The following is a 53,519-nucleotide window of genomic DNA, read 5'->3' as shown; positions in this document are numbered from 1 at the left end:
ACCAGGTGCTCGACTTCACCACGAAGGATGACACTGCCTCCTACACCGCCGCCGCCGCCCTCGACGAGCGGGCGCCCCGCGTCCTTCAGATCGCCGGAGACCAGGTCACGGCAAGGACCCTGGCAGCCACCATGTCCGACCTGACCGGAACGCAATTCGGGCTCCTCTACGCGGGCAGCGTCGGCTCCTTGACTGCTATGAGCCGGGTCGTCAAAGCCCTCATGCCGGCCTCTGACAAGCCGTTCCCGCCGTGGCAGGGCATGCAGTACTTCGCCAGCATGTTCAGCGGCGACGCGACCCTGAACTACGTCAGCAACGACCGGTACGGGAGCCGGACGTGGACCACCGCCCGGGACGTCCTGGACCAGCACGTTCAGCAGAGCTCACCGGCCCCGGTCCCCTAGCCTGGGGGTTGTTGCACGGACAAGCCCCGAACCCCTAGGGTTCGGATCATGGCCGCGCCCGGGGGACCCGCTCGTTATGGATTGCACACGACGCCGACACTGCTGTCCGTAGTATGCCTCGCCGTCGTCGCGCTAACCGCGGCCTGCGCGTCAACTTTCCCACTCAGCACGTCGGCAGGCGAGCAAACCGTCACCAAACCGCCCGCCGCCACGGCCGCACCATCGACGGGCGCCGGACTGTCACCAGGCATGACCCTCGCCCCGGCTCCGCCGATTCCGCCTGCCCCCGGGCACGGTTTAGATGAATGCCGGCCACAGCGTGCAGAGAAAGTCGTAGGCAATGGAGCGCTGGAGTGCCAGTACTTCACATCCGGTTCCATGACGCCGGCTTCTGTGCCCCGTGATCCGGGAATGAGCTCCGGCGATTACGCGGTACGGTTCGGCAGCGTTGGCGGCCGCACGGTGATGTCCGTGCGTATCCCCTGCGCTTCGTATGCGGTCACGGTCAGCATTGCCGGCGAAACGATCACGCCGGATGTGGGGACACTGGAAAGTTCCCTGGGCACGTGCAACTTCCCGTGGGACCAGGAACAGGCGCGGATGAAACGATACCTTCAGGCTCCGTTTCAGTTTGCACAGCGGGAGACTGGAATCGTGCTGCACAACCCGGAATGGGGAATCACCCTCTTCCGGACCCCCTACTCGGCCGGCTGATCCCCCGGTCCCGCCTAAGGGGCGCCAGGCGTGCCGCGGGAGGGGTGCGAGGCTGAGGGCCCGCGGGAATAAGAACCGCCGCCACCATGTTCGTTTCCGGTGTGAAGAACATCGGATTCCTGTCCTTCGGCCACTGGACCGACCACCCGGATTCCGGCACGCGCACCGCGTCGGACGCGCTGTTGCAGGCGATCGACCTCGCGGTCGCGGCCGAGGAGCTGGGTGCGGACGGCGCCTACTTCCGAGTCCACCACTTCGCGCAGCAATACGCCTCCCCGTTCCCGCTGCTCGCCGCGATCGGGGCCCGGACAAGCCGCATCGAGATCGGCACCGGCGTGATCGACATGCGCTACGAGAACCCGCTCTACATGGCAGAAGACGCTGGCGCGGCCGACCTGATCGCGGGCGGCCGGCTGCAGCTGGGCATCAGCAGGGGTTCACCCGAGCAGGTCATCGACGGATGGCGTTACTTCGGCTTCGCCCCCGCCGAGGGCGAGTCGGACGCCGACATGGGCCGCAGGCACGCCGAGCGTCTGCTCGAGGTGCTCACTGGCAAGGGCTTTGCGGCGCCGAACCCCCGCCCGATGTTCCCGAACCCTCCGGGCCTGCTGCGCGTGGAGCCGCAATCGAGGGGCCTGCGCGAGCGCATCTGGTGGGGCTCCGGCTCGAACGCCACGGCCATCTGGGCGGCGAAGCTCGGCATGAACCTGCAGAGCTCCACGCTCAAGGATGATGAGAGCGGCAAGCCCTTCCACGTCCAGCAGGCCGAGCAGATCGAGCTCTACCGGCAGGCCTGGAAGGAGGCGGGGCACGAGCGGGAGCCGCGCGTCTCGGTCAGCCGCAGCATCTTCGCGCTGACGGACGAGCGCGACTGGCAATACTTCGCCCGCGACCGCCACAGCTCCGACCAGGTGGGCAACATCGACGAGAAAACGCGCGCGGTCTTTGGCCGCTCCTACGCCGGTGCCCCGGACGAGCTGGCCGCGAAGCTGGCCGAGGACGAGGCGATCGCCGCGGCAGACACCCTGCTCCTCACGGTCCCGAACCAGCTCGGTGTCGACTACAACGCCCACGTCATCGAGTCGATCCTGAAGTATGTGGCGCCGCAGCTCGGCTGGCGCTGACCCCTCGTGACAGATTCCCCGGGCACCGCGCCGTCGACACTTGCGGGATCCAGCCTTGCAACGCCAGAGCGACGGCGACGACGCCGGTCCGGCCGGCACTCACCCGCGCGGCAGCCTTGACGCCGAACGCCACCTCGGCTGAAGCACAGGGCGGGCGGCCGCGATGCGCTCGCGACCGCCCGCCGGTACGGGGGCACCCGGGCTCAGCGCACCGACTTGCGCTCGTAGATCGCCATCGACCAGGCGTACCCGGCGACCACAATCACGACGCACCACCCGATTGCCAGCACCGGGCTCCAGCCGAGCGGGGTACCGAGCAGCAGCCCGCGGATGGCCTCGATGAACGGCGTGAACGGCTGGTACTGCGCGAACCACTGCAGCCATTCCGGCATCGACTCGGTCGGCACAAAGCCGCTGCTGAGGAAGGGCAGGAAGGTCAGCACGAGGGGCAGGTTGCTGGCGGTCTCGGCCGACTTCGCCTGCATGCCCATGGCCACCCCGAGCCAGCTGATCGCGTACGCGATGAGCACGATCAGACCTGCGGCGGAGATCCATTCGACAAACCCGGCGGTCGGGCGGAAGCCAATCAGGAGGCCGACGCCGAGCACAAGCACGACGGCGATAATCGCCTGGATGGTATTGCCAAGCACGTGCCCGGCGAGCACCGCGGCCCGCGAGATCGCCATCGTCCGGAACCGCGCGGTGATGCCCTCGGTCATGTCCATCGACACGGTCGTCGCGATGCCGCCTGCGCTGCCGGCGATGGTCAACAGCAGGATGCCCGGCATGACGTAGGCGACATACGCCTCGCGCCCGCCGGACGGATCCGCGCCGGGCAGGCCGGCCCCGAGCGTGCCGCCGAACACGAACACGAAAAACAGCAGCAGGACTACCGGCCCCACGATGGTGAACACCGACAGGCCCGGATAGCGCAGCATGTGCAGCAGGTTGCGGCGCAGCATCGTCAGCGAGTCGGCAATGACGTGCGCTTGCTGGCGGGTGCCCGGGGCCGTCCGGCGCTTGGCGGCGATGGTGGTCATAATTCGGTTCCCTTCGTCTCGACCCGGCCGGTGAGCGCGAAAAACACGTCATCGAGGTCCGGGGTGTGGATGCTGAGGTCGTCGACCTCCAGGTTGGCCGTGTCGAGGCGGTCCAGCACGGTCCGCAGCGCGCCGACACCGCCGTCGCTCGGCACGGTGAGCGAGAGCCCGGCGTCGTCGCGGGCGGACTCGCCGAGCAGGCGGGAGGCGGCGTCGAGCCGCCCGGCGTCGGCGAACCGGAGCCGGATATGTCCGCCGGGCACCAGGCGCTTGAGCTCGTCCGGCGTCCCCTCGGCCACGAGCCGGCCGCCGTCGAGCACCGCAATGCGGTCCGCGAGTTCGTCCGCCTCGTCCAGGTACTGGGTGGTGAGCAGCACGGTGGTGCCGTCCGCGACCAGGCTGCGGACAATGTCCCACATGGTGTGGCGGCTGCGCGGGTCCAGGCCCGTGGTGGGCTCGTCCAGGAAGATGACGCTGGGCGCCGAGACGAGGGTCATGGCGAGGTCGAGGCGGCGCTGCATCCCACCCGAGTAGGTGGCGAGCGGCTTACGGGCGGCCTCGACGAGGTCGAACTGCTCAAGCAGCTCGGCCACCCGGGCCTTCGAGCGCTTCGCTCCAAGATGGCGCAGCCGGGCCATCAGCAGCAGGTTCTCCTCGCCGGTGAGCAGCTTGTCCACCGCGGAGAACTGGCCGGTGAGGCCGATCGCGGCGCGGACGCCGTCAGGGTCGCGCACGACGTCGCATCCGTTCACCAGTGCCGTGCCGCCGTCGGGCCGCACCAGGGTGGACGCGATGTGCACGGTCGTCGTCTTGCCGGCGCCGTTCGGGCCGAGCAGCGCGGTGACGGTGCCCGCGTCCACGGTGAGGTCGACGTCGTCGAGCACGGCCTTTGCGCCGTAGGACTTCCGCAGCCCGCGGACGTCGATTGCTGGCGTGTTCATGTGCTTGGTTCCCTTCTGTTGGTGGCCCGGAGTCATTGAGCGCGCTGAATGCTGATGTCGCCGTGCTGGGTGCGTGCACGCACTGCGACGGTCTGTTCGGACGCGTCCGGAGCGCGGTCGCTGTCCAGCTGGTTGCGGACGTGCCCCTCTTTCGAGGACAGATCGAGCCAGGCGGGAACGCCGGGCCGCACGCCGATGGTGACCTGGCCGAAGCCGCTCTCGACCTGGATGGAACCACTCGAGACCTCTGCGAGCTGGATGCTGCCGTAGGCGGTCTTCGCCGCGACAGAGCCGAGTGCCTTCGAGATCTCGAGGTCGCCGTAGGAGAGCTTCGCTTCCAGGTCGCCGCCGGACTCCCCGATCAGGATGGTGCCGTGCGACGCCTTGAGGATCGCGTCGCCGGTGACTTTGCCGATCCGGATCTGACCGTGGTCGGCCGTGATCTCGATCCCGCCCTCGGCGGTGCCGAGGGTCGCGTTGCCGTGCGAGGCGCGCAGCCACAGGTCGCCGGTGGAGTCGAGATCAACGCGGCCCATCGAACTCTTGATCCGGGTTGCGCCGAGGCGTCCGACGGCGCGCACGCCGCCGACCCCGATCTCGGCGGTGAGCCGCGACCCGGCAGGCAGCTCGACCTTCACATCGACCGACTCGGTTGGGCCGATCCAGCTGATGCGGGGCCGGGGGCCGGTGATGATGAGCCGCTGGCCGTCGACGTCGATTTTGGTCTCTTCCGCGCCCCGGCGGTCGACTGCCTTCGCGGGGTTCGTCGGCGAGACGGTCACGACCGTGTCGTCACGGTCAGTGGCGATGATTTCGATCGCGCCGACCTGCAGTTTGATGGCGAGGTCGATGGGGGTGGGGGTGTCGTAGGTGGGCATGCTGGCGCCTTCCTTTTGGGTGTGTTTGATCGACCCCGCGGGTCCGCGTGGTTGGTGGGTGTGGTGCGGTGGGCGGTTTAGCGCGCCCAGCCGGCGAAGTTGTCGCCGGTGCGCAGCGTGCGCTGCGCGGATCGTCGCTGCTTGGGCTGGAGAGCGGCTGCGACCGCGCGGACCAGCCAGGTGTTGACGGACAGGCCGTCAGCGGCCGCGGCCTCGTCCACCCGCGTCTTGAGGGCATCCGGCAGGCGGAGCGTCGTGCGCGAGGTGCTCGCGTCGTCGAGGTCGAGGGGTGCGGCCGGCCGCTCGTCGGTGTCAGATTCCGGGTTCGGCTGGGTCACCACGAACTCGACGTCGCGTCCGCGCAGCCGCATGTCGACTGATCCGGGTGCGAGGTCGCGGGTGATCTCGCCGACCGCAGCCGAGAGAACGTCGAGGAGCACGAGCCGGGTCGCGGCGTCCAGTCCGGCGGCGAGCCGCTCGGCCACGGCGCGGGTGTCCTCCGAGCCGTTCTCCGCGGCATCCACTAGCTGCCGCTGTAGGTCGTTGACGTATTGTCCGAGTTCCATGCCACCATAGTGACACCACAGTGGTGTCACGTCAAGCCTTCGTGGTGTCACGGGTGATCCGCAGGTTGGTGCGGCGGCTCGATGAGGGTGAGTACGGGTGAAAGGCCCCCGCCCTGAGTCCTAGTTGGCGTCCTGTCGGTTCACCATTTCGGCGATCCAGATCGGCGCGAACGGAGAGGTGCAGTTCGGCGGCGTCGGGTAATCCTTGAGCACCTCGAGGCGCTCGCCGATGCCGATTGCGCGGGCGCGGTGTGCGGGGTGCTCAATCCCGATCTGGGCCAGGCAGTGGTTCATCGCCCACTGCAAGCGGTCCGGGGCGTCCTTCATCTGCGCCTCGATGATGTCGAGCAGTCCTGGCAGGTCGAGGCCCTCCGGCTTCTTGGCAACGCGGTCGGTAGTCAGCGCCCAGCCGGCACTTGCCACCAGCGGGTCCGGATCGGCGAACCAGGCCACGCGCAGTTCCTCGGCATGCGGGTTCTTCTTCACCACATAGTTGACGAGCCAGTCCCGCACCTTGGGAGTGTGCGCCTGGCGCAACATGACGTCCAACTCATCACGATCGAACGCCTTCGGACGGCAGATCAGGAGCGCCAGGAGCCGCGCCGCGGTATCACCGGTCCCCCACAGCTCACCGGCCAGCTCCTGCTGCGTCTTGAGCCGCTTGGCCAAGGCCCGCAGCTTGCCGAGGTTCACCCCGTGGTCGTCACCGTGCTTGGCGTTCACGTCCCGGATCCTCGGGTCCTCGAGGTCGGCCAGCTCGGCCATCACCTCGGCCGCCGTCGTTCCGGTTTCCGTCGTCTGGGCCACCTCGGCCTCCTGTCCGTTGCTTGTGCGATTCAGCATACGTCGGCGGTTCGGCCGCCCGCGGCAATAAGCGGCTTGGCGACGAAAACAGACGACTGCACCGTTGCCGCGCACGCCGGTGAGCGTCCGGTGCTCACCTGTGAATCGCCCGCTGCCCCTTGCCCCAGACTGGTTGCCTGCGGCAAGCTGTTGATCAGCTGATGAATTGATCAACCGGGAGAGACCCGACGGCGGCAGCCCCCGGAAGGTTGCCGCGGCGGTGCCGTTGCGGGGCTGGAACCCCGCAGGACGGGAGGGCTCGGAACATGGAACGTGCAGGATCCAGGCCGGCAAAAATTCGCGCCGCCGTCATTTTCTCAGTGGTGGCGGTGATGGTAATTCTTGGAATTGCGTGGATCGTGACTACCCGGTCACCGGTCACGACGCCTCCGGGAGCGTCCGGGGCCCCGGTGAGTAATCCTTCGGTATCGGGACGTGCGGCTTTCCAGAAGGTCCCGAATCAGGTTCTGTTTGCGCTTGATGATTCCGGAAACCCGGATCTCTCCGGAGACTTGACGAATATCAAGCAGGGTGACGCCGGCGATTGCTATTTCCTCGCAGCGTTGATGACAGTGGCGTCCCGGGCCCCTGCGACCGTCTTGAACATGGTCCATGACAACGGCAACGGCACCTACACCATTTCCTTCCACAGCAAGTACGACGGGGTGTCCAATCCGGTGACGGTCACGGTCAACGGTGATCTTCCGTACCGCCGCGGCAAGCCCTTCGAAAACGGCATCGAAAATATCGATGGCAAAAACGTGTCATGGGCCGCGATTATCGAGAAAGGGTGGGCGGCCGCGAACGGCAACAGCTACAACGGCATCGATGGCACCGACCTCAGCAACGCCCAGGATCATGATGTACACAATGCTCTCTATGCCATCACCGGCGAAGTGGGCGTCGACCGCAACCCCGGCGGCCCCATGACGGGAGTGAGCTTTGAGCAGATGCAGCAGGATTTCACGAAAGGCCTCGTGACCTTTGGGACGTCCAACTCCGACGGCGAGCTGGTCTCCGACCATTCCTACGCATTGCTGGGTCTGAATCCCTCCGACCAAACGGTTGTGGTAGGTGACCCGGAGGGTGGCCACACCACGCTGGCTTTTGCGACCTTCCAGTCAACGAACATCAACCAGTACATCGCGATACCAACATATCCTTGAGCGGCAGCCCTAAACGGCAGCCATGGCCCGCTCGCCGTTGAAGTATTCGAGCTGCCAGCCGTCGACGGCATGGTGGTGGGCCAGGTTGAGCACGGCGTTGTCGATGCTTTCCAGGGTGCGGCCGATGGCGCGGCTGAGACTCACGCGCAGGAGCGTGCCATGGGCGACTGCCAGGACGCGGCGGCCACGGAACTCCTCGGCCAGCGCCTCAAGCGCGGCCAACCCTCGGCCGGCGGCCTCGTCCTCGCTTTCTGCGCCGCGGAACCCGTTGGGGATGCGCAGTGCGTCCAGTTCAGGGCCGTCCTGAAGGCCCTCCGCGGGTCCGAAGCTGCGCTCGGCGAGCTCCGGCACGCGCCGGGCCACGCTGAGGCCGAGCCCGGCGGCGATGAGATCGGCGGTTTCAGCGGCACGGCTCAGCGGCGAGGACACGATCGCGTCCCATTCATAGCCGGACAGGACGGCGACGGCGTCGCGAGCCTGGCCGCGGCCGACGTCGTTCAGGGGAATGTCGGTGGATCCCTGCAACCGGCGCTGTGCATTCCAGTCCGTCTGGCCATGGCGGATGAGGGCGAACGTCGTAGAGGTCATGCCTTCCATTCTGCCCTGACGGCAGGCTGGCGATGACAGAGGCGCCAGTCTGGGAGCCGCCGCGAGCATCCTCGTCATCGGCAAAGAGCGGCAAAAAGCGATCACAATACACCGCCACTTCGCATAGTCCCTTGACGCATGGCAAGCACCGGACGCAAAGTTCACACGAGAGTCATTCCTCAGATGGCCGATAACCGTCCGGACGGAGCCCTCATGCCGCAACAACCGCTGCACGGCGGAGCATATTGCATCCCTTGAGCCCCTCCCCGGCGGAGCCGCTTGCGGTCACCAACGGGAGCGCTCCGGTCACCTCTTGGACAGGAGAAGTAAGGATGGATCTCGAGCAACCGGCCCAAGGCCCCAAGACGGTAACTGCGGCCAGGGCCGCCAAAGACGCGGCGGGGGCGTCCATTTCCGCGTCGCGGAAGAAGGTTTCGTACGGTGCCCAGGACCGCAGAGGACCACTACTGTGGAATTCGGGCCTGGAAAGGCTCACCAACCGAACCCGTCTGCCGGGACAGCCAGCCGATGTGGGCGTGAACCTGTTCTACGAGGACCTTGAGTGGAATCCCCTCTTTGGCCCGGGCGATCCCGTGGGGATCATTCCAAGGGACACGGATGAGATTCCGCCTGGAAATACGGCTAATGCGGGAGGGCTGATTCTGCCCTGGTGCTCGAATTCGCAAGAGGTCCGCCAGAAGGCCATTGTTGTGTACCGCCTTGGGGAGGACCTGGATACGATCGAAGATCCCCTCCTGTGTGTCTTCCAGTATTACTGGGACAACGTGGGGTACTTCTTGCCGGCAACCTTTGGGTCTTTCGACGAGAAGATCTCTATGGGTGAGGGGCCCAGCGCATCCCTCAATGTGGACTTCATTCTCGGTCCTGCAGGAGACCTGGTTGCCAAGGCATGGGCTTAGCCGGCCGGAGCGCGGCCGGCCGCTGCCAATCACTATGGGAGTCGGCAAGGTGTCCGGAGACTAAGTCGAGCTGCACGGTGGCGCTATCCGGGAGTGCCCGACTGTGCTGCGTAGGCAGTGGCCCGGTCGCGGACATGGTCCACGTACGGATCGGACTGGTTGTAGGAGTAGATCGCGTCGGCCCAGCCCGCGGCGGTGGTCAGGTCACCACCGTGTGCGCACAGGTACGAGGCGGCACTTAGCGCGGCGTCATCGATGTTGAACGGGTCGGCTGTTCCGTCCCCGTTCCCGTCCCGGCCTGCGATCTGCCACGTGGAGGGAATGAACTGCATGGGTCCGACGGCGTGGTCCCACCGGGCGTCACCGTCCAGGGCGCCGGCGTCCGAATCAGGGATCGCGGCGAAGCCGTCACCGTTCAGGCTCGGACCGACAATTGGCCCGCTCACCTGACCGGTGGCGGTCAGGCTGCCGCCGCCGTACGTTCCGTGGCCGGATTCGACGAAGCCCACCGCTGCCACCGTATTCCAGCCGATCCCGCAGGTGGGGGCCGATGTGTTGGCCGCATCGGCCGCCGCCACGTAGGCCTGGAGGGCCCGGGCTGGGATGCCGGTCTGCGCGGCGGCATGGGTGAGCCACTCGGCGTCCGCGCTCCGGGTGATGTTCACGGCGGAGGTGATGCCGGCGGACAGCGATTCGAGTTTCGCCTCTGCCCGCGGCGGCGCGGGCAGGGCCACGCGGGCTTCCGCCCCGGAGAACCGGAAGACCCAAAACAAGAACCCGGTGATGACGCAAAATACGAACAGGCCGAGCACGGCAAGGCGTTTCAGACGGAGCATGGACTAAGCGGGCCGGCCGGGGACGGTGCTGGCCCGCGTGTCCGGCGCGGCACGGAAAACCGCGCCGGCGCCGGACACGCGGGAGGCCATGGCCCTAGCCAACACACTCGACGCAGTAAGCGTGGCCGTTCTTTTCGCGTGCAACCTGGGACCGGTGCCGGACCAGGAAGCAGGAGTAGCAGGTGAATTCGTCCTGCGCCTGCGGGATGACCTGCACGATGAGTTCCTCGGCGACAATTTCCCCGCCCGGGCTGATCGCATCGTCAAAAGCGTCGGCTTCATCCAGTTCACGGACAACGCTGCGGGCATCCGGGGCGTTGGCGGATTGCAGCGCCTGCAGGGAATTATCCTGCGACTCCTTGACGTCGGATCGGACTTCGTCGTAATCGGTTGCCACGGGGGTGACTCTCATTCCTGTGTTTAGTTCTGACGGGAAGCCAACGTACACCATTGCGCGCGTCGCTGCCTCATGTGAACCAAGTCCTTCAGGCCGAACGGAGTCCCGGGACCTCGTCGACCGGCACCGGCGTGGGGTCCTGGGAACCCGCCGGGCCCGGGCCAGCCGGACTGCTGCGGGCAGCCGAGACGAAGGTGTTGGCCGGCCGGGGCAGCCCGTAGTGTTCGCGGAGCGTCCGTCCACTGTATGCGCTCCGGAAGAGTCCGCGGTCCCGCAGGATCGGGATGACGTGGTCCACGAAGGCGTCCAGGCCGGACGGAAGCACGGGCGGCATGATGTTGAAGCCGTCCGCCGCCCCGGCCTCAAACCATTCCTGGATCGCGTCGGCCACCTGCTCAGGGGTGCCAGAGAAGGTGCGGTGGCCGCGGCCGCCGCCGAGCCTGCCGATGAGCTGGCGCACGGTCAGCCGTTCCCGCCGCGCGAGGTCCACGATCAGCGTGTACCTGCTCTTGGCCCCTTCGATCTCGTCCTCGGAGGGCAGGTCGTCCGGCAGCTCGGCGTCGAGGGCCAGGGATGCTGCGGGGACCCGCAGCACCCCGGCGAGCTGCCTTCTGGCGTGCTCCGGGTGGATAAGCTCGTCGAGTTCTTGCTCAAGCCGCCGCGCTTCGGCCTCGGTGGAGCCGATGACGGGAACGATGCCCGGGAGCACCTTGATGGTTCCCGGGTCACGGCCGGCGGCGGCGGTTCGCCGCTTCAGGTCGGCATAGAAGCGTTGAGCGTCGGGCAGCGTCTGCTGCGCCGTGAACACCGCTTCGGCGTAGCGTGCGGCGAAGTCCTTGCCGTCCTCTGAGGAGCCGGCCTGGACAATCACCGGGTGGCCCTGGGCGGAGCGTGGCACGTCCAGCGGCCCCTGGACGCTGAAGTACGTGCCGGAGTGGTTGACCGGGTGGACCCGGGTGTTGTCTCCCCAGGTCCCGGCTTCCTTGTCGCCGATGGCGGCGTCGTCCTCCCAGCTGTCCCAGAGCTTGCGGGCCACGTCGAGGAATTCCGCGGCCCGCTCGTACCGCAGCGCGTGGGCCGGCTGGTCCCGCAGGGAGAAGTTCCTCGCGGCGGCGTCTCCGGCGGTGGTGACCACGTTCCACCCGGTCCTGCCGCCGCTGATGTGGTCCACGGAAGCGAACCGGCGGGCCAGGTTGTAGGGGTCGTTGTAGGTTGTGGACGCCGTGGCGATCAGCCCGATGCGGTCGGTGACGGCGGCGATGGCGGCGAGCAGGACGGTCGGCTCGAGTGTGCCGTAGGGCCGCTGGCCGACGTCGCCGTGCAGCACCGGTGAGTCCGCGAAGAAGATCGAATCGAACGTGCCGCGTTCCGCCGTTCGGGCCAGCTGCTGGAAATGCGCGACGTCCGTCCCGGCGAAACTGTCACTTTCCGGCAGCCGCCACGAGGCCTCGTGGTGACCGGTGCTCATCAGGAACGCGTTCAGGTGCAGCTGCCGTGCCCCGCTCACAGCTGAACTCCGGGAACGTCGGCGCGCAGTTCGAGCGTGTCGGAATAGACGGAGGAGTCGCCCTGGATGGACGTGCTGCTGCGTCCGTCGACGCCGCGGGGTACCTCGCCGGCCACCGTGACCCGGTTCAGCTGCCGGGGCTGGCCGTCATAGTTGTCCGGGGCGTAGTGCTGGGTGATGCGGTTGTCGAACAGCACCAGCTGGTCCGGTTCCCAGTTGACGCGGACCACGTTCTCGGGACGGGTGACGTAGGCCTGGAGCAGCCGCAGGATGTCCTTGGATTCGGTGTTGGACAGTCCCACGATGCGCAGCCTTTGGGCGAAGCCGCCGATGAAGAGGCCGCGCTCGCCGGTCAGTGGGTGGACCCGGACCACGGGGTGGGCGGTCTCGAAGTGGATCCGGGTGAATTCCTTCCGCCGCTCACCGGCGTTGGCGTGCTCGAGGTTTTTCGGTACGGAGTAGTCGTAATCATTGGTGTGGATGGCCCACAGGGTGTCGGCGAAGTTCCGCAGTTCCTCCGGCAGGTCCTGGTATGCACCCGCCGCGGAGGCGATCAGGGTCTCGCCGCCGTAGGCCGGCAGCGTGATGCTGCGCAGGGTGGAGGCCTGCGGCGGGTTCACGACGAAGGTGACGTCGGTGTGCCAGTTGTTCGCGCTGCCGTTTTCGCTGTCCACCGGCAGGACGGCAGGTTTGCCCTCGACGGAGGCCACGGTTGGGTGTGCCTGGGTGAGCGGGCCGAAGCGGGCGGCGAAGCGGACCTGGGCTTCGTCGTCGTGGACGTTGGCGTCACGGAAGACCAGGGCCTTGTGGGTGTTCAGGGCCGCACGGATCTGGGCGATGGTGGCGTCGCTGAGGTCATTGCTGAGGTCCAGGCCCCGGATCTCGGCGCCGATGCGGGCGCTGAGTTGCCGGAATTCGAGCCGGGTTTCGGTGGTTGTCGACATGGTGGTTGTGTCCTTTGGTCTGTGGGGGTTAGTTGGACTGGGATCCGACGGCGGTCCGCCACCGGGAGAAGTGCCGTTCGACGGCGACCAGCAGGTAGTTGACCAGCAGGCCGAGCAGCGAGACGGTGAGGATCCCGGCGTACATGTCCGGGATCAGGAAACTGGACTGTGCGTTCACGATCAGGTAACCGAGTCCGGCCTTGGCGCCGACCATTTCCGCGGCGATGAGCACCAGGATCGAGGACGTTCCGGCCATCCGGATGCCGGTGAAAATGGTGGGCACCGCCGAGGGAAGGATGACCTTCTGGAACAGCCGGAAGTTGGAGAGTCCCAGCGAGCGGGCGGCCCGGACGAGCAGCGGGTCGACGGTCCTGACGCCGGCGATGGTGTTCAGCAGCACGGGGAAGAACGCGGCGTAAGCGACGATGCTGATCTTGGAGGTCTCCCCGATCCCCAGCAGGAGGGTGAAGACCGGGAGCAGCGCCAGTGCCGCGGTGTTCCGGAAGACCTCCAGCAGTGGGTTGAGGAACCGGTCAAGGGACCGGTACCAGGCGACCAGCAGGCCAAGGGCGACGGCGGCCACGACGGCGATGCCGAAGCCGCTGGCGGAGCGGGTCAGGCTGGCTGCCAGATGGTTCTGCAGTTGGCCCTTGGCGACGAGTGATCCCAGTGCCCGCAGGACCTCGTGCAGCGGCGGAAGGAATACCCTGGTCGAGGCCGAGGCGAGATAGGTGGGACCCAGTTCCCAGAGCAGGAGGAACAGCACGATCGCGCCCGAGGCCCAGATCCCCCGCCCGGCCCTGCGGGCGCCGGACCGGACCAGGGCGGGAAGGCGTCGGGTTGCGGCGGGCTGTGGGGGCCGCCCGGTTGCGGCTGCAGCGGGGGCGGCAGGGGTGTTAGGAGCGGCAGGCGCGGTGGTCTCTTTGGTCAGTGTTGGTGCGGTCATCAGGCTGCCCTTCCCGTGCTGAGCTGTCCCTTGCTGGGCTCGATCTTGCTGAGCTGGGGTGCCTCGTCGGGCGCGGACCCGTCGGGCCGGATCTTGGCGTGCCCGGCTTCCTGGGCCTTCCGGACCTCGTCGTGCAGCAGCGACCAGACTTCGTGGCGGTGTTCGACGAAGACGGCGTCGGAGCGGACGTCCCGGTCACCGCTCCGCTCCCCCAGGTCAATGTCGACAATCTGCTTGAGCCGGCCGGGTCGGGAGCTAAGCACGGCGACCCGCTGGCCCAGGTACACGGCCTCGTCGATGCCGTGGGTGATGAAGATGATGGTCTTGCCCGTGGAGCGCCAGATGCGCAGGAGTTCCTCCTGGAGCTGTTCCCGGGTCTGGGCATCCAGCGCTGCGAACGGTTCATCCATGAGCAGGACGTCGGGTTCGTACGCGAGGCTCCGTGCGAGGGCAACCCGCTGCTTCATGCCGCCGGATAGCTCATGGGGATACCGGTCCTCGAACCCGGAGAGGCCGACGAGCTCGAGGTAGTGGCGGGCCTTGTCGGCACGTTCCCTCCGGCTCGGGCGGCGCCCGTCGCTGCCGGTTCCTTCGAGGCCGAAGGCGACGTTGGCGGCCGCGGTGCGCCATGGGAAAAGGGCGTACTGCTGGAAGACGACTGCACGGTCGCGGCCTGGCCCGGTCACCTCCTTGCCGTCCACGAGCACCTGGCCGGCGTCCGGCCGGGTGAGCCCGGCGAGGAGGTCCAGGAGGGTGGTTTTGCCGGAGCCGCTCGGTCCGACCAGAGTAATGAACTCGCCTGCGGCGACGTCCAGGGTGATGCCCTCCAGCGCCGTCAGGGTGGAGCCCTCGGGCTGGTCCTTGCTGGGCCGGACGGTGAACTGTTTCCCGACGTTGCGGAGGCTGATTTTCGGCGTCGGTCCGGTACCGCGGGTCATGATGCCGCCCCGTTCAGCAGTCCGTTGAAATCGTTGGTGTAGTACTTGGACGGGGTGATCCCGCCGCTGACGATGCCGGTGTCGTTCAGCCATGCTGACCAGCGGGTGAAGTCCTGGTCGCTGATGGCCCCCTTGGACGGGACTCCGACGCTCTTCCAGTACTTCAATGCGGCGGTGCTTTCGGAGCGCTGGCGCTTGTTGATGATGCTCGTGAACCGGGCGATCACCTCGTCGCGGGGGGTGCTGCGTTCCCACTCGATGGCCTTGGCCACACCGGTGGTGAAGATCTTCGTGGTTTCCGGGTTTTTCTCGATGAAGTCCTTGCGCAGGACGATCTGGCCTCCGGCGAACGTTCCGAAGAGTTCGAAGTCGCTGAACAGGGACCTCAGGCCGCCCGTGGCGACGGCGTTATCCTGCAGCACTCCGCCGAGCGCCCCGACGTCGACCTGGCCGCGGCGGATGGCCTCCTCGGTGTCATTGGGCGGAACGACGACGAGCTGGACCTGCCTGATTTCCTCCTGCGACAGTCCGTTCTTCTTCAGGTAGCTGTTGATCACGGCGTCCGCATGGGCGCCCAGGGTGTTGACGGCGATTTTCTTGCCGATCAGATCCCGCGGCGTCCGGATCGGACTGTCCTGGGTGACGTAAAAGCCGTTGAACGTCTTCTCGTCCTCGCCGTAATAGTTGATCACCGCAGTGACCGGCGCGCCGGCTTCGATGAGCTTGACCACGGCGCCGGAGAAGGCGCCGCCGAAGTCGGTGGCTCCTGTCGCGGCTGATTGGATGCTCGCCGGCCCGCTGATGGTGTTGCCCACCCAGTTCAGCTTGACGTCGCCGAGGTAGCCGAGGTCCTCGGCCAGCTCCGGCAGGCTCACGTTGTTGGCCGAGCCCTCGTAGCGGAGTTCGGTCACTTCGGGTGCCCCGGGGGTATTTCCGGCCGGGGACTGGGCGCTCGCAGGGCCGCCGCAACCGGAGACCACCAGCGAGACCGCCACGGCGGCAGCAACGCCCAAGGTGGAGAAAAGTCCTGCGGGTAAGTGTCGGTTTTTCATAGCGGATTCTTTCTGGATTCGATGGTGCGGACCGGGGCTACCGGACCGTGCCCACCATCAGAGCAGAGTCGAATCCGTTCCGCAGGTGCCTCGAAACCCGAGGAAACCGCGCGTAATCCGGCGACGGAAACAGCCATGGACGCACCCCCGGTACCCGATCGGACGCAGCGCGAAGCAGTCCGTAACAGGGCAAGACTCACGCGGTCATTTGCGCCCATCCTGGGACACACCCGTGCCACACCGGCCCGGCACTGTGAAGTCTTGGTGACGCCCGGCGACGGCGCGTGAAGGGGCCGGCGCCGCGCCACTGTCGTGCATGGGACGAAAGATTGCTGGAGATGTGGCCGAATGTTGCGCGCCGGCGCGGTACCGGCGGTCAGGGCCCAGCACGACCAGGCGCACAACAGGACGAATAAAGGCGTGTCCGCCGCTGCTCTTAAGCAGCGGCGAACACGCCTTGAGCATCGGGCCGAGCCGCTGCTTACATTCCGGGGATCTGCTGCGCCTCGTGAACCTCGATTTCGCAGCCGCCGGGCATGTTCAGGTGCGGGTGCACCTTGGCCAGTTCCACGGCCGCCTCAAGGCTGTCGGCCTCGATGATGCTGTATCCGGCGACTTCACGCTGGCTTGGCGCAGTGGCTCCGCCCGCGGAAACGCGAACACCGTTGGCCAGCGGCGTTCCGAAGTCGATCAGGCCGTTGCCGACCTTGGCGGCCCAGTTGTTCCACTGTTCCATGGCGGCTGCCATGTCATCCGGCGCGGGCGGCGCGGCCTCGGCGGGGGTCATCGGGGCGTGATAGAGGAAGACGAACTTGGTCATGTTGCTCCTGCTTTCCTGGCGGTCTTGACGGGCTTAGGTTGGAAAACTTCAGACGGCGACGGTCCGGCCGGTGAACGCGATCAGGCGCTCCAGGCTGCTCGCAGTCTCCGCGACCGGCTGGACAGCGGCGAAGCTGCCGCTGGCGCGGACCTGGTCCGAGATGGTCACCAAGGCCAGGGCCTCAACGTGATCCGTGACGACGTCGGAAACTACAAGTTCCTGGCCGGTGGCCTTCGCGAAGTCCCACGCGTGGACGAGCAGCTCGAGGTTGACGATCCCGGCGACGACGGTCGCGGGCAGCTCGGCGAAGCCCATGTCGATGGTGCCTTCGAAGCCGCGGCGGCTGAACGCCTCCAGGGTGGCCTGCGCGAGTCCGGCGATGCGAACTTCCGGGCCCGCCCCGGCGTCGTCGCTTACGTCCGCGCCCAGCGCCCCGCCGATCTGCTTCAGCGAACCGGCCAGGTGCTCCAGCAACTCGTGGGCCGTGAAATTTTCGCAGGGAGTGGCTTTCTCACGGTCCTCCGGGGTGAGCTTGCGCAGCACGCCCAGGAGCACGGCGAGCGAAGCCTCGGCCGAGCTGAGGTGATCGATCGGGTCCGGGGCAGCCGACCATGCGTCCGGACCGGCGCCGTCCGGGGAGGAGGTCTCGGCGATCAGGCGGCCCAGGTAGTGGTTCCAGCCTTCGGCATGTGCTGCGGCCTGTTCGGCGTTGAGGCCGGCATGGACCAGGCGGAGCGTGGTGCCCCCGGCGTCGGGCTCCAGCGTGATGGTCACGGTGGACGCGCCCGGCGCCAGGTCCATTCCGGACTCCCAGCCCCAAGTGAAGACGATGCGCTTGCCCGGCTCGATCTCCTGGAATGTGCCGGCGGCGTGGTGGCCGGGAGTGACGGTCCAGCGGTAGTCGCCGCCTATCCGAAGGTCAACGCGGGCCGCCACCGTTTGCCAGCGGCGCAGACGTTCCGGCTCGGTGATGAGCGCAAAGGCCTCGTCGGCGCTGACGGGCAGGTGAATGGTTTTATCGAACGTCATGAGAGTGGTCCCTTGTCTTGAGGCGAAGCATCGGAAGTGGTCGTGTGATGTTGAGGGGGCCGGTGACGCTGGGCGGCAAGTGCGGCCGCATCTGATGCCAGCAGGTCCAGTTCGTAGGTCCAGAACTGTTCGACAAGGTCACGCAGCCGGCCCATGCCGCCTGGGTCGAGTCGGTAGTACCTGTTCCGGCCCTCTTTGCGGGCAGATACCAGGCCGGCCTGCTCCAGGAGCAGCAGGTGCTGGGACACCGCGGAGCGGCTGACCGTGAAATGGGCGGCCAGCTCCCCGACAGCCTGTTCGTGGCTGGCGAGAAGATGCAGCAGGCGTCGCCGGTTCGGCTCCGCAGCAATCTCCAAGGCATCCAACACAACTAATACGTTAGTGATCACTAACGTATTCCGCAAGTGCCCAGCAGTCAGAGGGATCAGGGAACGCAGGCCGGCACCCTTGCGGATCGCGGCCCGGGCATGGCGCAGCTGTTATCGGAGCGGTTTGTCAGGGCGCTATGGCGCGTGCCGGGTTACCGCGTCCCGGGTTAAAGAGATGCCGGTAACCGGGACGGGGAATCCCCGGGCGCAGCGGCTAGAGGCCCCGGTGGTGCTCGATGAGCCATCGCGCCATCTGCTGGGCGCGCTTGGAGGCCAGCGCGTCCCCTTCGGTGGCGGAAATGATGGAGCCTTTCATCAGGATGTGCCAGGACCGGGCAAATTCCTCGGGGCGGTCCAGCCCGGCTTCTTCGGCCAGCGCCTGGATATGCCCGCGGATGCGGCTGAGGTAATCGATGCTCGCCTTGCCCAGCGGGTGCCCGGCGCCCATTTCCAGCAGCACATTGATAAACGAGCACGCCTCGAAATCCTCGCGCTGGAACCAGTCACCGAACACGTCAAAGACGGCGAGCAGCCTCTCCTCGGGGGTGTTGCCCCGCCGGCTGGCCTCGGCCACGATCAGGTCCACGGTCCACACCTGGTCGCGGAGTTCCAGGAAGGCCAGCACCAGGGCGTCCTTGGACGGAAAGTGCCGGTAGAAGGTTGCCTTGGATACCCCTGAACTGCTGATCAGCTCATTGACCCCTACGTCGCGGATGCCGCGGCGGGAGAATAACTCGTAAGCAGTGGCGAGGATACGGTCCACCGGCTCGTCGCGTCCGGCCATGGCTGTGGCGGGCAGCAGCGTAGGACCCTCGGCGTCGTTGACAGTCATGATAAAAAAATTTTACACCGGACCGAGGCGTACAGACCGGTCTGCCTCGGAGTGTGCTATCAGTCTCCGCCGGATTCCACCGGCGCTGTCGGCCAGCACGACGCCGGCGGGCCGGCCGAGGACCCGCCCGGCGCCTTACCCCCACCTAGGGATGCAGAACCCGGTCGCCATCGCGGCGTTGTGAGAAACGACCGTCCAGTGCGTGGACGAAGCTGCGGAGGGTCGCGGATTCGTGCGTGCTGTTGGCCAGCCGGACGATGGCCGAAGCCGTGTGGGCCAACTTGATGTTGTGGTGCTGGCTGTAGGCGGAAAGCCGTTCGAAGGCGTCGTCGGAACCGATGTGGAGTATTCCCATCAGGATGCCCTTGGCCTGTTCGATAAGGCCTCGGGTGCCGATGGCTCCGGCGACGGCCTCGCGGGCGGACCGGTCCGTTTCAAGTTGAACTGTTCTGGTGAGGTCCAGGATGAACCCGTCGACGAACAGCAGCTTCCCGTCACTGTCCAGCACGCCCTCCCCCGCCGTCAGGACGCGGCGTTCACGCCGGCGTGCGTCGAAGAGACGATGATAATTGGCGAAAAAACCTCCGCCACGGCACACATCCTCAAAGATTTCCCTGCACGGCTTCCGGTCGTCAGGATGCACGTGCTGCATAAGAACACCCACCGTGGGCACCACCTCGCCGCGGTGATAGCCGTGGATCTGGTACATCTGCTCGGACCACTGCAGCTCCCCCGAGGCAGCATCGTAGCGAAAGGTCCCGGCGAGGCAGCCCTCGGTGGCCAGCGCGCTGGAATAGGCCTGCAACGCCTTCAACTCCGTCATGGCCGGGCCTGCCTGCCCGGCCCGCCGGCGGCGGCGGCGGCGGACGCCCTGTCCCGGGACACGGTCAGCACGAACTGAGCCCAACCTGCGCAGTCCGCGTCTCCAATGCCTGCCGCCACCGCACGATCAGCTGCTGGTTCCGGGTCCCTGCGAGTCGGCCCAAGAAGCGCGCTGCGGACGGGATGCGGAGGCGCGGCGGCCCTTCAGGAGACCTGGGCGCCCAGCCGCGGGCCGGTCTCGCCCGGGCGCGCTGGCCCTTCACGTGCGCTTCGTGAACTCCGCGCCTCTGAGCGCTGGGTTCCACGGGAATGCCCTCGGCTACGGACTGGAGCAGCGCGTCATCTCGCGGTGCCGAAATTTCCGAGACCAGCCCCATGCCGGCATACTCCCGTACTGCTGCGATCCCGGCCACCGCCGCCGGCAGGTCTGGAAAGGGCCTGGAGAGGGCCATGACGGTCCCGTCCGGGGCCGTAAGTCGAAATCGGTAGGACGTGTCGGAATCGGTGAACAGTTCGAACATGCCTGTCATAGAACCCTCCTGGAAGCCGGGACCCGATTGTTCCCGGCGACGCCGTTGTCACCGGGAACAGCCTGAATCCACCCGAACGATGCCAGTCACTCGTACCGGCCGGATCGAATTGATGAATTCATGAAAGTCTGAACTATGCAACTCACCTGCGCAAGAGGTACCACCCTGTCCGGCGGCGGCGACGACACTGCAGCGGTCCGGCGCTACGATATGTAAGCGGGCTGACCAATTGATGGGTGTGCAAGACAGACTTTTCTGTCTTGCACGTGCTAGTTTTCCTGTCGCCGGGGTCTGCACAGACGCACGGTTCAGAATAGTTGAATGTGAAGGAGGGAGGCACCGATGCCGGATGATCTTCCTGCAAGTCCGGTCCAGACCGATGTGAAGGCAGAACTGTTCAAGGCCATGGGCCACCCTGCCCGAATCCAGTTGCTGGAAATGCTCGCCGACGGACCAGTTGCCGTAAGCCGACTGCGCGACAACACGGGCCTTGAGCCGTCGAACCTCTCCCAACATTTGAGCATTCTCCGCCGCCAGCGCCTGATTGTCCCCTCACGGCGCGAGGGCAGGTTGTTCTATGAACTGGCCAGCCCTGAGGTTAATGTGCTGCTCGCGGCCGCCCGATCCCTGCTCGGATCTCTCCTGGTCACCACCCGGATGACCCTGAGCCCCATGGCTGAAGAGCCTGAAGAAGCAATCCGCTAAATGCCGGCGCACGCCGGACTGTATGGACAACATCGATCGACCGGCCTGGACGCGTCCGGACTAAAACCAGCAGGGGTAGCAATGGCTCACGCCGAGAACGAGACCACCATCAACCGATCACCGGAGGACGTCTATGCGTTCCTCGCGGATGGGCTGAATAACCGCGCATGGCGCTCCGGGGTTCAGGACATAGCACTGAAGAGTGGAACACCCGGGGACCTCGGTGCCGTGTACAGCCAGACCCTCTCGGGCCCCGGCGGCCGGCCGATCGTCGGGGACTATGAAATCACCGCGGCGGACCCCGGAAAGCTCCTGGGCTTCCAGGTGGTGGCCGGTCCGGCCCGTCCGGCCGGTGCGTACCGGCTCAGTGAAGCGCCGGGCGGAACGACCGTTCGTTTCAGCCTGGACCTGGAGCCCAAGGGACTCATGAAGCTCGTGGGCCCGGTGATTGTCCGCACCATGAATGCCGAGGTCGCTCAGTTGACCAATCTCAAGAACGTTCTCGAATCCGCCTAGATGAGGGCGCAGGGCGTTCATTCTTGAGTGTGACCCGTCCCAGCTAAGGCCATCAAGTGGCAAGCAGCAACCTTCATAGGTAACGGTGAAGAAAGGACCATCCTCATGGCTCGGATTTTCATCACAGGCTCCACCGACGGACTTGGCCTCGCCACCGCCCGGACGCTCCTGAACGGCGGCGACGAGGTCCTGCTGCACGCCCGCTCCAGGGAACGCGCCGCCACCCTCGAAGAACTCGCGCCGCTTGCCATCGGCATCGTGATCGGTGACCTCAGCAGGGCCTCCGAAACCCGGGAACTGGCCGCGCAGGTGAACGCTCACGGGCGGATGGACGCCGTCATCCATAACGCGGGCGTCTACCTCTCGCCGGGGCGCGTCGCGACCCCGGAGGGACACTCCCGCACCCTGGCCATCAACGTTCTGGCCCCTTACATTCTCACCGCGCTGATCGAGCGGCCGCACCGCCTGATCTACCTCAGCAGCGGGATGCACCGCGCGGCCGGCGGAAACCTTCAGGACATCGATTGGACCCGGCGGCGCTGGGACGCCAGCGCCGCCTACTCCGAGAGCAAGCTCTACGTTTCCGCGCTCTCCGCTGCCGTCGCCCGGCAGTGGACCAACGTGCTCAGCAACTCCGTTGACCCCGGCTGGGTGCCCACCAAGATGGGCGGCGCCGGCGCCCCCGACGACCTCGCCCTGGGCCAGGACACCCAGGGCTGGCTCGCCGTCAGCCCTGACCCGGTCGCCCAGGTCTCCGGAATGTACTGGCACCACCGCCGGCCGCGGAAACCGGCCCCGGAGGTCACCGACGCTGATTTCCAGGACAAGCTCACCGACAAACTGGCCGAACTCACCGGCATCACGCTCTTCTGAAGCGAACCATCGACCCGGCCGGACCGGCACGCAAGGGTAGGTAGTCCCTGCCGGCGGGTCAGGTGGCGGAAAGTATCCCCCAGCCCGTCCCTATCGTGAGCTCCACTTGTCGGCTTAGGCTGGTCGCATTCTATGAACGCAGTTGAGCATCGAACACCGCCGGCATCTGGAAGGCCGGCAGCTGGTTCGAGGGGGCCGGAAGGGGGCCGGGATGACGCCGGCGGACAGGACGTGGACACCTGAGGACCAGGGCTGGCTCCGGGAAAACCTGCGTGAGGCCATCGACCACCTGGTGGAGATGGGGTACACGGTGCGCGGGGGGCAAGGCGAAGATCCGGAACTGATTCACCCCGGCGGCTCGGCCGTCCAGACGTGGCGGGAAGACTACCCCTACGAGCAACGGATGTCCCGCGAAGAGTACGAGCTGGAGAAATACCGGCTGCAGGTTGAACTGCTGAAGTTCCAGTACTGGGGCCAGGACCAGGAGCTCAGGCACGTGATCGTCTTCGAGGGCCGGGATGCGGCCGGCAAGGGCGGAACAATCAAGCGCTTCACCGAGCACCTGAATCCCCGCTCGGCCCGGGCAGTGGCATTGAGTAAACCCTCTGACCGTGAACTGGGCCAGTGGTATTTCCAGCGCTACATCCAGCACCTGCCGACGGCCGGGGAGATCGTGATGTTCGACCGCTCCTGGTACAACCGGGCAAATGTGGAGCGGGTCATGGGCTTCTGCACGGAGCAGGAGTTCGACACCTTTATGGTTCAGGCCCCGCTCTTCGAGCGGATGCTGGTGGATTCCGGGATCCACCTGACCAAGTTCTGGTTCTCGGTGACCCGCCACGAGCAGCGCACCCGTTTTGCGATCCGGCAGATCGACCCGGTGCGGCGCTGGAAACTCTCGCCCATCGATCTCGCCTCCCTGGACCGGTGGGAGGAGTACACGGCCGCCAAGGAGGAGACGTTCCTGCGGACCGACACGGACCATGCGCCGTGGATCACCATCAAGTTCAACGACAAGAAGCGGGGTCGGATCAACGCCATGCGCTACTTCCTCAACCAGTTCGACTACGAGGACAAGGACACGTCAGTGGTCCACAGCCCCGACCGGCTGATCGTGCGCCGCGGCCGCGAAGCCGCCGGCGACTAGCGGCTGGCTCGCGGTCGGCGGATGCGCGAACGCACGGCTGCGTCGCGCTCACGGTGGGATCCCAGCAGAAGATGGCACCATGGGGACATGACTCCTGCACACGGTTCTTCAGGCCTTTTCCGGCGTCCCCAGCCCATCAAACCCAAGGCGGGCCAAGAATCGGTGTGGGACTATCCGCGGCCGCCGAGGGTGGAGCCCCGATCCGAACGGGTTATCGTGCGGCTTGGCGGGCAGGTGATTGCCGACACCACCGATGCGGTGCGCGTCCTGGAGACAAGTCACCCGCCTGTCTACTACTTGCCATTGGACTCATTCCCTGCCGGTGTACTCGTCCCGGTCGGGGGCACCAGCTTCTGCGAGTTCAAGGGGGAAGCGCACTACTTCGACGTCGTTGCCGGCGGAGTCGTCGTTCCCCGTGGCGGGTGGACCTATCCCGAACCCACCCTGGGTTTCGGGGCGCTCAGCTCCCGGGTGGCCCTCTACCCGGCTCACATGGACTCCTGCCAAGTCGACGGCGAGCAGGTGACCTTCCAGGAAGGTGACTTCTACGGCGGTTGGATCACCACGCAGATCGTTGGTCCTTTCAAGGGCGGCCCGGGCACGGCCGGGTGGTGAGCACATCGCGCTTACGCCGGCAAGACTTGCTGCCGGTGCGTGTGGCGACTCAGCCGGTGCTCGCTCTGGCGGCTTGAAGCCCGTTGTGCCCCGCCTTGCCGGCGTGATAGCTTTCCGGTGATCGTGATCAATCTTCAGGAGGTGAGACCCATGAACGCAGTTTCCGTAATGGGCGCTCCCCCGAAGTCCACGGTCGCGCGACTGAAGTAGTCGTCTCCGGGAGTGCCGCAAGGCAAATTCGCGAAAGGCGACTCCCATGAACACAACACCTTCTTCAACTCCGCGCATCCGTTCGGCGACCGCTTCCGGTGCCATTGCAGCGACGCGGACACCACAGCCCGGAAATTGGCCCGCTCCCGGCCAACAGGCAGGCGCCGGACGACAGGCAGGCAATTCACACAAGCGGGCCTTGGTGCTCGCCGGCGCCGGAGCGGCAGGCAATGCGTGGGAACTCGGTCTCATCGCCGGCCTGTCCGATGCCGGCATCGATGTCACCGAGGCCGATCTCATCATCGGGACATCGGCAGGATCGACAGTGGCTGCCCAGATCACCAGCGGGACACGGCCGGCCGAACTGTACGCCGCCATCCTCGCCGAGGTGCCTCGGCCACAAGCCGGCCATTCCGGACCGGACAAGGGACGCGCAACGAATTTCTCGGGGCAGACCTATCTGGAGTGGTCCAACGGAATCATTGGTTCTGCTGCGGATGCCTCCGACATGCGCCGCAGGATGGGCGCCGCGGCACTCGAGATGGAAGCTTCCAACGGCTCTGCCCAGATGCGCTGGCGCGACATCGTCGCGGCCCGGCTTCCCAGCCGGCACTGGCCGCAACAGCCCGTGCTGATCGCGGCTGTTGATGCGGATACCGGGGAACCGGTCGTGTTCGACCGCAACAGCGGAATCGATCTGGTGGACGCCGTCGCCGCCAGCACCAGCAACGGCTACCGCATCGGCGGGAGCCGGTACATTAACGGCGGCTATCGACGCAGTGAGAACGCCGACCTGGCGGCGGGATACGGGCTTGTGCTGGTGCTGTCACCCTTCGGCGGCAGGTCGCGGATGCCGCTCGAGTGGGGCATGGATCTCGCCACCCAAGTCGACGAACTGCGCGCCGGGGGCAGCAGGGTCCAAACTATCTTCCCGGATAGCGCCGCCGAGCACATGTTCGGCGCCAATGCGATGGATCTGTCCTTGCGTCCGCCTGCGGCTCGAGCTGGTTACAGCCAGGGCAGAGCCCTCGCGGAGCTGGTCGCCGAAATCTGGCGGTGACGGCCGAAACCTGTCGGTGTTCGACTGTTACGGCGCGAGAGTCCAGGGGTCGCCGTGCGAGGCGCGGTGCCATGCCTGCCGCGGGCCACCCGATTCGTGCGAGACATCTGTCAGCCAGATCGTGCTGTCCGGGGCCCATCCGGCGATGACCGTCGCCGTTTCGGCGTCGACCTGTAGTGGGCGCGTCGCGCCGTCGAGGTAACCCAGGACGGAGAGGTGCGCGGCGTCCCACTCCCCTGCCACTTGTTCCCAATCCGGGATGACCCACCGGCCGTCGCGTCCAGTCAGGCGGAACCAGTCGTGTCGCCGGGATGCAGTGACCTCCATTGGGAACGTGCGGCACAGCGTTATCCAGTCTTTTGCTGTGCCGATCTCAAGTGTCCGGCCCGCTCCCTGAACTGGAACCGTGGTCGCCTGCTCCCAACCCAGGGAATCTTCCACGAGGCTCAGTGCGGCCGGGACCTGCCCAACGGTGTGGACTAGCCCGTGCGGTATCGACCACCAGGTTCCTGACCAGTTGGCGCGAGGGTCGCCCGGGCGTTCGCGCGCGGCCCGCAATTCACCGGCTCGTTCGTCTCGGCCCCACCCAGCCAGTGTTTGTCGCGGATTCTTCGGCAGCAGTGCCTGGCCGTCTGTCGATCGCCAGTCGATGGCCCACTGCTCCGCCCGGCGAGGCTGCCAGAACCACTGGATGTCGGGCAGCGCCATGACCTGTTCCGCGACGGGCGACAGGGCCGCCGTCACACCCGGGAGATCCGCGAGCACGTCCTCTCCATCGGGTGCCTGCCAGTACCTTGCAGCGTCCACGGACCGCTCGAGGGCCGCCTGCACCAGGTCGCTGTCAAGGTCGGTAAAATCCAGTGAGGCGAGCCTGGCAGCCAGCTGTTCTGGTGACGCGGCAAAGGCCGGCATCGCGGTCTCCCCGGAGGCAGCAGCGCTCAGCGCGACCCGCGAGGTCCCCGGTCCACTATCAAGTTCGTATCCCAACCAGAAGGCCGCCGTTTTGACCTCCGGATCCAGCTGCATCGCCAGTTCGAGGCACAGACGGCGCCCCCGGGGCCCCCGCAGAAATACGTCCACACTTGGCGTCATCAGATCATCCTCCCACCACAGCGCAGCTTTATCTGGAGCGGTCTCAGGTGCCGTCGATGATGGCGGGTATCGTCGCAACGCGTTTTACCATAGCGTGATGGAGACCACGGTTAGCGGAGTTTCTGTGCATTACGCCGAGTACGGCAGTGGCACGCCGGTTCTCGCTCTGCACGGCGCCGGTGTGGATCATCGCGAGATCGCCGGTGCCCTTGAACCGATTTTCGACGACGTGCCTGGCTACCGGCGCCTGTATCCGGACCTGCCCGGGATGGGCCGGACCCCGGCGCCTGAGACGATCACGAGCAATGACGACGTCGTGGACATTCTGCTCGGCCTTATCGCCAGCACTATTGGTGATGAACCGTTTCTTATCGTGGGTCAGTCCTACGGCGGCTACCTGGCCCGTGCGATTGCGAGTCTGCGACCTGATCAGGCCGTCGGGCTGGCGCTAATCTGCCCTGTTGGCCAACAGACGCGCGACGTGCCTCAGCACGAGGTCCTTGTTTCGTCGGTCGATCTGACCGGTGCACTCGGCTCGGATCTCGAGGCTACTTACCGCAGCTACTTCGTTGTGCAGACGCCTGAAACGCTGCGTCGGTTCCAGGAGTATGTGGCTCCCGCAACGTCCCTGGCTGACGAGTCGAGCCTGATGCGGATCTTTTCGCACTGGGAGTTGCGGGATCGGCCGGAAGCCGCGAAAGCCTATCCTCATCCGGTGTTGGTCGTTGCCGGGCGACAGGATGCCACCGCCGGGCACACAGGACCGTCGGAGCTGATCCTGCACTACCCACGCGCTACGTTGGCCGTACTCGACCGCGCCGGCCACGCCTTGATCCATGAGCAACCCAACCTCGTGCGAGCCCTTGCCGCCGACTGGCTCATGCGCGTGCGTGAGGCGTCAGACGACAAAAGCTAGCGGGCAGTGGCGCCCGCATGCGGACGGAATCCCTGTGTCATGGCTCCGCCGAAGAAGGGCAAGGCGATGCGTCCGCGGCGTCCAACCGGCGTCATGCAATGCCCGGTAAGCAGCAAACCATCGCGACGGATTGCAGTCGGGCGGCCAGCGAAAGGACAATGGTGCCCATGACCGCCGTGACCCTCCTGGCCTTTGCCGGGCTGTGCCTGCTGCTTTCCGTTACCCCCGGCCCGGATACCTTCCTGGTGCTGAGGATCTCGCTGCAAAGTGCCGGGGCCGGCCTGGCGGCGGCGCTGGGCTCAGCTCTGGCATCCCTGGTCTGGGCCGCGCTGGTGGGAGTGGGGCTCGCCGCCGTGCTGGAGGACTCGGCGGAAGTGTTCCGTTGGCTGAAGATCGCAGGCGGGTTGTACTTGCTGTATCTGGGAATCTCGTCGCTGATCCGGGCGCGCCGCACAACTGCATCCCCGGCGGCCGGGCACGCTCCCCGCCGGAGCTACAGCCGAAGGACCGGCTTCGGCGCCGGCGCGTTCTCCACACTGCTCAACCCCAAGGTCGGCCTGTTCTACCTCGCCGTCGTGCCGCAGTTCATTCCACACGGCGGCAACACGCTGGATACAGCCATGGTGCTCGGTGCCATCGAAAGCGCCATTGGATTCCTCTACCTGGCGGCTGTAGCCGTCGCGGCAGCGAAGGCGATGGCCTGGCTGCAGCGCCCCCGGGTGAGCAGTTGGCTCGAACGCGGCAGCAGCGGCATCATCGCCGCGCTCGGCCTGGGTGTACTGGCATCCAGCACCAGCTCGTAGCGGCGCGCCGGACCTCGACGGACAGGTGCAGTTCCCTATCCGGTAGAACGCCAACCCACTCCTGTTGAGGACGCCACCCCCGAGTTGGCTCATTGACTCCGCGAATTTCACGAAAACGGCGGCCGGTCCTGAAGAGGACCGACCGCCGCCGAATGAAGATCAGGGTTGCATCAGGCCTTGGCCTTGCGCTTCACCCAGCCCCATACAGCCGTAGCCACCAGGAGCACCAGGCCGATGATGGCCAACCAGAGCAGACCCTTCACTGCGAAGCCAAGGATCGAAAGAATAAGCCAAATGATAAGCAGTGTGATTATTAGTCCCATACGGAAAGCCTAAGCCACCCAGGTGGCTGATTCCGAACGATCAGTGATCGTGGCGAAAGATGGCCACGGCTTCGCGGACCGCGTAGTAGACGATGACCATACCGGCCACGGGGTCGGCCCACCACCAACCGGCAAAGGTGTCCAGCAAGATACCGGCCAGCACGGCGGCCGCCAGAAGACCGTCGATAAACGTCACCTTGCCCTCTGCTATCAGAAGGGGATTGCCCAGCGCCTTGCCCGTGCGGGCCTTTCCGGCTGAGAGGGCGAACATCACCACTGCCGTGACAGCCGTCCAGATAATTCCGGCGGGGCTCGGCCGTGCGTGGTGCCCGGCCGCCAGGGCAAGTCCGGATTGGATGAGCAGATAGAGAGCCAGGGCAACGAACGCCCCGGCGATCAGCCTCAACGCAAACCGTTGACGCCGTTCCCCGGTCCCGGAGAGTTCCCAGATCACCACGGTGCTGGCACCGATCTCGATCAGGCTGTCCAGGCCGAAGCCGGCCAGCGCCACCGATCCGGCCGTGATGGAAGTGACGGCAAGAACTGCCACTCCGACGACGTTCCAGCCCAACGTGATGCCCTCAAGGATGAACCCGCGACGTCTCAAGCGCGCCATCTCAGGGCGCTTCAAAATTTCAGGCAGCATCTGTGCTCTCTTTCCCGGCGCCCCCGGCGTTTCCGGCGATGGGTGCCGGCAGGCCGGCCAGCCGTTCGATGACGGCAAGCCCGGCCGGGGTGCCCGGCCAATGCCGCCGCAAAGACTCCGGACCCGCGGAGCGGATCACGGAACGAAGAACCAGGGCCATGATGATCACGTCATCGGCATAGCCAATCAGCGGGAGGAAGTCCGGTACAAGATCCAGCGGCAAGAGCAGATATCCCAGCAAAAGCAACAGCTTGATCCGGGCGCCGCGGGATACCGCCGGGTCGGCCGCCAAACGCCTCAGCACGCGCAACACATCCGGCAGCAGCCGCAACGCGTCCCGCATACCCACCGTCTCCGGATGGGACCTCGCATAGACCCACAACCCCAGCAGAAGAACCGCGTAGACGCCAACGAGCCCGGCCAGGATACCCAGCGCCGTCTGCCACCACTGCACGGCCCCTACTCCCCGGCCCCAGGCAGGCCATGGCCGGCCGGGGCATGCAGAGTCGCGTAGACCTTCTCGGCGTACTCGTCGAATACAGCGGAGCACTCGCGCAACCGCTCGTCGGCGGCCTGCGCTTCCGGCAGTTCCAGAACGTCACGGCTTTTCAGATCACGGTACCAGCGCCGCAAGCGGTCCAGGCTCTGCTCTTCCTCTTCCAGCTCCGCCAGAGTGAACTTGCCGCTTCGGGTTTCCTTGGCGATTTCGGCCTCGAACGCCCCGCAATCGCCGGTGAATTCCTTCCACTCATCCAACCTGAGCTCCTCGAATGCCGAGCGCAGGCCTTCCACTCCCGCATCGCCGGTGCCCGGCGTGGGCAGGACAAGGACGCTGCCGGTTCCGCGGCCGGCCAGCTCCACGACCCTCGGCACGGCTTCCGAGAAGAACGGCGTGTCCGGAACGGTCCACACCCCTGAGGCCACTGGCGCAGCACCGATCCTCCGGAGCTCCCGCCACACACCGACCCTCGTCCGTGAGGCCTCACCAGTCAACCGGACAACAAGAACCAACCAATCCATGCGACAATCATATACTGCTACAACAAGGTAAGTAACAGCTGTTACATCACCCACTGCCCTGGACGGCACAGATACCCGAGGGCCTCGGCCGGTACGTTCGGTCGGTCCGATGGAATCCCTTAGCCCTATCGGCCCGGTCTGAAAATACGGTAGCTCCGGGTGCCTTGGGATGGGACTTTCTGCCTGGCCCGAAGTGCAGGCCGCTTAGGCGGGTTCTGGATACCGACGGCGGAAACGATGCCCCCGAGGATGAGCAACACCGCCGTCACGGTCACCACCCGGTGAAATCCGTCGAGATCAAGTTTGCCGCCCATGACGAGGCCCACCAGCGCGATGCCGACCAGACCGGCAACCCTGCTGACGGCGTTATTCACTGCCGAACCGATACCTGCCTGCTGTTCCGACACCGAACCGAGAATGGCGGCGGTTAGCGGCGCGACTGTCGCCGAGAGCCCGACTGCGAACAGGAGGATCCCGGGCATCAGCTGGGTCCAGTAATCGACCGGGATTTCCGACGCGAGCATCAGGAGATAGCCGCCCCCGGCGAGGGCAGGTCCGAAGGCCATGAACCACCTCGGCCCGAACCGCCCGGCCAGTGAGCCAAACCATGACGCCAAGAGGATGTTGACGAGGCTGACGGGAAGCAAGGCCAGAGCGGCCGACGTCGCCGGAAACCCGGCAACCTGCTGCAGGAAAAGCACGATGATGAACCCGCCGATCGACAGCGCGGCGTAGACGAAGGCCGTAGCCACGTTGCCTACGGCAAAGTTTCGGACGGAGAAGAGGCTGAGCGGCAGGAGCGGGTACTTCGCGGTCTTTTCCCGCCAAATGAACCCGGCGAGGCACAGGATACCGAGGGCGAGGGGCATCAGAATGAGCGGACTCCCCCAGCCATAGTTGCCCTGTTCGATCAACGCGTAGACCGGCCCCGCCAACCCGAGCACACAGAGCACGGCACCCGCGTAGTCGATCCGCACGCCCTCCTTGCGAACATCCTTGACCCGCAACACGGCTAGCAGGTACAAGGTCACGGCAATGGGCAGGACGTTGATTCCGAAGATCCAACGCCAGCCCACCGAATCAACGAGCACTCCGCCGAGCAGGGGTCCCGCGATGAAAGCCACGGTTGTACCGGCAGTCCACTGGCCGATTGCCTTCGCCCGGGGCGCTTCGTCGAAGTTTGATGTGATCAGAGCCAGGGAACTGGGCACCAGCAAGGCGCCCGCGACGCCTTGAAGCGCCCTGGCCAGGACCAGCCAGTCCGCTGTCGGTGCCAGCGCACACATCACTGATGTCGCGCCGAACCCGATCAGGCCTGCCCGGAGAACGACAACCCGGCCCAGCAAATCAGAGAGCGAACCGGCGACAAGGATCAGTGAACCCAGGGTGATCAGGTAGGCATCGACAACCCATTGCTGCGTTGTCAGTCCGCCGCCCAGTTCACGGGAAATGGCCGGCAGCGCTACATTGATGACGCTGCCGTCGAGAAACGACACAAAGGAAGCGAGAATCGCGATCCACAGCACGAGCCTCTGCGTACGCGCCGACGGTAGGGAACTCATCCTTCAAGCTACACCCGCCCCGGCGGTTGCCGGACTCACCTATGGAAGGACGTTCAGCCCGTCGCTCTGGCGACAGACGACGCCGTCGGCTGCGTTTACGTACTCGGCGTATCCTGGCGGCACCGGAGTATATTTTTATGTCTGGTCTCTGTCCCGCCGTTGCCCTATCGTTGGGGCACCGATTACATTCGACCGGCGGAGCTCCGCATCGGAGGTACATGATGGGAATCATCTCGTCTGGTTTTCATGGAAAACGGCGCACCGGCAATCCAGCCTTACCACCCGGCCAATACGAGACGCCAAGCTTTCCCGTACTGACGGCGGGCCCTGCACCTTATATCGCCCGGGCTGACTGGGAATTCTTTATTACAACGGAGACTGGGCAGCGCCGCGCCTGGTCCTGGGACGAGCTCTTGGCGCTACCGCAGATTGATATCCGGACCGATATTCATTGCGTGACCAGCTGGTCCAAGCTAGGCACCTCGTGGCGCGGGGTGTCCCTGGACACCTTGTTCGCGGATGTGGAAACAACGTCCGAGTTCACTACCGCTCACTCCTACGGCGGCTATTCGACCAATGTCCCGTTGCAGGACCTGCTGGACGGCCAGGCATGGGTGGCCTGGCAATTCGACGGTGAGCCATTGGAACGGGCCCACGGTGGCCCTGCCCGCCTGCTGATACCCCATCTTTACTTTTGGAAGAGTGCGAAGTGGATCAATGGCATCGAGCTGATGCCGCACGATGTTCCCGGCTTCTGGGAATCGAACGGGTACCACATCTATGGCGACCCGTGGCGCGAGGAGCGTTACTCATGAGGCAGGACAGATGAGCACCCTGTGGCGCGTCGCCGAGGTGATTCGTGGCGTTCCAGAAACGGAATCCTCCAGAACCATCGGCCTGCGCGTGGACGGGCTGAACGGCAACCTTCCCGGCCAGCACATCGATATCCGGCTCACGGCGGACGACGGATACACGGCAGTGCGGTCCTACTCAGTGGCCACAGCCGGCATGGACGAACTCCTGGAGATCACGGTCGACGAACTGGCCAACGGGGAGGTCTCCCCCTACCTGGTCAGAGACCTGATGGTCGGGGACCAGTTGGAGATCCGGGGGCCCGTCGGCGGCTGGTTCGTCTGGCTTCCGACCGACCCCAACCCGGTTCAGCTGATCGCCGGGGGATCCGGCATTGTCCCGCTCATGTCCATGATCCGCGCCCACGAGGCATCCGGGAATCCTTCACAGTTCCGGTTGCTGTACTCGCTGAAATCGCCCGAGGCAGGGTTCTATCGGGAGGAGCTGCTCACCTTGAACCAGGGATCTCCCAAGCTGACGGTCGACTATGTCTATACACGCAAAGTCCCGGAGGGCTGGCCAATGGTCCCGCAGCGACTCACCGCTGAAACACTGTTGGCAAGCATCCTGCCGGCGGACATGGCACCCGACATCTTCATCTGCGGTCAGACGATGTTTGTCGAAACGGTCACAGAGTGGATGGTGCAGGCGGGCTATCCGGCCGCCTCGATCAAGACCGAACGCTTTGGCGGAACGGGAGGAATACGGTGACTGGCAACAACGGCTCCGCTTCCCCTGGTGCTGAGGACCCGCGCCTCGAGGACCAGGACATCGCCGGGACCGGCGGCAATCCGATACCTCATCTTGACGGGAACGCGGCAGCGGGACCCTTGTGGGAACTGTTCCGCATCGACATCATTGCAGCGATCGGTCGGTGCAAGAATTGTGGCGCTGTCAGGGTCTTCGGGGAAGCAGCGGTCTATGCCGATGCCCCGGGAATGGTTGTGCGCTGCAGTTCCTGCGGGGGCGTCCTGCTGCGTCTCGTAGAGACTCCGACTAAATTCTGGCTCGATGTCAGCGGACTCAGCTACCTCCAGATCGACCGGGAGACCTAACGCGCTGCTCTGCTATCCGCACCCCGGCGTGCTCAAGACCGCAGGGGGCGTGAAGGGGTAGCCTGCGACGATGCTGAACACTCTCAACCCTTCATCATGGGAGCCAGTGGATCTGGAACAACGACACTCGGCCGGGCGATCGCCAACCAGTGGTCAGTACCTTTCCTCTAGTTATTTGATCAACGTGTCGCCAGTGCACGGTTAGGCTTGCAGTCATGGCGATCATCCACCAGGCAGAACTGCAGCCGACGAAACTTGAACTTCTCGCACAGTGGCTGCCCCGCCAGCCGTGGTTCACGCAACCCGGCACGGCAGCGCTGCACAAAGTAGGCTCCTACCGGTTCGACGACCCCGCCGGCGAGGTCGGCATAGAAACCATCATCGTGTCGGTGGGCAACTCCACTTTCAAGTCCCACTCACGTACAGGGCCCAGCCCTTGGCCGGAGCGGAATCCTGGTTGGTCGGAACCATGCAGCACTCGGTTCTCGGCCCGAGGTGGGTTTACGATGCCTGCGCCGATCCAATCTACGTGGCAGCGCTGGCGGCGAGCATCATGCTGGGCCGGCCGCAGGCAGAGCAATACCTCCAAAAGGGGGAAAATCTGGAACTTCTGGCCCAGACGGTCTTCGTGCGAAGCACCGGACCGAAACTCGAGGCAGTCCCTGACGTCTCTTCAGCGGCACCGCGCGCCACCGACGCCGGCACCGCCATCGAGACTGCTGACCTTCACTTGCTTGTTATCCGGCGGCTGGACCTGGATGAGCAACCGGTCGGCCCGCTCGCGCTGACCGGCACCTGGGAAGGTCAGAAGGACAACGTCAAACTCGCCGCCGTCAGTGGTGCCTGACATTTCCGCGGGTTAGGGGCGCCCCACTCCGTCCGTGTCCCGGGATTGGGTATCGCCTTCCTGCCGTTCAGGCTGCATCCCGTGCCGTTCCCGCAGCTCGCGCCCGCGGCGAATGTCCTCTTCTTCGCGGGCCTGGAGCTTATCGCTCTGTTTCGTGTCCCGTGGCGGCAATTGGATGGTCTCTTCGGCCTCAATGCCGGCCTGGAGTTGGCGTCCACGCTCCATCTCGGCGTCGAACTCGGCACCGAACAGCAACGACATGTTCAGGATCCAGAGCCACAGCAGCGAGATAATGACGCCGCCGATCGCACCATAGGTCTTCTCGTAGCTATTGAAGTTGGCCACATAGAAAGCGAAGGCCAGGGACGCCAGCAGGAAGATGACCAAGGCGATAGCGGAACCCAGGCTCATCCAGCGGAACTTGGGCTGCTTTACGTTCGGCGTAGCGTAGTAGAGGATGGCGATCGCCAGAATCACGAGCAACAGAATCACCGGCCACTTGAGAATGTTCCACGCCGTCAGGACGGCCCCGCCCAAGCCGATAGCGTTGCCGACGGCCTCGGCCACCGGCCCGCTCAGCACCAGCATGGCCGAAAGCACAAGAACGATCAGCACGGTGGCAATGGTGACCGCGAGCATCGTGCCCCGAAGCTTGATGAACGGCCGGCCCTCGTCAATTTCGTAGATCCGGTTCATGGCCCGGCCAAACGCGCCGACGTAACCGGAGGCGGACCAGAGGGCGGTGAGGATGCCGAGTACCAGGGTGAGTCCGGCAGCGGAGGAACTGCTGAGCTGCTCGACTGGTTGTTTGATCGCCTGCACAGTGTCACCAGGCGCGAAACCCTGGACGATCTCCAGAAGCGCGGACGTGGTCTTCTCTGCCTGCCCGAAGATGCCCAGCAAAGACACGAGGGCCAACAGCGCCGGGAAAATTGAGAGGACCGAATAGTAGGTCAGGGCTGCGGCGAGATCCGGGCACTGGTCCTTGGTGAACTCACGCAGGGTCTTCTTGACGATGTACTTCCACGAGGGCTTAGTGACGTCGGCCGGGCTGTCCGGTTTACGGGAGTCGTCCGGGGCAGGTGCCGTCCGGGCCTTGGCGGTACTGCTCTCGTCCGTTTCGGCGTCGGTCATGGATTCATTTTCTGCCTTGGTTGGGTTCTTGGCCATTGGAAATTCCTTCGTGGGGTTAAGGGAAATGGCCGGCCGCCCAGCGCATCAGCGAGGGCAGCCGGCCTTATTCAGACGCGGCCTCAGGCCTGCTGAACGTTGTCCTTGGCTTCGGCAGTCCGATCCATGACGTCCCCCACAGCGGCCTGCCCGTCTGCCTTGAGGTGATCGGTTGCGTCCGCGGCAGTGGCCTTGACGTTCTCCATGGCTTCCTGGGCGGGCGCCTTGAGGCCTTCGGCTACTTGCTTGGCGGCGTCCGTCAGTTCCGTGGTGAGTGGCTCGGCCGCCGATTTGAGGGCATCAGCGGCTTCACGCTCCTTCTGGCTGGCCGGGATCAGGGAGGAAACGAGCAGGCCGGCACCAAAGGCGATCAGCCCGGCAGCCAGTGGGTTCCCCTGTGTCCTGTTCTTCAGCTGGCCCGGCGCGCCCGCAACTGCGGAGCCCGCGTCGCTCACATGCGAGCCGACGCTTCCGGTGGTGGAGTGGACGTGGTCGGCGGTGTGGTCTGCGGCTCCCATGACTTTATCCTTCACTCCGAAGACGGCGTCTTTGACGTTCTCTTTGACTCTGTCCGTCTGCCGCTGGACGATATGCGACGGCGTGACTTTGTCAGCGACGGCGTCCACGTTTGTGCCCAGGCGGGCACGGGTTGCTTCAATATCTGCTCGGATGACATCCGGGTTTTCACTCATCGTGTTTCCTCGCTGAATCTAGGAGTTGGGTTTTAGGGTGGGCGGGATTTCCTGGAGGGTTTCAGCCGTCCTCGGCATGCCCTTGATCGCGTTCAGTTCCTTGCGGCCCATGGCTGCCAGAACGGCGGCTACACCTGCCCAGATGACGGCGACAACAACGCCGGACCAGCCCAGTCCCATCACGATCCCCAGCGCCCACCAGAGCGCCAAAGACAGGAACAGGAGCACGAAATGGCCAGCGACGCCGGCGCCGGCCAGCATGCCGGTGCCTTTGCCTGCCCGGGTGGCGGACTGCTTAAGTTCGACCTTGGCCAGTTCCACTTCCTGTCGCATCAGGGTGGACATGTCCCGTGTGACCTCACCGAGGAGGTCACCCAGGGAAGTCGATTCAGCCTTCGCCTGCGCGGCTGTGGGAGGCATTTCGCTGCTCATCGACGGCCACCGTCAAAGGGGTCATCGCGCAGCGGATCAGCCTGCTGCAATGGCTCACCGGCCACGGACTCTGAGGACCGGCGGCCCTGCCCGGCGTCGCGGAGCGGATCCGGGGTTCCCAAATCGGAGTCCAGCGGATTCGGCGGGTAGGTGTCGGCTAGGCCCGCCGTCGTGGTTTGCGGAGCGGGCATCTGTACCGGCGGCGGCGGAACCGCTACCCCGGTATCGGGGATCCGGCCGCCAGTGGACGTGCCCGTAGCGGTAGCGCCCGTCGCTTCGGGGGCGCCGGCGCTCAAGCTGCGGCTGAGACGCCCGGCCAGAACACCGGCTCCGGCCGCGAGCAGGAGGAAGGTTCCCGGGCGCTGGCGGGCAAAGGACTTAACCTCGGTCAGCAGCGAACCCGGATCCCGGCCATCGAGCCAGGACGCAACAGCGGAGGACCGCTCGGCAGCTTGGCGGACAAGGTCGGTGGCCACGCCGGGCTGGTCGGAGGCGGCAGCCATGGAATGCAGTTCGCCGGCGACGGACCGCAGACCTTCGGCGACCTTCTGCTGCTGGGTTCCTGCCTGCTCGGTGAGATCGGACTTGGCCTGGTGAAGCAGGTCCCGGGCATTGGTCTTGACCTCGGCGGCAACGTTGACTGCTTCCGTCTTAGCCGTCTCGGCGACGTTCTGGGCAGCATCTGCCGCGTGCCGCGTTACGTCCGCAGCTTCGTCCTTGGCCGCTTCCTGTTTGGAGTCAGCGCGTCCCGTGCCTTGTGGGGGCACAACTCCAACGCCGGCGTACCGGTCCGGGGAAGCCTCGGGTGCTGCCTGGGCCCATGGGTTCTGTGTCATCGTTGCTCTCTTTCAGGAATGGTCCGCTTGGGATCGTGACTAGCGCTACCGGATGAAATTAGTAAGCACGGTTACTAACTAAATACTAAGCACACTTGCTATATGTCGCGCAAGGCCTCGATCGAAAATCGGACGGGCCGCCTCCCGCCCGTCTGGTGACGCGCGGCGCGCACTGCAAGCCGCGCGTGAAAAATAGTAAGCATACTTGCCAAAAAGGAGTCCGGCATGCATATGGTGGGGGTCCAGCGTCGGCGCTTTGTGCCGCCGTCGCAGGTAGCGTGACTTTCGTTGCCACCCAATCAGGAAGGTCGTCGTCGTGATCCTCGCCCGCGAGCCCCACGCCCGGGACGTTTACCGGCTTCTAACCGCAGCGGCCCGTTTAGTGCAACGCCTCCACGACGATGCCCTGGCGCCACTGGGATTKACGCGTGCCGCCGTCATCGCACTGGAAGCCGTGGCTCCCCGCCCCATGTACCAGGAACAGCTCGCCGCAAGAGTTCATGTCCAAAGCCAAACGCTCGGCCGCGTCCTTGCCCGGCTCGAGGACGCGGGTCTGGTCACCAGGACGCGCAACCCGGACGATCGGCGCCAATTTCAGGTCGAGATTACCGACGCCGGCACAGCCGCACTGCAAGCAGCCTCCCAGGCTGAGCGCGCAGCCGTTCCTGCCGACTTCGACGGGTGGGAGGCCCTGTCTGAGCAACTCGCCCGGTTTGTGGATTTCTTCCAGGCTCCACGGCCCGGCACCCAAGGCTCCACGACCGGGAACTCCAGGCTCCACGTGCCCTCCCCTGCCCAAGACGGCCTCCGGCGCCAATGAACTAGCCGCCCGCGGCTGGGTGCCTCTGGGCCTCCCCCGCCCGGCGCCCACGGCCAGTCGCCGCTTCCATTGCAGTTCGGACCGGCAAGGGGCGCGCAAGACTGAAGGCCCATGAGCCGGGTATTGCGCGTTACTATGCATGCTGATTAAATCGCCGTTACGGCCGCATTCCACGACCGGTCTACCGAAAGGAAGTACAAAGATGGGAATTCTCGCTTTTCTCATTCTCGGCCTTATCGCTGGAGCTATCGCCAAGGCGGTCCTTCCCGGCCGTCAAGGAGGCGGCTGGCTGATCACACTCGTTGTTGGCGTCGTGGGCGCAATCCTCGGAGGTTGGATCGGCTCGTTGATCTTCGGCGGAGGGCTCGCTGACTTCTTTGACCTGCGGACCTGGCTCCTCTCCATCCTCGGGGCCGTTATTGTGCTCCTGATCTATGGGGCTCTTGCCGGTCGGAGGACCAGGGCGTAGCAGCCTCGATCCTCCGGATGCAGGGCTGCCACTGAGGACGCCCTGCGACTTCTGCTAGACGGCTGCGGGCCGCTGCTGAAACACCCCGGGAGGAACCACCCGGCGTTTCTCGGCCCGCGCCGCCGAGTCCAACGGCATGACGGTTGACCTCATGCCGGGCGCCCGCCCGCAGCGCCTCGTCGAGAACAAGCATTGAAAGCCTCCGGGCGCAGCTCCGGCGGCCGGTTCCGGCGTCGCAGTCGTTAGTGGTAGTCGCCAAAGCGGCAGAAGTCATTGCTCCGCGCGCATCCGCCACCATGCGACCAGAGATGCTAAACAGCAAGGAGATAGACATGGACAACCTATTCCGCCGCACGGGCATCGACGTGCCCGAACCAGTCCGGCGCTTCCTGCAAGGCGAGACGGACACCTGGCTCAGGGTCGAGGAATACCGGGACGGAAACACCTTGGTGGTCAGAACCGATATCCCCGGCATCGACCCGGACAAGGACATCGATATCACCGTCACCGAGGGCAACTTGAATATCGCTGCCCGGCGCACGGAACCCGCGCACAAGGATCAACCGGGTTACCGAAGCGAAGTGCGGTACGGCGAATATTCGCGAAGCGTCCCGCTGCCCCGCGGCGCGGACCCTGACACCGTCGAGGCCAGCTACATCGACGGTGTCTTGGAAATCCGCGCCCAAATCCCGGAGCAGTCCGGACCGTCCGCCACGAAAGTCCACGTCTCCCGCGGTGGAAACCAGTCACCGGAAGCACCAGAGAACTTCGTGACTTGAACGGCATTTCCGGCACTCGACTCGCCCGGCACCCACCAGCGACCGCGGGTGCCTTCTGGCAGGGCGAAGGGGGCCATCGGTATTGGTTCACCGGTGCCCAGCCTCGCCGCGGCCTCCGCAGCCCCCGCCTCCGAAAATTGCCACAGAGCGGAAACCATCTCATGACTATCAAGATCAACGACGCGGCGCTGCGTCATGCTCGGCAGCTCATCAAGGACTCGAGGTTTGCCCGGGATACCCGTGACGATTGGAGCGAGCACGCGCCCGACGCTGAGACAGAAAATGCATTCATCGACAAGCACGGGTACAAGGAGTACGGCACGTGGCATCTGGGCGAAGACGCCGAGAAGACGCACGACACGAAGGGGCGCTACAGCTTTCCCTTCGGTGATTTCCGCCGGCTGCATCGCTGCGCGATTCTCGCCATCCAGAGCCGGGCCGCCCAGAATAACTACGATGACGTCGCCGCCGCAGCGAAGTCTCTGCTCGACGAACTGGACCAAGACTAGACCTGGTCCAGCACAATTCTCTCTCCGCCATCGCCTCGCGCAAGGACCCCACCTGTACGGCCCGGAATGCCCGCCGCGGGTGTCCTCACCGGGCCGTCTCTTGGGCGCCCGGGCTTCCCCACGCGCCCTCCGGCGGAGCCCAACCACCGGGAGCTCACCTATTCATAAGGGGGCTTCCTAATCTAACCGGGCTCGTGATATAACACGAAAAACGGCGCAGGAGAACTCCCTGCGCAACGGGACCGGTCCCAGCCTCCTCATCGAATGGCGGCGCATTCCATTGGACATTTCCCACCGGCTCCAAGCCGGACTGGCGGTGGCGACAACGTTCATCCCCAGTCTGCGCTCCCTTTCGACTTCAGGCCCCCGCTCGCGAAGGTCTCGCGCAGGACCCCAACCTTGCCAGAACTGCGGGTCGGCCTCGGAAAACCTCAGCTGAGCGCACTGCCGACTAATCATCGCCCCCTCCCGTGGTTCGCATTGCCGCGTACGCTTCCCAAGCACCGGACAGCACCAAAGCGACCTGTCCGGTACCGGTCGGGCGACCCATCAAGGGCTCCCGATCGGACCCACTATTTCAACCTAAGAGATCCAAGGAGACGTCATGCTCACCACCGAACAAATTGACCGTCTGCTCAGCCAAGGCGCAAATGTCCTGTCGGGAGACGGAGAAAAGATCGGCTCCATCGGCCAGGTGTTCGTAGACAACGAAGCCGGCCAGCCCAGCTGGGTAACCGTCCGTACGGGCCTGTTCGGGATGTCCGAATCATTTGTTCCCCTCGAGGGTGCTCGGCTGGAGGGCAATGACATCGTCGTCCCGTACAACAAAAATCAGGTCAAGGACGCGCCAAGGATCGACGCCGATCGGCCTCTGGAGCCTGCCGAGGAAGACCGGCTCTACCAGCATTACCGGATGGACAGCGGACGCGCCTACACCGACGCGGATACAGCTGACGAAGCATCCGCCACACGACAGGACGCCTCCAGAACGGACCGCGCCGAGACCCGCGACGCCACCAGCCCAGCGGGATACGGCACAACGACACCCACCACCGACGCCGCAACGCCACCCACGACACGGCAGGACACCCCCGAAACCGACCGCGCCCAAACCCGCGACGCCACCGGCACAGGGGGATACGGCACAGCGTCAACCACCACCGACGCCGCAACACCACCGACGACACGACAGGACACCACCGGAACCGACCGCGCCCAAACCCGCGACGCCACCAGCCCAGCGGGATACGGCACAGCGTCACCCACCACCGACGCCGCAACGCCACCCACGACACGGCAGGAAACCCCCGAAACCGACCGCGCCGAAACCCGCGACGCCGCCGGCACAGCCGGATACGGCACCACCACGCCGGCCACCGACACCGCCCCTACCCCAGCCACACCACAGGACACCGATAAGGACCGCGCCGAAACCCGCGACGCCACGGGCCGGGGGCGCCTGCGCAAATACGTCACGACGGAAACCGTCACCAGGACGGTGCCAGTGCAGCGCGAAGAGGTTCGTATCGAGCGGGAACCGATTGCCGAGGAAGACCGCGACGAGGTCTCGAACCGTCCGGCCAGCGACGACGAGGTAATCCTTCACGAAGAGCGAGTCATAGTGACCAAGGAGACCGTCCCGGTTGAACGGGTCCGCATCGTTACTGAAACGGTCGCAGATGAAGTCACCATCCGTGAGAAGGTCCACAAGGAACACTTTGACGGCGAGGACAGCGAGGGATCAGAGGGCTCCGAGGGAACCGACGCCAGCCGCGGCTGAACATGCGGATTGTTTTAGATGCCCGGGGCAAGGGCTGCGACCCATAGCCCCGGGCATTTTGTTGTCGGAACGGGGGTGCGAGCGATTGGTGGCCCCCCGGCCACACCCCTCGGCCGGTTGGATTAACTGGATCCCCTGCCCACCGGTACGGCTATGGCCTCTCGCCTGCGGCAGTGCCAGTATGTTGGGAATCAGGCTGAACCACGGAGCCTGGCTCCGGGCGGAAAGGACTCGAGGTCATGACCTACATCAACAACTTCGGCGATGTGGGGCGCGGCGACGTCGCCGTGGCAGGCGGCAAGGGCGTCGGACTGGGCGGCCTCAGCCAGGGAGGGCTCCCGGTCCCGCCGGGGTTCGTGCTGAACACCGCAGCCTACGCGGATTATGTGGCTGCCAACCATCTCGAGGCCGGCATCCATGAACTGGCTGTACTGTCGCCGCACGCGGCGCCACAGGAGTACGAGGAAGCCTCGAAACGGATCCGCGCCCTTTTCACCAGCGGCACCATGCCGCACGCCATCGCGGCGGAGCTCGGCGCCGCCTACGGCAGGCTCGGCGACGGAGGCACAGCCGTGGCGGTGCGCTCCTCCGCCACGGCCGAGGACCTCGCCTCAGCCAGCTTCGCCGGGCAACAGGAAACCTACCTCAACGTCCGGGGGACGGAGGCTGTGGCCGCGGCCGTGACCGAGTGCTGGGCCTCCCTGTGGACGGCGCGTGCCATGGCCTACCGCGCCCGTGAAGGCATCGACCCGGACACGGTGCGCCTCGCCGTCGTGGTCCAACAGATGGTCGACGCCGAGGCCGCCGGGGTGATGTTCACCGCCAATCCGGCCAACGGGCGCCGCGACCAGACGGTGATCAGTGCCGCGTGGGGCCTGGGCGAGTCCGTTGTCAGCGGATCGGTCACCACGGACGACGTCGTCGTGGAAGCGGGGACGGGCCGTGTGCTGTCGCGCCGGACAGCTGACAAGGAGGTCATGACCGTCTACGCGGAGCGCGGCACCCTGGAGCAGCCGGTGACGGCGACGCGCCGCCGGCAGGCCGTATTGGACGACCCGGCGGCGGCTGAGCTGGCCGGCTACGGAACACGGATCGCGGAGCATTTCGGGACGCCGCAGGACATCGAGTGGGCACGCGCCGGTGGCGAGTTCTTCATCCTGCAATCCCGGCCCATCACCGCTCTGCCCGAACCGGCAGCCGACATCCCGGACACCTGGCCGGTGCCCTACCGGCACGGGCTCTACTTCCGGGCAAGCATCGTTGAACAGCTGCCCGATCCGCTCTCACCGCTGTTCGCCGACCTCATTGACGGCTCGGTGTCACGGTCGCTGAGGGCCCTGATGGCCGGCGCCGTCGGCAAGGAGGTCATCCGCGAGGACGACGTCGGGCTGCCCACTATCAACGGCTACGCCTATTACTACTACCGCAACTCGGGAATGTGGCGGGTGATGGGCAAGTCGCTGACGGCGATGCGTGCGCTGGCCCGTGGCAAGGCGCATATGGGAGTGGCCGGCTGGCGGGAATTTTCGCATCCCCGCTACGAGCAGGTGATCAAGGACTGGTCCGCGAAGCCCGTCGGGGATCTCTCCGGAGAGGAACTGCTGGCGGGTGTTCAGACGCTGCTTGACGCCGGCACGGTGTACTACACGGCCGTGCAGTCCATCATTCCGATCGCCGCAACAAGCGAAATCTCCTTCCGGGCCTACTACGACAAGTTCGTTCGGCGCGACGGCGATCCCCCCGCCCAGACCTTCCTCCTTGGTTACGACAGCGAACCCATCCGCGCAGAGAAGTCGCTATACGACCTCGCAGCCTGGGCCCGGGACGTCCCGGGGCTGGCCCCGGCGATCCTCAACGCCCCCACCGCTGCGCTGGCCGGGCCGCAACGCACCGGGTCCACGCCTGCCGGAGTGGACCCGGCACCCTGGCAGCAATGGCAGGCCCGCTTCCAGGAGCACCTCGGCCGGTTCGGCCATGCGGTCTATAACCTGGACTTCGTCAGTCCGGTGCCTGCTGACGATCCCTCGCCGCTGCTGGAGACCGTGAAGTTTTACCTGCGGGGACATGGCAATGACCCATACGAGCGCCAGCGGCTCTCGGCCGCCCGCCGCGAAGATGAAACCAGCCAAATCATCGCCCGGCTCGGGCCGCGGCGCCGGGCCGCATTCCTCCGGCTGCTTCGGTGGGCGCAAAATGCGGCTCCGATCCGCGAGGACGCCCTTGCCGACGTCGGACTGGCGTGGCCGCTGCTGCGGCGGATGCTGTTCGAGCTCGGACGACGGCTCGTCGGCTCCGCTGTCATCGCCGAGCCCGCCGACGTGTTCTGGCTGCGCCACCGGGAGTTGCGCAGCGCCGTCGAGTTCGGCCTTGCCGGGTCGGGCACACCGGCAGCCGTGGCAATTACCGGGGCAGACCGGCCCGTCCGCGCCGGCGCCGTCGAGGGGCGCAAGATGCTGTGGCGGGGCCAGGCCAAGGCCGCTGCCCCGCAGCTGTTGCCGGAGAGCCGGTGGATGGAGCGGGCCTTCGGCTCAATGATGCCGGCAGGCCCACAGGATCAGCTCGGCGACGTCATCAAGGGCGTCGGCGCCAGCGCGGGCCGGGTCACCGCCCCGGCCCGCGTCCTGAGGGGCCCGCAGGATTTCGGCCTGATGGAGCCCGGGGAAGTCCTGGTAGCCCGCATCACCACCCCGGCCTGGACCTCGCTGTTCGCGATGGCCTCCGCCGTGGTGACCGACGTCGGCGGGCCGTTGAGCCACAGCTCGATCGTGGCCCGCGAGTACGGCATCCCGGCCGTGCTTGGCACAGGCGTGGCCACCCAGCGGCTCACCAGCGGCCAACGGATCCGCGTTGACGGCGACGCCGGCACCGTCACGGTCGCAGACTGACCGCGTCATCAGGACAGTTCCCCGAGTTCCGCCGACCACGGAGGATTGGCGCCCTTCCGGGAGCAGGTGATCGCCGCTGCACGGTTCGCGTACGAGGCGACTGCGTGGAGCTGATCCAGGGTCAGGGTCTGCAGTTGCCGTCTTCCCTCCGCCCCGAGCGCTCCAAGTTTGGCGAGTCCGGAAATAAGCCCCGCCATGAAGGAATCACCGGCGCCCGCAGTATCTGACACTCGGATCGGTTCAGCTGCCATCTCGACCCGCCCGTTTCCGGACAGGATGACCGGGCCTGAGGCTCCGCGCGTCAGGGCCACCACCGCCGGCCCCAGTTCCAGCCAGGCCTGCAGGGATTCTTCCGGTGCCCGGTCCGGGTAGAGCCAGCGCAGGTCTTCGTCGCTGGCTTTGACAATGTCGCTCGCCGCCACGAACACTTCCGCCTGCCGGCGTGCCGCAGCCGCAGCGGGACTGATCGCGGGCCGGCAATTGGGATCGAAACTGGTCGTCGCGTGCTCCCGGGCGGCCTCTACCAGGGCAAGGGTGGCCTGCTCCCCCGGCGGGAGCACCGTAGCGATAGATCCCGTGTGGACGTGGGTGGAACCTTTGACGGCAGCGAGGGCCGGGAGGGACGCCCCACTGATTGCCCAGGTGATCGAGAAGGCGTATTCGGCGGCACCGTCAGATCCCAGGGTGGCGAGGGCCGTAGATGTGGCCGCGCTTCCGCCGTTGACCACCTGGACGCCGTTCGTTTGCAGATGCTCTTCCAGCAGGTGTCCGTGCGGGTCAAGGCCATAGTGGGTCACCAGGATTGTCCTGAGGTCGAGGCGCGCAGCCCCCACTGCCACGTTGAGGGGGCTGCCCCCGGGGTGGGCCTGGCCGCCGGCAGGACCGCGGGGGTCGCGGATGATGTCGACAAGGGATTCGCCAATGACCGTCAGGACACCGTCCCCCGCGGGGAGGCGGGGCGCTGGGGTGGCGTCGGTGATGCGCATCAGCGGCCCGGGTAGACGACAGTTTTGAGCTGACCGGCCTGCTTGCCCGCTTTGAGTGCTTCTTCCGAGTCGGCCAGCGCAAACTTGCCGGTCACCAGGATGTCCAGATCTACTTTTCCGTCCGCGATCAGCTGGATGGCCAGCGGCCAGGTGTTGGTGTAGCGGAAGACGCCCGAGAGCCAGATTTCGCGGTTCTGGATGTAGGAGACGGGGAGTTCGACGTTGTCGGCTCCGAGCCCGACCAGGATGACCCGGCCGGCCGGTCCAACGGCTTTGATGCCGGAACGGACGGCCTGCGGGGCGCCGGAGGCGTCAATGAAGGCATCGACGTCGAGCCCTTCGGTACTGTCCGTCAAGGCGTTCAAGGCATGGGTGGCGCCGTGTTCCAGGGCGAAAGCGAGCCTTTCTTCTGCGATGTCCGTGATGTAGATTTCGGTCGCCCCGTAAGCGCGGGCCGCTTGGGCGGCGATGATGCCGATGGGGCCGGCTCCGGCGATCAGGACCCGGCTGCCGGGCTTGATCTGGGCGCGTTCGCAGGCCCAGAGGCCAACGGAGAGTGGTTCGATGAGGGCTGCCGCCTCGTCGCTGACGCTGTCTGGGATGTCGTAAGCGAAGTCGTCCTGGATCCTCACGTATTCGGTGAAAGCTCCGTCGATCGGCGGGGTGGCGTAGAACTCGATGTCCTGGCACAGGTTGTACCGTCCGGCCTTGCACTGCTTGCAGGTGCGGCAGGGCCGTTGGGGTTCGACGGCGACCCGCCGGCCAACGCGGGAGGGGTCCACGTCGCTGCCGACGGCGGCGATGCGTCCGGAGAGCTCGTGGCCCAGGATCAACGGGTGGTCCACGACGTAGTCGCCGATCCGGCCGTGCTCATAGTAATGGACGTCGCTGCCGCACACACCGACGGCGGCGACCTGCACCAGAACCTGGTCCGCGTCCAACTCCGGGACGGACAGTGTTTCCATGGCCATGTCGCCCTGGCGCTTGAGGACGGCGGCGCGCATGGTGGCGGGCACTTCCGGATGTCCGGGGGTGCGGGACTGTGCGGTTGATGTGGTCATCGAAGGAATCCTTTGCGGTTTGGAGAGGCGGTGGCGGGCTATTTGACGGCGCTATTTCACTGCACCCAGGGAGAGACCCTGGACGAGTTTGTCCTGGGCGGCGAAACCTGCGAACAGCACTGGCAGGGAGATTACGACGGCGGCGGCGCAGACCTTGGCAATGAACAGGCCCTGGCCCGAGACAAAGCCGGTGAGAAAGACCGGGGCGGTGCCGGCCACGACGCCGGTGAGGACCCGCGCCAGGAGGAGTTCGTTCCAGCTGAAGATAAAGCAGATCAGCGCGGTGGCTGCGATGCCGGGCATTGCCACCGGGGCGATGACCTTTCGGAGCGTGAGCAGCAGGGTGGCGCCGTCGATCTGGGCGGCCTCAAGCATTTCGACGGGCACTTCGGCAAGGAAGGACCGCATCATCCACACGGCGATGGGCAGGTTCATCGAGGTGTACATCAGGACCAGGAACCAGATGTTATCCAGCGCGCCGGCGGTTTTGGCGAAGAGGTAGAGCGGCAGGACTGCGGCGACGACGGGCATCATCTTCGTGGAGAGGAAGAAGAACAGAACGTCGGTCCACTTTTTCACCGGCCGGATTGACAGGGCGTACGCGGCGGGGATGGCCAGCAGCAGGACCAGGACGGTGGAGAAGATCGAGGCGGTGGCGGAGTTAATCAGCGACGGCCAGGGGCTGACGCCGGAAGTTGCGCCGAAGAACTCCTTGTAGGCGTCCAGGTTAAGGTCGGCGGCGATCGACGGCGGGTTGGTGGCGGCGTCAATTTCGGAGTGGAATGAGGTCAGGATCATCCACAGGACCGGCACCGCGAACAGCAGCGCCAGCAGCCAGGCGGCAAGGCCGGCGGCGGTGTTGTTGCGGGTGGGGTCCATGCGTGACTTGCCCCGGCGTCGTGATCCCGTGGTCGGGGTGGACGGGGTGGGGACTGATGACGTGGGCCCGGCGGGGGTGAGGGTGCTCATCGTGCTGCCTCCTTCTTGAAGAGCGAGAATACGGTGCGGAGTGCGAAGGTCGCCACGAAGATGGTGCCGATGACCACCACGACGCCGGCCGCTGAGGCCAGGCCGTATTCGTTGGCGTAATAGAACGTCTCGTAGATGGCGTAGGGCAGGTTGGCCGTGCCGAGGCCGCCGGAGGTGATGACGAAGGTGGCGTCGAAGTTCTGCACGATATAGATGGCCCCGAGCAGTCCACCGAGTTCCAGATACTGGCGCAGGTGCGGGAGGGTGAGATGGCGGAAAATTGCCCAGGGAGTGGCACCGTCCATCTGGGCAGCTTCAACGGTGTCCATGGGTCGGGACTGCAGGCCGGCGAGCAGGATGAGCATCATGAACGGGGTCCACTGCCAGACCAGGGAGACGATGATGGCCATCAGGGGTGCCGACGACAGCAGGTCCGGCTGCGGCGGGGCGTCGGAGCCGAAGAGCGACCAGATCCAGGTGAGGGAGCCGTTGATCAGACCGTAAACCGGGTTGAGGATGGCGTGCTTCCAGATGAGCGCAGCCGCGACCGGAACGATGAGGAAGGGTGCGATCAGCAGAGTCCGGGCCAGGCCCCGGCCAATGAACTTCTTGTCCAGGAGCAGGGCCAGGCCGAGGCCGAGGACCAGGCTGACCAGGACCACCGAGACGGTCTCGACGATGGTGGTGAGGATTGCCTGGAGCATGTACGGGTCGGTGACCACCTGGATGTAGTTCTCGAACCCGGCGAATCCGGTCTTGTCCGGGCTCAGGCTGTTCCAGTTCATGAACGAAATGATCAGGGTCACCACGAATGGAAGCTGGGTGACGATGATGAGGAAGATCAGGGCCGGCAGCAGCGGTGCCCGCCGTGCCCAAGCCACTGCGCGTTCCCGCGCCCTGGCGTTCCTGGATGGTTTGGCTGTGCTGCTCCCTTGCCGGGAGACGCGCGCCGTTGCGGTAGTCATAATGTTCTCCTGCGGTTGGGTTGTTACTTCTTGTACTTGTCGCCGACTTTTTGTGCGGCTTCCTGGCCCTTGGCCACCGCATCGGCAACGGAGCCCTGGCCGGCGATGGCGGAGCTCACACCTTGGGACACCCGGGTGCCCAGGGCCGCGAACTCGGGAATACCGACGAACTGGATGCCGACCGCCGGCCGCGGCTGGACACCGGGGTTGGTCGGATCCGCGTTCTCAATAGCGAAGCGTTCGGCCTTGAAGAACGGCGCGGCCTGCTGGAACTCGGTGTTTTCGTACGTGGAAATGCGCTTACCGGACGGGACCTTGGACCAGCCGAGCTTGGACGCGACCAGTTCCTCGTAATTCTTCGAGCTGGCCCAGGCGATAAATTTGGCGGCAGCGTCCTGTTTCTTGGAGGCCGCCTGCATCGCCCAGGACCAGGTCCACAGCCAGCCGGAGGACTTGGTCTCTTTCACGGGCGCCTGGGCATAACCAATCTTTCCCTTCACGGGAGAGGCCTCGGCTTCCAGGGCTCCGGCCGCGGAGGTGGCGTCGTACCACATGGCGACCTTGCTTTGACTCATGTTGTTCAGGCATTCGGTGAACCCGGCCTGGGCGGCGCCCGCTTCACCGTGCTCCCGCACCAGATTGGTGTAGAACTCCGTGGCTGCGGTGAATTCGGGGGCGTTGACCTTCGCATTCCAGTCCTTGTCGAACCAGGTCCCGCCGAAGGTGTTCACCACGGTGGTCAGTGGTGCGAAGACCTGGCCCCAGCCGGGCTGGCCGCGCAGGCAGATGCCCTTCATCCCTGGCGCCGCCCCGTCAGCCTTGGCGGCGAGGTCGGCGACCTGGTCCCAGGTCGGCTTCTCCGGCATGGTCAGCCCTTTGGCGTCGAAGATGTCCTTCCGGTACATCAGGAAGGAGGATTCCCCGTAGAAAGGTTCGCCGTAGAGTTTGCCGTCCGTGCCGGTCAACGACGCCGTGTAGGCCGGCAGGATGTCCGCCTGGTTGAACTCGGCGTCCCTGGCCACGTTGTCCAGCGGCGCCAGCCAGCCGTTGGCGGAATAGAACGGGATCTCGTAGTTGGACAGTGACGCAATGTCGTACTGGCCGGCCTGGCTTGAGAACTCCTGGCTGATCTTGGCGCGGACGTCGTTTTCCGGCAAGACGGTGTAGTTGACCCGGATGCCGGTTTCCTTCGTGAAGTTATCAGCGGTGAGCCGCTGCAGGTCCTCCATTTGGGGGTTATTGACCATCAGGACATTGATGCTGTTCGGGTCGCCTGCGGAATTGCCGCCGCCGGCGCCTGCACAGGCCGAGGCGCTGAGTGCCACGCACAGGGCGCCTGCCGCCATGGCGACGCGTGTTTTTGCGCGCATTAAGGACTCCTTTGTTCGTCAGGGGGTGCGATGCTGCCCTACTCCGATTGCTGTGTCGGGGTGCGGGGCGGTGAGCGGGACGAGGGCCTCAATGCCGGGTGCCTCGCTGGTGTTCCTCAAGATTAGGCTTGTGGCATAGGGCACAACTAGCGCGATGCTTGCTGAATTCTGATACTAATTTTCCGGGGGCGGCCCCATCCGGGCGCTATTCTGGGAAGAGTCGGCACAGATGCCGCACATTTGTCATGATCCGAACGCAGGGAGAACCACGATGAGCGCGGCGGACCCAGGCGGCGGCTCGGCCATCCATGACGGCGCAGCGGCCAGGCTTGCCGAAAGACTCCTGGGGATGCGAGCCAACCGTGAGGTGATTCCGGAAGACCCCAACCATTCCGTGCGCTGGCACGAGCACGACTACCCCAGCCCGGTCGCACGTTGGAACTACCATCCTGAATACGAGCTGCACCTGATCCGGAAAGGCACCGGAAAGTTCATCGTGGGAGACCACATCGGCACTTTCGAGGCCGGACACCTGGCCCTGGTAGGTTCGGGGCTGCCGCACGACTGGGTCAGCGACCTGAGACCCGGAGAAGTGCTTCAGGGCAGGGACGTCCTTATTCAGTTCGACGGAAAATGGGTGGAGAGGGCCGCCTCGATTCTGCCGGAAATGGCCGAGGTCAAACTCTTGCTGGAGCAGTCCTCGCGCGGGATCGAGTTCCTCGGACGATCAGCCCGTGCCGCCGCCGTTTCCCTGGAGGCGATGGGGGCCTCCACCGGATTGCAGCGGCTTCAGCATCTCTTTGACGTGTTGGCCATTCTTTCGCGTGCGCCAGAGTCCGAGCGGCGCTACCTCGCCGACGAATGGTTCAGGCCGCAACTGGACGGGCAGGCCGCGGCGGTGGTGGACCTCGTCCTCGAGTATGTCTTCAGCAATCACGCCGGCAGCGTCAGGATGTCCGAGGCGGCGGCGCTGGTGGGTATGTCGGAGCCGACATTCTCGAAGTATTTCAAGCGCGCGACCGGCCAGAATTTCAGTGATCTGGTGCGCAAACTTCGGCTGGCCCACGCCCGCCGCCTGCTGGAGCGGAGCGACAAATCGATCTCGGACATCTGCTACGAAGTGGGTTTCACGAACCTGTCCAACTTCAACCGGCAGTTCCGCAATGACGCAGGCGAAACCCCCCGGGACTATCGTCAGCGGGTGCAGAACTGACGGCAGCAGCGCGGGGTTCTGCACTCCCGCCCCGGGGCGCGCGAGCTCGTCACCATGGCCCGGCAATGGGCATCGGCGGTAGATTGTGGGCATGGGACAGGCTTCCTCGGGCCGCCGGGATTTTTTCGCTGATCGGATCTTGGGCGTGGCGGAGTTCAGCCACGCACACTGGTTTTTCGGCAATCTCTATGAGGTCCTCGTCAAAATCCCGCACCGCGTCGCGGCCGCTGAAGCAAGCCGTGAACTGCCCCGCTCGCCCTTTGGAGCGGGAAGCCCGGGCCGCTATTACGCACCGATTGCACCCATCAATGCGCCGGCGGCGATCGCTGCCCTCGTGGCCGGCTGGAATCATGCCGACAGCAGGCCATGGCTGCTAGTCGCTGCGGCCAGCTCGACGACGGGTGCGGCCGCCACCGCCTATCTGCTCCGGTCCATCAACCCCGACCTGTTCTTCAGCCCACAACCGCTCAGTGAGACGCGCCGCAACCCCCTGCTGAAGCGGTGGTACAGGGTCCACGCCCTCAGGCTCGCCGCCAGCGCAGTTGCCCTGGCCGCCATCCACGAGGCACGAACACTCCGGCTCCGAAACCGCGGATAACAGCCAGGCGCCACAACCTGAAGGAGATCTTCATGGGCAAGCTGACAGGGACTTCACCGCCGACACATTCAACGCCATGCCGAAGTATGTCGTGTCGACCACGCTGGACCACGCCGGCTGGAACAACAGCACGATTATCGCCGACGACATACCCGGCCAGGTCCGCGAGCTTCGCGAGCGGGAGAACGGGCGTGGCAAGAAAATGCTGCCGGAGGACGGAACCCGGCACACATTGCGGATCGTCGAACTTGAACTCCTCGAAGGCGGGATGCTGGCCCTCCGAATGGCGCCGGCAGGGTCCTAAGGAGAGCACATCAGAGGATGCGCCTAGCTATCGCGCTTGGGTGCCGCCCGGACATGGGTGCGCTGACCTTGTTTGCCGATAAGGCTGAGGAATTCGACCGGACCGGCGCTGGTTGCGCCGAACCAGTGCGGGGTTCGGGTGTCGAACTCCACGGCTTCGCCGGGCCTCAGGATCAGGTCATGTTCACCGAGGACCAGGCGCAAGGTGCCATTGAGGACATAGGCCCAGTCGTAGCCTTCGTGGGTGCGCAGCTGAGGCTCCTGCCCATCCCTGCCCTTGGGGAGGATGAACTTGTAGGCCTGAATGCCGCCCGGGCGGCGCGTGAGAGGCAAGATCGTCGACCCGTCCGGACCTGCGACGGGACGCAGATTGAGCCGGGGGTCGCCAGTCGGCGGCGCATCGACGAGTTCGTCGAGGGTTACCCCGTGCACGCGGGCCAGGGGGAGGAGCTGCTCGAGAGTGGGCCGCCGCAGGCCTGCTTCGAGTCTGGAGAGTGTGCTGGCGGAGATGCCTGTCTGCTCGGCGAGGTCTGCGAGGGTGACGTCCCGGCGGAGTCGCAGGCGCTTGAGGCGCGGCCCGACGGCGCTGAGTGTGTGGTCGAGATCGTCATTCATGGGGCTATTTTGCCATTCGGCAATACCGCTTGCACATCCACCTGCCGGCCCGGGAGCATGGAATCTGAAGGCACATCAGATCGTAAGGGGTTCCACATGGCCGGGACGGCAGAGACATCGCCAGGGGAAGCAGCGGGCGGACGCGACGGTGACGCGATGACGCACAGCTTCGACAAGGACTACTGGCAACAGCACTGGGAACAGGCCCACGGTCCCGCCAAGGCAGATTCGGGAGGGGCTGCCCCGAACCCGCATCTCATCCGCGAAACCAGCGGACTCGCACCGGGAACGGCGCTGGATGCCGGGTGCGGGACAGGGGCAGAGGCGACCTGGCTCGCCGCGCACGGCTGGCAGGTCACCGGCGCCGACATCTCCGGCGCTGCCCTCGCCCAAGCGGCCGAGCGTGCCGAAGGGCAGTCTGTGTCCGGCACGGTGACCTGGGTCGAGGCGGACCTGACGTCATGGGCACCGGGTGATCGGTTCGACCTTGTGACCACCCACTACGCTCACCCGGCGATGCCGCAACTTGCCTTCTACGAACGCATTTCGGATTGGGTTGCCCCCGGCGGCACGCTGTTGATCGTCGGGCACCTGCACGCTCCCGCCTCCCCGGGGCACGG

Annotated in this window: 62 protein-coding genes and 1 pseudogene (2 of these 63 running past the window's edge); 28 read left to right on the top strand and 35 right to left on the bottom strand. The window is 65.6% G+C overall.

The genetic code is table 11. The features are described 5' to 3' along the window. The 3 genes from AC1DDH_RS02195 to AC1DDH_RS02185 all read left to right on the top strand — a co-directional run. On the top strand, positions 1-404 hold the 3' portion of the coding sequence (locus AC1DDH_RS02195) for an NmrA family NAD(P)-binding protein (protein ID WP_476954750.1). The gene continues 535 nt to the left of window position 1, outside the view; 404 of the gene's 939 nt are visible here — the last part of the coding sequence; its start codon lies off the left edge, out of view; the stop codon is at positions 402-404. A 411-nt stretch (positions 405-815) separates the two neighbouring features. Then, on the top strand, positions 816-1,118 hold the full coding sequence (locus AC1DDH_RS02190; protein ID WP_476954749.1) for a hypothetical protein: 303 nt from the start codon (positions 816-818) through the stop codon (positions 1,116-1,118). 86 nt (positions 1,119-1,204) lie between these two features. Continuing rightward, entirely contained in the window at positions 1,205-2,242 is a 1,038-nt protein-coding gene (locus AC1DDH_RS02185; RefSeq protein ID WP_476954748.1) for an LLM class flavin-dependent oxidoreductase, read from the top strand. Between the two features lie 203 nt (positions 2,243-2,445). Here the strand turns inward: AC1DDH_RS02185 and AC1DDH_RS02180 are convergent, their stop codons facing one another. The 5 genes from AC1DDH_RS02180 to AC1DDH_RS02160 form a co-directional block, all read right to left on the bottom strand. Continuing rightward, entirely contained in the window at positions 2,446-3,282 is an 837-nt protein-coding gene (locus tag AC1DDH_RS02180) for an ABC transporter permease (RefSeq protein ID WP_476954747.1), read from the bottom strand. Beyond that, positions 3,279-4,223 (bottom strand): ATP-binding cassette domain-containing protein, encoded by a 945-nt coding sequence (locus AC1DDH_RS02175; RefSeq protein WP_476954746.1) that lies wholly within the window; start codon positions 4,221-4,223, stop codon positions 3,279-3,281. Before AC1DDH_RS02175 ends, AC1DDH_RS02180 begins: the two co-directional genes overlap by 4 nt. A 32-nt stretch (positions 4,224-4,255) precedes the next feature. Continuing rightward, entirely contained in the window at positions 4,256-5,101 is an 846-nt protein-coding gene (locus AC1DDH_RS02170; RefSeq protein WP_476855831.1) for a DUF4097 family beta strand repeat-containing protein, read from the bottom strand. Positions 5,102-5,178: 77 nt separating this feature from the next. After that, positions 5,179-5,667 carry a histidine kinase gene (locus AC1DDH_RS02165; RefSeq protein WP_476849190.1) on the bottom strand — a complete coding sequence of 163 codons (489 nt, stop codon included), beginning with the start codon at positions 5,665-5,667 and terminating at the stop codon, positions 5,179-5,181. Between the two features lie 120 nt (positions 5,668-5,787). Next, entirely contained in the window at positions 5,788-6,510 is a 723-nt protein-coding gene (locus AC1DDH_RS02160; RefSeq protein WP_476954745.1) for a DNA alkylation repair protein, read from the bottom strand. Positions 6,511-6,776: 266 nt separating this feature from the next. Here AC1DDH_RS02160 and AC1DDH_RS02155 point away from each other — a divergent pair, with 266 nt between their 5' ends. Then, positions 6,777-7,676 (top strand): C2 family cysteine protease, encoded by a 900-nt coding sequence (locus AC1DDH_RS02155; protein WP_476870840.1) that lies wholly within the window; start codon positions 6,777-6,779, stop codon positions 7,674-7,676. A gap of 9 nt (positions 7,677-7,685) precedes the next feature. Here the strand turns inward: AC1DDH_RS02155 and AC1DDH_RS02150 are convergent, their stop codons facing one another. Further along, the gene (locus tag AC1DDH_RS02150) at positions 7,686-8,264 is read right to left on the bottom strand and encodes a histidine phosphatase family protein (protein WP_476930965.1); all 579 of its coding nucleotides are present in this window, start codon (positions 8,262-8,264) and stop codon (positions 7,686-7,688) included. A 332-nt stretch (positions 8,265-8,596) separates the two neighbouring features. Here AC1DDH_RS02150 and AC1DDH_RS02145 point away from each other — a divergent pair, with 332 nt between their 5' ends. Beyond that, the gene (locus AC1DDH_RS02145) at positions 8,597-9,184 is read left to right on the top strand and encodes a hypothetical protein (RefSeq protein WP_476954744.1); all 588 of its coding nucleotides are present in this window, start codon (positions 8,597-8,599) and stop codon (positions 9,182-9,184) included. Between the two features lie 83 nt (positions 9,185-9,267). Here the strand turns inward: AC1DDH_RS02145 and AC1DDH_RS02140 are convergent, their stop codons facing one another. The 13 genes from AC1DDH_RS02140 to AC1DDH_RS02080 form a co-directional block, all read right to left on the bottom strand. Continuing rightward, complete coding sequence (locus tag AC1DDH_RS02140) at positions 9,268-10,020, bottom strand: lytic transglycosylase domain-containing protein (RefSeq protein ID WP_476954743.1); 753 nt, start codon at positions 10,018-10,020, stop codon at positions 9,268-9,270. A 94-nt stretch (positions 10,021-10,114) separates the two neighbouring features. Further along, complete coding sequence (locus AC1DDH_RS02135) at positions 10,115-10,417, bottom strand: DUF4193 domain-containing protein (protein WP_476849195.1); 303 nt, start codon at positions 10,415-10,417, stop codon at positions 10,115-10,117. 88 nt (positions 10,418-10,505) lie between these two features. After that, positions 10,506-11,924: an LLM class flavin-dependent oxidoreductase gene (locus tag AC1DDH_RS02130; protein WP_476954742.1), complete on the bottom strand. Its 1,419-nt coding sequence runs from the start codon at positions 11,922-11,924 to the stop codon at positions 10,506-10,508. Next, positions 11,921-12,868 carry a TauD/TfdA dioxygenase family protein gene (locus tag AC1DDH_RS02125; RefSeq protein WP_476886515.1) on the bottom strand — a complete coding sequence of 316 codons (948 nt, stop codon included), beginning with the start codon at positions 12,866-12,868 and terminating at the stop codon, positions 11,921-11,923. Before AC1DDH_RS02125 ends, AC1DDH_RS02130 begins: the two co-directional genes overlap by 4 nt. 28 nt (positions 12,869-12,896) lie before the next feature. Continuing rightward, positions 12,897-13,814, bottom strand: a complete 918-nt coding sequence (locus AC1DDH_RS02120; protein WP_476954741.1) for an ABC transporter permease — start codon at positions 13,812-13,814, stop codon at positions 12,897-12,899. Continuing rightward, positions 13,814-14,752, bottom strand: coding sequence for an ABC transporter ATP-binding protein (locus tag AC1DDH_RS02115; RefSeq protein WP_476870846.1), 939 nt, complete (start codon positions 14,750-14,752; stop codon positions 13,814-13,816). Before AC1DDH_RS02115 ends, AC1DDH_RS02120 begins: the two co-directional genes overlap by 1 nt. After that, positions 14,749-15,804 carry an ABC transporter substrate-binding protein gene (locus AC1DDH_RS02110; protein WP_476954740.1) on the bottom strand — a complete coding sequence of 352 codons (1,056 nt, stop codon included), beginning with the start codon at positions 15,802-15,804 and terminating at the stop codon, positions 14,749-14,751. Before AC1DDH_RS02110 ends, AC1DDH_RS02115 begins: the two co-directional genes overlap by 4 nt. Positions 15,805-16,285: 481 nt before the next feature. Then, a complete protein-coding gene (locus AC1DDH_RS02105) occupies positions 16,286-16,624 on the bottom strand; it encodes a YciI family protein (protein ID WP_476849201.1) in 339 nt (112 codons plus the stop codon). 48 nt (positions 16,625-16,672) lie between these two features. After that, a complete protein-coding gene (locus tag AC1DDH_RS02100; RefSeq protein WP_476849202.1) occupies positions 16,673-17,653 on the bottom strand; it encodes a TIGR03086 family metal-binding protein in 981 nt (326 codons plus the stop codon). Beyond that, positions 17,650-18,042 (bottom strand): ArsR/SmtB family transcription factor, encoded by a 393-nt coding sequence (locus AC1DDH_RS02095; protein ID WP_230008795.1) that lies wholly within the window; start codon positions 18,040-18,042, stop codon positions 17,650-17,652. The genes AC1DDH_RS02100 and AC1DDH_RS02095 overlap by 4 nt, the downstream gene beginning before the upstream one ends. A 193-nt stretch (positions 18,043-18,235) precedes the next feature. Next, on the bottom strand, positions 18,236-18,853 hold the full coding sequence (locus tag AC1DDH_RS02090) for a TetR/AcrR family transcriptional regulator (protein ID WP_018772833.1): 618 nt from the start codon (positions 18,851-18,853) through the stop codon (positions 18,236-18,238). A gap of 145 nt (positions 18,854-18,998) precedes the next feature. Continuing rightward, positions 18,999-19,676 carry a PAS and ANTAR domain-containing protein gene (locus AC1DDH_RS02085; protein ID WP_476849203.1) on the bottom strand — a complete coding sequence of 226 codons (678 nt, stop codon included), beginning with the start codon at positions 19,674-19,676 and terminating at the stop codon, positions 18,999-19,001. Between the two features lie 64 nt (positions 19,677-19,740). Continuing rightward, on the bottom strand, positions 19,741-20,127 hold the full coding sequence (locus AC1DDH_RS02080) for a hypothetical protein (protein ID WP_476858762.1): 387 nt from the start codon (positions 20,125-20,127) through the stop codon (positions 19,741-19,743). Positions 20,128-20,547: 420 nt separating this feature from the next. On the opposite strand from AC1DDH_RS02080, the gene AC1DDH_RS02075 reads away from it, so the two are divergent. The 6 genes from AC1DDH_RS02075 to AC1DDH_RS02050 all read left to right on the top strand — a co-directional run bounded on the left by AC1DDH_RS02075 (position 20,548) and on the right by AC1DDH_RS02050 (position 25,331). Beyond that, the gene (locus AC1DDH_RS02075) at positions 20,548-20,910 is read left to right on the top strand and encodes an ArsR/SmtB family transcription factor (RefSeq protein WP_028276286.1); all 363 of its coding nucleotides are present in this window, start codon (positions 20,548-20,550) and stop codon (positions 20,908-20,910) included. An 81-nt stretch (positions 20,911-20,991) separates the two neighbouring features. After that, positions 20,992-21,426: an SRPBCC family protein gene (locus AC1DDH_RS02070; protein WP_223916232.1), complete on the top strand. Its 435-nt coding sequence runs from the start codon at positions 20,992-20,994 to the stop codon at positions 21,424-21,426. Between the two features lie 105 nt (positions 21,427-21,531). Next, positions 21,532-22,299, top strand: coding sequence for an SDR family NAD(P)-dependent oxidoreductase (locus AC1DDH_RS02065; protein ID WP_476855817.1), 768 nt, complete (start codon positions 21,532-21,534; stop codon positions 22,297-22,299). 211 nt (positions 22,300-22,510) lie between these two features. Further along, positions 22,511-23,446, top strand: coding sequence for a polyphosphate kinase 2 (ppk2, locus tag AC1DDH_RS02060; RefSeq protein WP_028276283.1), 936 nt, complete (start codon positions 22,511-22,513; stop codon positions 23,444-23,446). An 87-nt stretch (positions 23,447-23,533) separates the two neighbouring features. Next, complete coding sequence (locus AC1DDH_RS02055) at positions 23,534-24,061, top strand: DUF427 domain-containing protein (protein ID WP_476855816.1); 528 nt, start codon at positions 23,534-23,536, stop codon at positions 24,059-24,061. Between the two features lie 256 nt (positions 24,062-24,317). Next, positions 24,318-25,331 carry a patatin-like phospholipase family protein gene (locus tag AC1DDH_RS02050; protein WP_476954739.1) on the top strand — a complete coding sequence of 338 codons (1,014 nt, stop codon included), beginning with the start codon at positions 24,318-24,320 and terminating at the stop codon, positions 25,329-25,331. A 27-nt stretch (positions 25,332-25,358) separates the two neighbouring features. Here AC1DDH_RS02050 and AC1DDH_RS02045 read toward each other — a convergent pair whose 3' ends face one another. After that, positions 25,359-26,423, bottom strand: a complete 1,065-nt coding sequence (locus AC1DDH_RS02045) for a hypothetical protein (RefSeq protein WP_476954738.1) — start codon at positions 26,421-26,423, stop codon at positions 25,359-25,361. 97 nt (positions 26,424-26,520) lie between these two features. Here AC1DDH_RS02045 and AC1DDH_RS02040 point away from each other — a divergent pair, with 97 nt between their 5' ends. Both AC1DDH_RS02040 and AC1DDH_RS02035 read left to right on the top strand, forming a co-directional pair. Beyond that, positions 26,521-27,339, top strand: a complete 819-nt coding sequence (locus tag AC1DDH_RS02040) for an alpha/beta fold hydrolase (protein WP_230011720.1) — start codon at positions 26,521-26,523, stop codon at positions 27,337-27,339. A 167-nt stretch (positions 27,340-27,506) separates the two neighbouring features. Beyond that, positions 27,507-28,142 carry a LysE family translocator gene (locus AC1DDH_RS02035; RefSeq protein WP_476849211.1) on the top strand — a complete coding sequence of 212 codons (636 nt, stop codon included), beginning with the start codon at positions 27,507-27,509 and terminating at the stop codon, positions 28,140-28,142. Between the two features lie 170 nt (positions 28,143-28,312). Here the strand turns inward: AC1DDH_RS02035 and AC1DDH_RS02030 are convergent, their stop codons facing one another. The 5 genes from AC1DDH_RS02030 to AC1DDH_RS02010 form a co-directional block, all read right to left on the bottom strand. Next, positions 28,313-28,465 carry an LPXTG cell wall anchor domain-containing protein gene (locus tag AC1DDH_RS02030; RefSeq protein ID WP_028276278.1) on the bottom strand — a complete coding sequence of 51 codons (153 nt, stop codon included), beginning with the start codon at positions 28,463-28,465 and terminating at the stop codon, positions 28,313-28,315. Positions 28,466-28,505: 40 nt separating this feature from the next. Next, the gene (locus AC1DDH_RS02025) at positions 28,506-29,081 is read right to left on the bottom strand and encodes a cation efflux transmembrane domain-containing protein (protein WP_476954737.1); all 576 of its coding nucleotides are present in this window, start codon (positions 29,079-29,081) and stop codon (positions 28,506-28,508) included. A 19-nt stretch (positions 29,082-29,100) separates the two neighbouring features. Further along, complete coding sequence (locus tag AC1DDH_RS02020; RefSeq protein WP_230009189.1) at positions 29,101-29,565, bottom strand: DUF1232 domain-containing protein; 465 nt, start codon at positions 29,563-29,565, stop codon at positions 29,101-29,103. A gap of 5 nt (positions 29,566-29,570) precedes the next feature. Beyond that, the gene (locus tag AC1DDH_RS02015; protein ID WP_476954736.1) at positions 29,571-30,131 is read right to left on the bottom strand and encodes a Chromate resistance protein ChrB; all 561 of its coding nucleotides are present in this window, start codon (positions 30,129-30,131) and stop codon (positions 29,571-29,573) included. Between the two features lie 125 nt (positions 30,132-30,256). After that, entirely contained in the window at positions 30,257-31,693 is a 1,437-nt protein-coding gene (locus AC1DDH_RS02010; RefSeq protein WP_476858486.1) for an MFS transporter, read from the bottom strand. Positions 31,694-31,914: 221 nt separating this feature from the next. On the opposite strand from AC1DDH_RS02010, the gene AC1DDH_RS02005 reads away from it, so the two are divergent. From AC1DDH_RS02005 to AC1DDH_RS01985, 5 genes and pseudogenes are all read left to right on the top strand, one after another. Continuing rightward, positions 31,915-32,508, top strand: a complete 594-nt coding sequence (locus AC1DDH_RS02005) for a sulfite oxidase-like oxidoreductase (RefSeq protein WP_476849338.1) — start codon at positions 31,915-31,917, stop codon at positions 32,506-32,508. Between the two features lie 10 nt (positions 32,509-32,518). Continuing rightward, on the top strand, positions 32,519-33,256 hold the full coding sequence (locus AC1DDH_RS02000) for an FAD-binding oxidoreductase (protein WP_476849215.1): 738 nt from the start codon (positions 32,519-32,521) through the stop codon (positions 33,254-33,256). Beyond that, complete coding sequence (locus AC1DDH_RS01995) at positions 33,253-33,600, top strand: DUF6510 family protein (RefSeq protein ID WP_476849216.1); 348 nt, start codon at positions 33,253-33,255, stop codon at positions 33,598-33,600. The genes AC1DDH_RS02000 and AC1DDH_RS01995 overlap by 4 nt, the downstream gene beginning before the upstream one ends. A 215-nt stretch (positions 33,601-33,815) precedes the next feature. Next, a pseudogene (locus tag AC1DDH_RS01990) lies at positions 33,816-34,060 on the top strand (maltokinase N-terminal cap-like domain-containing protein); the annotation flags it as partial. Positions 34,061-34,069: 9 nt separating this feature from the next. Then, complete coding sequence (locus AC1DDH_RS01985; protein ID WP_476954758.1) at positions 34,070-34,447, top strand: hypothetical protein; 378 nt, start codon at positions 34,070-34,072, stop codon at positions 34,445-34,447. A 12-nt stretch (positions 34,448-34,459) separates the two neighbouring features. On the opposite strand, the gene AC1DDH_RS01980 is transcribed toward AC1DDH_RS01985, so the two are convergent. From AC1DDH_RS01980 to AC1DDH_RS01965, 4 genes are all read right to left on the bottom strand, one after another. Continuing rightward, positions 34,460-35,617 carry a YihY/virulence factor BrkB family protein gene (locus AC1DDH_RS01980; protein WP_476855809.1) on the bottom strand — a complete coding sequence of 386 codons (1,158 nt, stop codon included), beginning with the start codon at positions 35,615-35,617 and terminating at the stop codon, positions 34,460-34,462. Positions 35,618-35,700: 83 nt separating this feature from the next. Then, entirely contained in the window at positions 35,701-36,309 is a 609-nt protein-coding gene (locus AC1DDH_RS01975) for a DUF3618 domain-containing protein (RefSeq protein ID WP_476954735.1), read from the bottom strand. 18 nt (positions 36,310-36,327) lie between these two features. Beyond that, positions 36,328-36,729 carry a phage holin family protein gene (locus AC1DDH_RS01970; protein ID WP_476954734.1) on the bottom strand — a complete coding sequence of 134 codons (402 nt, stop codon included), beginning with the start codon at positions 36,727-36,729 and terminating at the stop codon, positions 36,328-36,330. 8 nt (positions 36,730-36,737) lie between these two features. Further along, a complete protein-coding gene (locus AC1DDH_RS01965; RefSeq protein ID WP_476855807.1) occupies positions 36,738-37,577 on the bottom strand; it encodes a hypothetical protein in 840 nt (279 codons plus the stop codon). A gap of 316 nt (positions 37,578-37,893) precedes the next feature. On the opposite strand from AC1DDH_RS01965, the gene AC1DDH_RS01960 reads away from it, so the two are divergent. The 6 genes from AC1DDH_RS01960 (at position 37,894) to AC1DDH_RS01935 (ending at position 44,819) form a co-directional block, all read left to right on the top strand. After that, the gene (locus AC1DDH_RS01960; protein ID WP_476954733.1) at positions 37,894-38,397 is read left to right on the top strand and encodes a MarR family winged helix-turn-helix transcriptional regulator; all 504 of its coding nucleotides are present in this window, start codon (positions 37,894-37,896) and stop codon (positions 38,395-38,397) included. A gap of 202 nt (positions 38,398-38,599) precedes the next feature. Next, on the top strand, positions 38,600-38,866 hold the full coding sequence (locus AC1DDH_RS01955) for a GlsB/YeaQ/YmgE family stress response membrane protein (RefSeq protein ID WP_028276267.1): 267 nt from the start codon (positions 38,600-38,602) through the stop codon (positions 38,864-38,866). 332 nt (positions 38,867-39,198) lie between these two features. Beyond that, positions 39,199-39,645 (top strand): Hsp20/alpha crystallin family protein, encoded by a 447-nt coding sequence (locus tag AC1DDH_RS01950; protein WP_476849222.1) that lies wholly within the window; start codon positions 39,199-39,201, stop codon positions 39,643-39,645. Between the two features lie 161 nt (positions 39,646-39,806). Continuing rightward, the gene (locus tag AC1DDH_RS01945; RefSeq protein WP_476849223.1) at positions 39,807-40,154 is read left to right on the top strand and encodes a hypothetical protein; all 348 of its coding nucleotides are present in this window, start codon (positions 39,807-39,809) and stop codon (positions 40,152-40,154) included. A 604-nt stretch (positions 40,155-40,758) separates the two neighbouring features. Continuing rightward, entirely contained in the window at positions 40,759-41,934 is a 1,176-nt protein-coding gene (locus tag AC1DDH_RS01940) for a PRC and DUF2382 domain-containing protein (protein WP_476954732.1), read from the top strand. Between the two features lie 239 nt (positions 41,935-42,173). Next, positions 42,174-44,819, top strand: a complete 2,646-nt coding sequence (locus AC1DDH_RS01935; protein ID WP_476954731.1) for a PEP/pyruvate-binding domain-containing protein — start codon at positions 42,174-42,176, stop codon at positions 44,817-44,819. An 8-nt stretch (positions 44,820-44,827) separates the two neighbouring features. Here AC1DDH_RS01935 and AC1DDH_RS01930 read toward each other — a convergent pair whose 3' ends face one another. From AC1DDH_RS01930 to AC1DDH_RS01910, 5 genes are read right to left on the bottom strand one after another with little or no spacing between them, the layout of a single operon-like run. Continuing rightward, positions 44,828-45,805, bottom strand: coding sequence for a carbohydrate kinase family protein (locus AC1DDH_RS01930; protein ID WP_476954730.1), 978 nt, complete (start codon positions 45,803-45,805; stop codon positions 44,828-44,830). Beyond that, a complete protein-coding gene (locus tag AC1DDH_RS01925; protein ID WP_230010652.1) occupies positions 45,805-46,866 on the bottom strand; it encodes an NAD(P)-dependent alcohol dehydrogenase in 1,062 nt (353 codons plus the stop codon). The genes AC1DDH_RS01930 and AC1DDH_RS01925 overlap by 1 nt, the downstream gene beginning before the upstream one ends. Before the next feature lie 51 nt (positions 46,867-46,917). Beyond that, on the bottom strand, positions 46,918-47,835 hold the full coding sequence (locus AC1DDH_RS01920; RefSeq protein WP_476858476.1) for a carbohydrate ABC transporter permease: 918 nt from the start codon (positions 47,833-47,835) through the stop codon (positions 46,918-46,920). Further along, positions 47,832-48,800, bottom strand: coding sequence for a carbohydrate ABC transporter permease (locus tag AC1DDH_RS01915; RefSeq protein ID WP_476930953.1), 969 nt, complete (start codon positions 48,798-48,800; stop codon positions 47,832-47,834). Before AC1DDH_RS01915 ends, AC1DDH_RS01920 begins: the two co-directional genes overlap by 4 nt. Positions 48,801-48,823: 23 nt before the next feature. Beyond that, positions 48,824-50,170, bottom strand: coding sequence for an ABC transporter substrate-binding protein (locus AC1DDH_RS01910; protein WP_476954729.1), 1,347 nt, complete (start codon positions 50,168-50,170; stop codon positions 48,824-48,826). A gap of 271 nt (positions 50,171-50,441) precedes the next feature. Between AC1DDH_RS01910 and AC1DDH_RS01905 the strand changes: the two genes are divergently transcribed. The 3 genes from AC1DDH_RS01905 to AC1DDH_RS01895 all read left to right on the top strand — a co-directional run bounded on the left by AC1DDH_RS01905 (position 50,442) and on the right by AC1DDH_RS01895 (position 52,285). Then, the gene (locus AC1DDH_RS01905) at positions 50,442-51,383 is read left to right on the top strand and encodes an AraC family transcriptional regulator (protein WP_476954728.1); all 942 of its coding nucleotides are present in this window, start codon (positions 50,442-50,444) and stop codon (positions 51,381-51,383) included. Between the two features lie 91 nt (positions 51,384-51,474). Then, positions 51,475-51,981, top strand: coding sequence for a hypothetical protein (locus AC1DDH_RS01900; RefSeq protein ID WP_476954727.1), 507 nt, complete (start codon positions 51,475-51,477; stop codon positions 51,979-51,981). Between the two features lie 76 nt (positions 51,982-52,057). Next, a complete protein-coding gene (locus AC1DDH_RS01895) occupies positions 52,058-52,285 on the top strand; it encodes a hypothetical protein (protein ID WP_476849233.1) in 228 nt (75 codons plus the stop codon). A 23-nt stretch (positions 52,286-52,308) separates the two neighbouring features. Here the strand turns inward: AC1DDH_RS01895 and AC1DDH_RS01890 are convergent, their stop codons facing one another. Then, positions 52,309-52,899: a helix-turn-helix domain-containing protein gene (locus AC1DDH_RS01890; protein ID WP_459384676.1), complete on the bottom strand. Its 591-nt coding sequence runs from the start codon at positions 52,897-52,899 to the stop codon at positions 52,309-52,311. Between the two features lie 96 nt (positions 52,900-52,995). Between AC1DDH_RS01890 and AC1DDH_RS01885 the strand changes: the two genes are divergently transcribed. Beyond that, positions 52,996-53,519, top strand: the 5' portion of a protein-coding gene (locus AC1DDH_RS01885; RefSeq protein ID WP_476870868.1) for a class I SAM-dependent methyltransferase. The gene runs 172 nt beyond the window's last position; the window shows 524 of its 696 coding nt (coding positions 1-524); its start codon is at positions 52,996-52,998; its stop codon lies beyond the right edge, outside the window.

Source organism: Arthrobacter sp. 10T425 (assembly GCF_056393985.1).
Note: the sequence above shows the minus strand (reverse complement) of the source record. Positions and strands in the feature narration are given on the sequence as shown.

What these genes read in the sequence shown, in the direction of transcription:
- AC1DDH_RS01970 (WP_476954734.1), bottom strand. Translation starts at nt 36,729, where the DNA reads ATGCCTCCCACAGCCGCGCAGGCGAAGGCTGAATCGACTTCCCTGGGT.
- AC1DDH_RS02035 (WP_476849211.1), top strand. Translation starts at nt 27,507, where the DNA reads ATGACCGCCGTGACCCTCCTGGCCTTTGCCGGGCTGTGCCTGCTGCTT.
- AC1DDH_RS02180 (WP_476954747.1), bottom strand. Translation starts at nt 3,282, where the DNA reads ATGACCACCATCGCCGCCAAGCGCCGGACGGCCCCGGGCACCCGCCAG.
- AC1DDH_RS02115 (WP_476870846.1), bottom strand. Translation starts at nt 14,752, where the DNA reads ATGACCCGCGGTACCGGACCGACGCCGAAAATCAGCCTCCGCAACGTC.
- AC1DDH_RS02000 (WP_476849215.1), top strand. Translation starts at nt 32,519, where the DNA reads ATGAGCACCCTGTGGCGCGTCGCCGAGGTGATTCGTGGCGTTCCAGAA.
- AC1DDH_RS02155 (WP_476870840.1), top strand. Translation starts at nt 6,777, where the DNA reads ATGGAACGTGCAGGATCCAGGCCGGCAAAAATTCGCGCCGCCGTCATT.
- AC1DDH_RS01900 (WP_476954727.1), top strand. Translation starts at nt 51,475, where the DNA reads ATGGGACAGGCTTCCTCGGGCCGCCGGGATTTTTTCGCTGATCGGATC.
- AC1DDH_RS01965 (WP_476855807.1), bottom strand. Translation starts at nt 37,577, where the DNA reads ATGACACAGAACCCATGGGCCCAGGCAGCACCCGAGGCTTCCCCGGAC.
- AC1DDH_RS02170 (WP_476855831.1), bottom strand. Translation starts at nt 5,101, where the DNA reads ATGCCCACCTACGACACCCCCACCCCCATCGACCTCGCCATCAAACTG.
- AC1DDH_RS02185 (WP_476954748.1), top strand. Translation starts at nt 1,205, where the DNA reads ATGTTCGTTTCCGGTGTGAAGAACATCGGATTCCTGTCCTTCGGCCAC.
- AC1DDH_RS02025 (WP_476954737.1), bottom strand. Translation starts at nt 29,081, where the DNA reads ATGGCGCGCTTGAGACGTCGCGGGTTCATCCTTGAGGGCATCACGTTG.
- AC1DDH_RS02075 (WP_028276286.1), top strand. Translation starts at nt 20,548, where the DNA reads ATGCCGGATGATCTTCCTGCAAGTCCGGTCCAGACCGATGTGAAGGCA.
- AC1DDH_RS02070 (WP_223916232.1), top strand. Translation starts at nt 20,992, where the DNA reads ATGGCTCACGCCGAGAACGAGACCACCATCAACCGATCACCGGAGGAC.
- AC1DDH_RS02050 (WP_476954739.1), top strand. Translation starts at nt 24,318, where the DNA reads ATGAACACAACACCTTCTTCAACTCCGCGCATCCGTTCGGCGACCGCT.
- AC1DDH_RS02005 (WP_476849338.1), top strand. Translation starts at nt 31,915, where the DNA reads ATGGGAATCATCTCGTCTGGTTTTCATGGAAAACGGCGCACCGGCAAT.
- AC1DDH_RS02045 (WP_476954738.1), bottom strand. Translation starts at nt 26,423, where the DNA reads ATGACGCCAAGTGTGGACGTATTTCTGCGGGGGCCCCGGGGGCGCCGT.
- AC1DDH_RS02175 (WP_476954746.1), bottom strand. Translation starts at nt 4,223, where the DNA reads ATGAACACGCCAGCAATCGACGTCCGCGGGCTGCGGAAGTCCTACGGC.
- AC1DDH_RS02145 (WP_476954744.1), top strand. Translation starts at nt 8,597, where the DNA reads ATGGATCTCGAGCAACCGGCCCAAGGCCCCAAGACGGTAACTGCGGCC.
- ppk2 (WP_028276283.1), top strand. Translation starts at nt 22,511, where the DNA reads ATGACGCCGGCGGACAGGACGTGGACACCTGAGGACCAGGGCTGGCTC.
- AC1DDH_RS01925 (WP_230010652.1), bottom strand. Translation starts at nt 46,866, where the DNA reads ATGACCACATCAACCGCACAGTCCCGCACCCCCGGACATCCGGAAGTG.
- AC1DDH_RS02150 (WP_476930965.1), bottom strand. Translation starts at nt 8,264, where the DNA reads ATGACCTCTACGACGTTCGCCCTCATCCGCCATGGCCAGACGGACTGG.
- AC1DDH_RS02080 (WP_476858762.1), bottom strand. Translation starts at nt 20,127, where the DNA reads ATGGCCCTCTCCAGGCCCTTTCCAGACCTGCCGGCGGCGGTGGCCGGG.
- AC1DDH_RS01940 (WP_476954732.1), top strand. Translation starts at nt 40,759, where the DNA reads ATGCTCACCACCGAACAAATTGACCGTCTGCTCAGCCAAGGCGCAAAT.
- AC1DDH_RS02085 (WP_476849203.1), bottom strand. Translation starts at nt 19,676, where the DNA reads ATGACGGAGTTGAAGGCGTTGCAGGCCTATTCCAGCGCGCTGGCCACC.
- AC1DDH_RS02190 (WP_476954749.1), top strand. Translation starts at nt 816, where the DNA reads ATGAGCTCCGGCGATTACGCGGTACGGTTCGGCAGCGTTGGCGGCCGC.
- AC1DDH_RS01930 (WP_476954730.1), bottom strand. Translation starts at nt 45,805, where the DNA reads ATGCGCATCACCGACGCCACCCCAGCGCCCCGCCTCCCCGCGGGGGAC.
- AC1DDH_RS02120 (WP_476954741.1), bottom strand. Translation starts at nt 13,814, where the DNA reads ATGACCGCACCAACACTGACCAAAGAGACCACCGCGCCTGCCGCTCCT.
- AC1DDH_RS02125 (WP_476886515.1), bottom strand. Translation starts at nt 12,868, where the DNA reads ATGTCGACAACCACCGAAACCCGGCTCGAATTCCGGCAACTCAGCGCC.
- AC1DDH_RS01895 (WP_476849233.1), top strand. Translation starts at nt 52,058, where the DNA reads ATGCCGAAGTATGTCGTGTCGACCACGCTGGACCACGCCGGCTGGAAC.
- AC1DDH_RS02015 (WP_476954736.1), bottom strand. Translation starts at nt 30,131, where the DNA reads ATGGATTGGTTGGTTCTTGTTGTCCGGTTGACTGGTGAGGCCTCACGG.
- AC1DDH_RS01955 (WP_028276267.1), top strand. Translation starts at nt 38,600, where the DNA reads ATGGGAATTCTCGCTTTTCTCATTCTCGGCCTTATCGCTGGAGCTATC.
- AC1DDH_RS01915 (WP_476930953.1), bottom strand. Translation starts at nt 48,800, where the DNA reads ATGACTACCGCAACGGCGCGCGTCTCCCGGCAAGGGAGCAGCACAGCC.
- AC1DDH_RS02040 (WP_230011720.1), top strand. Translation starts at nt 26,521, where the DNA reads ATGGAGACCACGGTTAGCGGAGTTTCTGTGCATTACGCCGAGTACGGC.
- AC1DDH_RS02090 (WP_018772833.1), bottom strand. Translation starts at nt 18,853, where the DNA reads ATGACTGTCAACGACGCCGAGGGTCCTACGCTGCTGCCCGCCACAGCC.
- AC1DDH_RS02160 (WP_476954745.1), bottom strand. Translation starts at nt 6,510, where the DNA reads ATGCTGAATCGCACAAGCAACGGACAGGAGGCCGAGGTGGCCCAGACG.
- AC1DDH_RS01975 (WP_476954735.1), bottom strand. Translation starts at nt 36,309, where the DNA reads ATGAGTGAAAACCCGGATGTCATCCGAGCAGATATTGAAGCAACCCGT.
- AC1DDH_RS01950 (WP_476849222.1), top strand. Translation starts at nt 39,199, where the DNA reads ATGGACAACCTATTCCGCCGCACGGGCATCGACGTGCCCGAACCAGTC.
- AC1DDH_RS01985 (WP_476954758.1), top strand. Translation starts at nt 34,070, where the DNA reads ATGCAGCACTCGGTTCTCGGCCCGAGGTGGGTTTACGATGCCTGCGCC.
- AC1DDH_RS02110 (WP_476954740.1), bottom strand. Translation starts at nt 15,804, where the DNA reads ATGAAAAACCGACACTTACCCGCAGGACTTTTCTCCACCTTGGGCGTT.
- AC1DDH_RS02010 (WP_476858486.1), bottom strand. Translation starts at nt 31,693, where the DNA reads ATGAGTTCCCTACCGTCGGCGCGTACGCAGAGGCTCGTGCTGTGGATC.
- AC1DDH_RS01935 (WP_476954731.1), top strand. Translation starts at nt 42,174, where the DNA reads ATGACCTACATCAACAACTTCGGCGATGTGGGGCGCGGCGACGTCGCC.
- AC1DDH_RS02105 (WP_476849201.1), bottom strand. Translation starts at nt 16,624, where the DNA reads ATGACCAAGTTCGTCTTCCTCTATCACGCCCCGATGACCCCCGCCGAG.
- AC1DDH_RS01890 (WP_459384676.1), bottom strand. Translation starts at nt 52,899, where the DNA reads ATGAATGACGATCTCGACCACACACTCAGCGCCGTCGGGCCGCGCCTC.
- AC1DDH_RS02140 (WP_476954743.1), bottom strand. Translation starts at nt 10,020, where the DNA reads ATGCTCCGTCTGAAACGCCTTGCCGTGCTCGGCCTGTTCGTATTTTGC.
- AC1DDH_RS01905 (WP_476954728.1), top strand. Translation starts at nt 50,442, where the DNA reads ATGAGCGCGGCGGACCCAGGCGGCGGCTCGGCCATCCATGACGGCGCA.
- AC1DDH_RS02165 (WP_476849190.1), bottom strand. Translation starts at nt 5,667, where the DNA reads ATGGAACTCGGACAATACGTCAACGACCTACAGCGGCAGCTAGTGGAT.
- AC1DDH_RS02100 (WP_476849202.1), bottom strand. Translation starts at nt 17,653, where the DNA reads ATGACGTTCGATAAAACCATTCACCTGCCCGTCAGCGCCGACGAGGCC.
- AC1DDH_RS02030 (WP_028276278.1), bottom strand. Translation starts at nt 28,465, where the DNA reads ATGGGACTAATAATCACACTGCTTATCATTTGGCTTATTCTTTCGATC.
- AC1DDH_RS01945 (WP_476849223.1), top strand. Translation starts at nt 39,807, where the DNA reads ATGACTATCAAGATCAACGACGCGGCGCTGCGTCATGCTCGGCAGCTC.
- AC1DDH_RS02065 (WP_476855817.1), top strand. Translation starts at nt 21,532, where the DNA reads ATGGCTCGGATTTTCATCACAGGCTCCACCGACGGACTTGGCCTCGCC.
- AC1DDH_RS01980 (WP_476855809.1), bottom strand. Translation starts at nt 35,617, where the DNA reads ATGGCCAAGAACCCAACCAAGGCAGAAAATGAATCCATGACCGACGCC.
- AC1DDH_RS01910 (WP_476954729.1), bottom strand. Translation starts at nt 50,170, where the DNA reads ATGCGCGCAAAAACACGCGTCGCCATGGCGGCAGGCGCCCTGTGCGTG.
- AC1DDH_RS02055 (WP_476855816.1), top strand. Translation starts at nt 23,534, where the DNA reads ATGACTCCTGCACACGGTTCTTCAGGCCTTTTCCGGCGTCCCCAGCCC.
- AC1DDH_RS01920 (WP_476858476.1), bottom strand. Translation starts at nt 47,835, where the DNA reads ATGAGCACCCTCACCCCCGCCGGGCCCACGTCATCAGTCCCCACCCCG.